Annotated in this window: 56 protein-coding genes and 1 other RNA gene (1 of these 57 running past the window's edge); 22 read left to right on the forward strand and 35 right to left on the reverse strand. The window is 61.8% G+C overall.

All coding sequences use genetic code 11. The features are described from left to right. Positions 1–4 precede the first annotated feature (4 nt). From AC515T_RS27630 to AC515T_RS27640, 3 genes are read right to left on the reverse strand one after another with little or no spacing between them, the layout of a single operon-like run. The gene (locus tag AC515T_RS27630) at positions 5–1,369 is read right to left on the reverse strand and encodes an aspartate aminotransferase family protein (RefSeq protein ID WP_496530745.1); all 1,365 of its coding nucleotides are present in this window, start codon (positions 1,367–1,369) and stop codon (positions 5–7) included. A 58-nt stretch (positions 1,370–1,427) separates the two neighbouring features. Next, a complete protein-coding gene (locus tag AC515T_RS27635) occupies positions 1,428–2,786 on the reverse strand; it encodes a glutamine synthetase family protein (RefSeq protein WP_060740155.1) in 1,359 nt (452 codons plus the stop codon). A gap of 40 nt (positions 2,787–2,826) precedes the next feature. Further along, a complete protein-coding gene (locus AC515T_RS27640) occupies positions 2,827–3,603 on the reverse strand; it encodes a gamma-glutamyl-gamma-aminobutyrate hydrolase family protein (RefSeq protein WP_496530746.1) in 777 nt (258 codons plus the stop codon). A 278-nt stretch (positions 3,604–3,881) separates the two neighbouring features. On the opposite strand from AC515T_RS27640, the gene AC515T_RS27645 reads away from it, so the two are divergent. Both AC515T_RS27645 and AC515T_RS27650 read left to right on the forward strand, forming a co-directional pair. Further along, positions 3,882–5,258, forward strand: coding sequence for a glutamine synthetase family protein (locus AC515T_RS27645; protein WP_265031936.1), 1,377 nt, complete (start codon positions 3,882–3,884; stop codon positions 5,256–5,258). A gap of 240 nt (positions 5,259–5,498) precedes the next feature. Next, positions 5,499–6,134, forward strand: a complete 636-nt coding sequence (locus AC515T_RS27650) for a TetR/AcrR family transcriptional regulator (protein WP_496530747.1) — start codon at positions 5,499–5,501, stop codon at positions 6,132–6,134. 127 nt (positions 6,135–6,261) lie between these two features. Here AC515T_RS27650 and AC515T_RS27655 read toward each other — a convergent pair whose 3' ends face one another. The 10 genes from AC515T_RS27655 to argE all read right to left on the reverse strand — a co-directional run bounded on the left by AC515T_RS27655 (position 6,262) and on the right by argE (position 16,485). Then, on the reverse strand, positions 6,262–6,477 hold the full coding sequence (locus AC515T_RS27655) for a TOBE domain-containing protein (protein WP_003177394.1): 216 nt from the start codon (positions 6,475–6,477) through the stop codon (positions 6,262–6,264). Positions 6,478–6,502: 25 nt separating this feature from the next. After that, a complete protein-coding gene (gene ssuB / locus AC515T_RS27660) occupies positions 6,503–7,309 on the reverse strand; it encodes an aliphatic sulfonates ABC transporter ATP-binding protein (RefSeq protein WP_496530748.1) in 807 nt (268 codons plus the stop codon). Continuing rightward, complete coding sequence (ssuC, locus tag AC515T_RS27665; RefSeq protein ID WP_072405955.1) at positions 7,306–8,088, reverse strand: aliphatic sulfonate ABC transporter permease SsuC; 783 nt, start codon at positions 8,086–8,088, stop codon at positions 7,306–7,308. The genes ssuB and ssuC overlap by 4 nt, the downstream gene beginning before the upstream one ends. Positions 8,089–8,095: 7 nt before the next feature. Next, positions 8,096–9,244 carry an FMNH2-dependent alkanesulfonate monooxygenase gene (ssuD, locus tag AC515T_RS27670; protein ID WP_109752544.1) on the reverse strand — a complete coding sequence of 383 codons (1,149 nt, stop codon included), beginning with the start codon at positions 9,242–9,244 and terminating at the stop codon, positions 8,096–8,098. Positions 9,245–9,268: 24 nt separating this feature from the next. Further along, a complete protein-coding gene (locus AC515T_RS27675) occupies positions 9,269–10,234 on the reverse strand; it encodes a sulfonate ABC transporter substrate-binding protein (RefSeq protein WP_496530749.1) in 966 nt (321 codons plus the stop codon). A gap of 90 nt (positions 10,235–10,324) precedes the next feature. Further along, positions 10,325–10,918: an NADPH-dependent FMN reductase gene (gene ssuE, locus AC515T_RS27680; protein WP_496530750.1), complete on the reverse strand. Its 594-nt coding sequence runs from the start codon at positions 10,916–10,918 to the stop codon at positions 10,325–10,327. A 306-nt stretch (positions 10,919–11,224) separates the two neighbouring features. After that, positions 11,225–11,863: a peroxiredoxin gene (locus AC515T_RS27685; RefSeq protein WP_024617266.1), complete on the reverse strand. Its 639-nt coding sequence runs from the start codon at positions 11,861–11,863 to the stop codon at positions 11,225–11,227. A 285-nt stretch (positions 11,864–12,148) separates the two neighbouring features. Further along, a complete protein-coding gene (locus tag AC515T_RS27690) occupies positions 12,149–13,474 on the reverse strand; it encodes an OprD family outer membrane porin (protein WP_496530751.1) in 1,326 nt (441 codons plus the stop codon). A gap of 417 nt (positions 13,475–13,891) precedes the next feature. Continuing rightward, positions 13,892–15,190, reverse strand: coding sequence for an amino-acid N-acetyltransferase (gene argA / locus AC515T_RS27695; RefSeq protein ID WP_053126389.1), 1,299 nt, complete (start codon positions 15,188–15,190; stop codon positions 13,892–13,894). A 137-nt stretch (positions 15,191–15,327) separates the two neighbouring features. Further along, a complete protein-coding gene (gene argE / locus AC515T_RS27700; protein WP_496530752.1) occupies positions 15,328–16,485 on the reverse strand; it encodes an acetylornithine deacetylase in 1,158 nt (385 codons plus the stop codon). A 158-nt stretch (positions 16,486–16,643) separates the two neighbouring features. Between argE and AC515T_RS27705 the strand changes: the two genes are divergently transcribed. After that, a complete protein-coding gene (locus AC515T_RS27705) occupies positions 16,644–18,011 on the forward strand; it encodes a CYTH domain-containing protein (protein ID WP_496530753.1) in 1,368 nt (455 codons plus the stop codon). 152 nt (positions 18,012–18,163) lie between these two features. Here AC515T_RS27705 and AC515T_RS27710 read toward each other — a convergent pair whose 3' ends face one another. Beyond that, the gene (locus AC515T_RS27710) at positions 18,164–18,634 is read right to left on the reverse strand and encodes an Lrp/AsnC family transcriptional regulator (RefSeq protein ID WP_496530754.1); all 471 of its coding nucleotides are present in this window, start codon (positions 18,632–18,634) and stop codon (positions 18,164–18,166) included. 126 nt (positions 18,635–18,760) lie between these two features. On the opposite strand from AC515T_RS27710, the gene AC515T_RS27715 reads away from it, so the two are divergent. The 5 genes from AC515T_RS27715 to AC515T_RS27735 all read left to right on the forward strand — a co-directional run bounded on the left by AC515T_RS27715 (position 18,761) and on the right by AC515T_RS27735 (position 22,979). Further along, positions 18,761–19,099 (forward strand): ACT-like domain-containing protein, encoded by a 339-nt coding sequence (locus AC515T_RS27715; protein ID WP_496530755.1) that lies wholly within the window; start codon positions 18,761–18,763, stop codon positions 19,097–19,099. Positions 19,100–19,231: 132 nt separating this feature from the next. Continuing rightward, positions 19,232–21,016 (forward strand): type IV pilus assembly ATPase TfpB, encoded by a 1,785-nt coding sequence (gene tfpB / locus AC515T_RS27720; protein WP_496530756.1) that lies wholly within the window; start codon positions 19,232–19,234, stop codon positions 21,014–21,016. 197 nt (positions 21,017–21,213) lie between these two features. Beyond that, entirely contained in the window at positions 21,214–22,134 is a 921-nt protein-coding gene (locus AC515T_RS27725; RefSeq protein WP_496530757.1) for an SPFH domain-containing protein, read from the forward strand. Positions 22,135–22,143: 9 nt separating this feature from the next. Next, positions 22,144–22,593 (forward strand): NfeD family protein, encoded by a 450-nt coding sequence (locus tag AC515T_RS27730; protein ID WP_496530758.1) that lies wholly within the window; start codon positions 22,144–22,146, stop codon positions 22,591–22,593. 65 nt (positions 22,594–22,658) lie between these two features. Next, a complete protein-coding gene (locus AC515T_RS27735) occupies positions 22,659–22,979 on the forward strand; it encodes a DUF2388 domain-containing protein (RefSeq protein WP_170846005.1) in 321 nt (106 codons plus the stop codon). A 179-nt stretch (positions 22,980–23,158) separates the two neighbouring features. Here the strand turns inward: AC515T_RS27735 and gcvH are convergent, their stop codons facing one another. The 8 genes from gcvH to AC515T_RS27775 all read right to left on the reverse strand — a co-directional run bounded on the left by gcvH (position 23,159) and on the right by AC515T_RS27775 (position 32,234). Beyond that, on the reverse strand, positions 23,159–23,542 hold the full coding sequence (gene gcvH, locus AC515T_RS27740) for a glycine cleavage system protein GcvH (protein ID WP_496530759.1): 384 nt from the start codon (positions 23,540–23,542) through the stop codon (positions 23,159–23,161). A 51-nt stretch (positions 23,543–23,593) separates the two neighbouring features. Continuing rightward, positions 23,594–24,676, reverse strand: a complete 1,083-nt coding sequence (gcvT, locus tag AC515T_RS27745; RefSeq protein ID WP_496530760.1) for a glycine cleavage system aminomethyltransferase GcvT — start codon at positions 24,674–24,676, stop codon at positions 23,594–23,596. Positions 24,677–24,831: 155 nt separating this feature from the next. After that, positions 24,832–26,448 (reverse strand): ABC transporter permease, encoded by a 1,617-nt coding sequence (locus AC515T_RS27750; protein ID WP_496530761.1) that lies wholly within the window; start codon positions 26,446–26,448, stop codon positions 24,832–24,834. A gap of 173 nt (positions 26,449–26,621) precedes the next feature. Next, the gene (locus AC515T_RS27755; RefSeq protein ID WP_496530762.1) at positions 26,622–27,626 is read right to left on the reverse strand and encodes an extracellular solute-binding protein; all 1,005 of its coding nucleotides are present in this window, start codon (positions 27,624–27,626) and stop codon (positions 26,622–26,624) included. A gap of 227 nt (positions 27,627–27,853) precedes the next feature. Continuing rightward, entirely contained in the window at positions 27,854–29,071 is a 1,218-nt protein-coding gene (locus AC515T_RS27760) for a 2-octaprenyl-3-methyl-6-methoxy-1,4-benzoquinol hydroxylase (protein ID WP_496533201.1), read from the reverse strand. Between the two features lie 67 nt (positions 29,072–29,138). Then, positions 29,139–30,326, reverse strand: coding sequence for a 2-octaprenyl-6-methoxyphenyl hydroxylase (gene ubiH, locus AC515T_RS27765; RefSeq protein WP_496530763.1), 1,188 nt, complete (start codon positions 30,324–30,326; stop codon positions 29,139–29,141). Further along, on the reverse strand, positions 30,323–31,657 hold the full coding sequence (gene pepP, locus AC515T_RS27770; protein ID WP_496530764.1) for a Xaa-Pro aminopeptidase: 1,335 nt from the start codon (positions 31,655–31,657) through the stop codon (positions 30,323–30,325). Before pepP ends, ubiH begins: the two co-directional genes overlap by 4 nt. A 22-nt stretch (positions 31,658–31,679) precedes the next feature. Next, a complete protein-coding gene (locus tag AC515T_RS27775) occupies positions 31,680–32,234 on the reverse strand; it encodes a YecA/YgfB family protein (RefSeq protein ID WP_060740134.1) in 555 nt (184 codons plus the stop codon). 130 nt (positions 32,235–32,364) lie between these two features. Between AC515T_RS27775 and AC515T_RS27780 the strand changes: the two genes are divergently transcribed. The 4 genes from AC515T_RS27780 (at position 32,365) to AC515T_RS27795 (ending at position 33,833) form a co-directional block, all read left to right on the forward strand. Further along, positions 32,365–32,574 carry a TIGR02449 family protein gene (locus tag AC515T_RS27780; protein WP_003177365.1) on the forward strand — a complete coding sequence of 70 codons (210 nt, stop codon included), beginning with the start codon at positions 32,365–32,367 and terminating at the stop codon, positions 32,572–32,574. Beyond that, a complete protein-coding gene (locus AC515T_RS27785; protein ID WP_053126417.1) occupies positions 32,571–32,888 on the forward strand; it encodes a cell division protein ZapA in 318 nt (105 codons plus the stop codon). Before AC515T_RS27780 ends, AC515T_RS27785 begins: the two co-directional genes overlap by 4 nt. 30 nt (positions 32,889–32,918) lie before the next feature. Continuing rightward, a non-coding RNA gene (ssrS, locus tag AC515T_RS27790) (6S RNA) lies at positions 32,919–33,098 on the forward strand. A 117-nt stretch (positions 33,099–33,215) separates the two neighbouring features. Next, positions 33,216–33,833 (forward strand): 5-formyltetrahydrofolate cyclo-ligase, encoded by a 618-nt coding sequence (locus AC515T_RS27795; protein WP_496530765.1) that lies wholly within the window; start codon positions 33,216–33,218, stop codon positions 33,831–33,833. Positions 33,834–33,856: 23 nt separating this feature from the next. On the opposite strand, the gene AC515T_RS27800 is transcribed toward AC515T_RS27795, so the two are convergent. After that, positions 33,857–34,003, reverse strand: a complete 147-nt coding sequence (locus AC515T_RS27800; RefSeq protein ID WP_092203200.1) for a hypothetical protein — start codon at positions 34,001–34,003, stop codon at positions 33,857–33,859. 195 nt (positions 34,004–34,198) lie between these two features. On the opposite strand from AC515T_RS27800, the gene AC515T_RS27805 reads away from it, so the two are divergent. Then, positions 34,199–34,651, forward strand: coding sequence for an EVE domain-containing protein (locus AC515T_RS27805; RefSeq protein WP_496530766.1), 453 nt, complete (start codon positions 34,199–34,201; stop codon positions 34,649–34,651). Positions 34,652–34,776: 125 nt separating this feature from the next. Here AC515T_RS27805 and AC515T_RS27810 read toward each other — a convergent pair whose 3' ends face one another. Beyond that, entirely contained in the window at positions 34,777–35,184 is a 408-nt protein-coding gene (locus AC515T_RS27810; protein ID WP_305468789.1) for a flagellar basal body-associated protein FliL, read from the reverse strand. A 150-nt stretch (positions 35,185–35,334) separates the two neighbouring features. Between AC515T_RS27810 and AC515T_RS27815 the strand changes: the two genes are divergently transcribed. Then, positions 35,335–36,312 (forward strand): NADPH:quinone oxidoreductase family protein, encoded by a 978-nt coding sequence (locus AC515T_RS27815; RefSeq protein WP_060740128.1) that lies wholly within the window; start codon positions 35,335–35,337, stop codon positions 36,310–36,312. A 469-nt stretch (positions 36,313–36,781) separates the two neighbouring features. Further along, positions 36,782–38,131 (forward strand): glycerol-3-phosphate transporter, encoded by a 1,350-nt coding sequence (gene glpT / locus AC515T_RS27820; RefSeq protein WP_496530767.1) that lies wholly within the window; start codon positions 36,782–36,784, stop codon positions 38,129–38,131. Here the strand turns inward: glpT and AC515T_RS27825 are convergent. The 6 genes from AC515T_RS27825 to AC515T_RS27850 form a co-directional block, all read right to left on the reverse strand. Beyond that, entirely contained in the window at positions 38,107–38,775 is a 669-nt protein-coding gene (locus AC515T_RS27825) for a gamma-glutamylcyclotransferase (protein WP_496530768.1), read from the reverse strand. The two genes, glpT and AC515T_RS27825, sit on opposite strands and share 25 nt — an antisense overlap. A gap of 337 nt (positions 38,776–39,112) precedes the next feature. Next, positions 39,113–40,081, reverse strand: a complete 969-nt coding sequence (locus AC515T_RS27830) for a CDP-6-deoxy-delta-3,4-glucoseen reductase (RefSeq protein WP_496530769.1) — start codon at positions 40,079–40,081, stop codon at positions 39,113–39,115. Then, positions 40,081–41,547: a 4-hydroxy-3-polyprenylbenzoate decarboxylase gene (ubiD, locus tag AC515T_RS27835; RefSeq protein ID WP_014340789.1), complete on the reverse strand. Its 1,467-nt coding sequence runs from the start codon at positions 41,545–41,547 to the stop codon at positions 40,081–40,083. The genes AC515T_RS27830 and ubiD overlap by 1 nt, the downstream gene beginning before the upstream one ends. A 124-nt stretch (positions 41,548–41,671) precedes the next feature. Then, positions 41,672–42,931, reverse strand: a complete 1,260-nt coding sequence (gene rho, locus AC515T_RS27840; protein ID WP_496530770.1) for a transcription termination factor Rho — start codon at positions 42,929–42,931, stop codon at positions 41,672–41,674. Between the two features lie 241 nt (positions 42,932–43,172). Further along, positions 43,173–43,502 carry a thioredoxin TrxA gene (gene trxA / locus AC515T_RS27845; protein WP_003206727.1) on the reverse strand — a complete coding sequence of 110 codons (330 nt, stop codon included), beginning with the start codon at positions 43,500–43,502 and terminating at the stop codon, positions 43,173–43,175. Between the two features lie 121 nt (positions 43,503–43,623). Further along, positions 43,624–44,331, reverse strand: coding sequence for a FadR/GntR family transcriptional regulator (locus AC515T_RS27850; protein ID WP_496530771.1), 708 nt, complete (start codon positions 44,329–44,331; stop codon positions 43,624–43,626). Positions 44,332–44,586: 255 nt separating this feature from the next. On the opposite strand from AC515T_RS27850, the gene AC515T_RS27855 reads away from it, so the two are divergent. From AC515T_RS27855 to ppx, 5 genes are all read left to right on the forward strand, one after another. Further along, complete coding sequence (locus AC515T_RS27855; protein ID WP_496530772.1) at positions 44,587–45,372, forward strand: transporter substrate-binding domain-containing protein; 786 nt, start codon at positions 44,587–44,589, stop codon at positions 45,370–45,372. 21 nt (positions 45,373–45,393) lie between these two features. Beyond that, positions 45,394–46,074, forward strand: a complete 681-nt coding sequence (locus AC515T_RS27860) for an amino acid ABC transporter permease (protein ID WP_496530773.1) — start codon at positions 45,394–45,396, stop codon at positions 46,072–46,074. Then, positions 46,071–46,721 carry an amino acid ABC transporter permease gene (locus AC515T_RS27865; protein WP_053126442.1) on the forward strand — a complete coding sequence of 217 codons (651 nt, stop codon included), beginning with the start codon at positions 46,071–46,073 and terminating at the stop codon, positions 46,719–46,721. Before AC515T_RS27860 ends, AC515T_RS27865 begins: the two co-directional genes overlap by 4 nt. After that, the gene (locus tag AC515T_RS27870) at positions 46,708–47,442 is read left to right on the forward strand and encodes an amino acid ABC transporter ATP-binding protein (RefSeq protein ID WP_442089772.1); all 735 of its coding nucleotides are present in this window, start codon (positions 46,708–46,710) and stop codon (positions 47,440–47,442) included. Before AC515T_RS27865 ends, AC515T_RS27870 begins: the two co-directional genes overlap by 14 nt. Positions 47,443–47,601: 159 nt before the next feature. Then, on the forward strand, positions 47,602–49,104 hold the full coding sequence (gene ppx / locus AC515T_RS27875; RefSeq protein WP_496530774.1) for an exopolyphosphatase: 1,503 nt from the start codon (positions 47,602–47,604) through the stop codon (positions 49,102–49,104). 159 nt (positions 49,105–49,263) lie between these two features. On the opposite strand, the gene ppk1 is transcribed toward ppx, so the two are convergent. Both ppk1 and hemB read right to left on the reverse strand, forming a co-directional pair. Beyond that, positions 49,264–51,480, reverse strand: a complete 2,217-nt coding sequence (gene ppk1, locus AC515T_RS27880) for a polyphosphate kinase 1 (protein ID WP_496530775.1) — start codon at positions 51,478–51,480, stop codon at positions 49,264–49,266. A 17-nt stretch (positions 51,481–51,497) separates the two neighbouring features. Further along, positions 51,498–52,511, reverse strand: a complete 1,014-nt coding sequence (gene hemB, locus AC515T_RS27885) for a porphobilinogen synthase (RefSeq protein WP_496530776.1) — start codon at positions 52,509–52,511, stop codon at positions 51,498–51,500. A gap of 204 nt (positions 52,512–52,715) precedes the next feature. Here hemB and AC515T_RS27890 point away from each other — a divergent pair, with 204 nt between their 5' ends. Next, complete coding sequence (locus AC515T_RS27890; RefSeq protein WP_060740116.1) at positions 52,716–53,339, forward strand: DedA family protein; 624 nt, start codon at positions 52,716–52,718, stop codon at positions 53,337–53,339. On the opposite strand, the gene AC515T_RS27895 is transcribed toward AC515T_RS27890, so the two are convergent. After that, positions 53,320–54,567 carry a sterol desaturase family protein gene (locus AC515T_RS27895; protein WP_496530777.1) on the reverse strand — a complete coding sequence of 416 codons (1,248 nt, stop codon included), beginning with the start codon at positions 54,565–54,567 and terminating at the stop codon, positions 53,320–53,322. The two genes, AC515T_RS27890 and AC515T_RS27895, sit on opposite strands and share 20 nt — an antisense overlap. A 123-nt stretch (positions 54,568–54,690) precedes the next feature. On the opposite strand from AC515T_RS27895, the gene elbB reads away from it, so the two are divergent. Next, positions 54,691–55,359, forward strand: a complete 669-nt coding sequence (gene elbB / locus AC515T_RS27900; protein ID WP_496530778.1) for an isoprenoid biosynthesis glyoxalase ElbB — start codon at positions 54,691–54,693, stop codon at positions 55,357–55,359. Between the two features lie 121 nt (positions 55,360–55,480). Here elbB and AC515T_RS27905 read toward each other — a convergent pair whose 3' ends face one another. Next, positions 55,481–55,936 carry a YaiI/YqxD family protein gene (locus AC515T_RS27905; RefSeq protein WP_496530779.1) on the reverse strand — a complete coding sequence of 152 codons (456 nt, stop codon included), beginning with the start codon at positions 55,934–55,936 and terminating at the stop codon, positions 55,481–55,483. Positions 55,937–56,050: 114 nt separating this feature from the next. After that, positions 56,051–56,335, reverse strand: partial view of an FTR1 family protein gene (locus AC515T_RS27910; protein ID WP_496530780.1) — the final stretch only. It continues 1,620 nt past the right edge of the window; 285 of the gene's 1,905 nt are visible here — the last part of the coding sequence; the start codon falls outside the window, past its right edge — the gene reads right to left on this strand; its stop codon occupies positions 56,051–56,053.

A 56,335-nucleotide genomic window follows, 5' to 3' on the forward strand; every position in this document is an offset into this window, starting at 1 on the left:
GCACCTAGCCTTGCAACGCACTGAGCGTCAGGTCCAGGCACTGCCGCGCCTTGGTCACCAACTCATCGATCTCGGCCTTGCTGATCACCAGCGGCGGCGCAATGATCATGGTGTCGCCCACCGCGCGCATGATCAGCCCGTTATCGAAGCAGAACTGCCGGCAGATCATGCCCACGCCCTTGCCTTCGTAGCGCTTGCGCGTGGCCTTGTCCTGGACCAGTTCGATCGCCCCCAGCAAACCGACCCCGCGTACTTCACCCACCAGCGGATGATCGTTCAGTTCCCGCAAACGCTTCTGCAAATAGGGTGCCGTTTCGCTGTGGACACGCTCGATGATCTTCTCGTCGCGCAGGATGCGGATGTTTTCCAGGGCCACCGCCGCGGCCACCGGATGACCGGAGTAGGTAAACCCGTGGTTGAAGTCACCGCCTTCGTTGAGCACCGCGACCACGTCGTCGCGCACGATCAGCCCACCCATGGGGATGTAGCCGGAGGTCAGGCCCTTGGCGATGGTCATCATGTGCGGTTTCAACCCGTAGTGGTCGGTACCGAACCACTCACCGGTGCGGCCGAAGCCACAAATCACTTCATCGGCCACGAACAGGATGTCGTACTTGGCGAGGATTTCCTTCATGCGCGGCCAGTAGCTGTCCGGCGGCACGATCACGCCACCGGCGCCCTGGATCGGCTCGGCGATGAAGGCACCGACGTTATCCACGCCGATCTCCAAGATCTTTTCTTCCAACTGGTTGGCCGCCCACACGCCGAACTCTTCGGGGCTCATGTCGCCGCCTTCGCCGAACCAGTAAGGCTGGGCGATGTGGACAATGCCCGGGATCGGCAGGTCGCCCTGCTCGTGCATATAGGTCATGCCGCCCAGGCTCGCGCCCGCGACGGTCGAACCGTGATAGCCATTCTTGCGGCTGATGATGACTTTTTTGTTCGGCTGGCCCTTGATCGCCCAATAGTGGCGGACCATCCGCAACATGGTGTCGTTGCCCTCGGAGCCGGAGCCGGTGAAGAACACGTGGTTCATGCCTTCAGGGGCGATGTCGGCGATGGCTTTGGACAATTCCAGCACCGGCGGGTGGGCCGTCTGGAAGAACAGGTTGTAGTACGGCAGTTCGCGCATCTGCTGGCTGGCGGCGTCGGCCAGTTCGTCGCGGCCGTAACCGACCGCCACACACCAGAGACCGGCCATGCCATCGAGGATCTTGTTGCCTTCACTGTCCCAGAGGTAGACGCCCTTGGCGCGGGTGATGATGCGCGGGCCTTTCTCTTTGAGCTGCTTGAAATCGCTGAACGGTGCCAGGTGGTGATCGTTGCTCAGGGCCTGCCATTCACGGGTTTGCGGGTTATTGCGGGTCATGCGAATTCTCCTGTTATCGGTGAGGGCGAAGCTGCCTTAAGCAGCTCCGCCCGGCGCTTCAGACGGCAAAGAGCAGGAATTCCCGCTCCCACGAACTGATGACGCGCTTGAAGTTTTCATGCTCGGCCCGCTTGACCGCGACGTAGCCTGTGATGAATTTCTTGCCCAGGTATTTCTCGATGGTGGTGCTGTTTTCCATGCGTTCCAGAGCGTCTTCGATGGTCAGCGGCAAACGCAGGTTGCGGCGTTCGTAGCCGCGGCCCACCACCGGCGCACTCGGGTCGATGCCTTCGACCATGCCGATGAAGCCACACAGCAAGCTGGCGGCGATCGCCAGGTACGGGTTGGCGTCGGCGCCCGGCAAGCGGTTTTCCACCCGACGGTTCTGCGGCCCGGCGTCCGGCACGCGCAGGCCCACGGTGCGGTTCTCTTCGCCCCACTCCACGTTCACCGGTGCCGAGGTGTCCGGCAGGAAGCGGCGGAACGAGTTGACGTTGGGGGCGAACAGCGGCAGCAGCTCGGGGATGAACTTCTGCAGGCCGCCGATGTGGTGCAGGAACAGATCGCTCATGGTCCCGTCTTCATTGGAGAAGACGTTCTTGCCGGTTTCCTTGTCGATGATGCTCTGGTGCAGGTGCATCGCGCTGCCCGGCTCGCCGGTCATGGGCTTGGCCATGAAGGTGGCGGCCACGTCATGCTTGAGTGCAGCCTCGCGCATGGTGCGCTTGAACACCAGGATCTGGTCGGCCAGGGACAGGGCATCGCCGTGACGGAAATTGATTTCCATCTGCGCCGTGCCGTCCTCGTGGATCAGGGTGTCGAGGTCCAGTTCCTGCAATTCGCACCAGTCATAGACGTCTTCGAACAGCGGGTCGAATTCGTTGGCCGCTTCGATCGAGAACGACTGGCGACCGGTTTCCGGACGGCCGGAGCGACCAATGGGTGGCTGCAGCGGAAAGTCCGGGTCGTCGCTGCGCTTGGTCAGGTAGAACTCCATTTCCGGCGCGACGATGGGCTGCCAACCCTTGTCTGCGTAGAGCTTGAGCACTTTCTTGAGCACGTTGCGCGGCGACAGCTCGATGGGGTTGCCCTGCTTGTCGTAGGCGTCGTGGATGACCTGGGCGGTGGGCTCGATGGCCCAGGGCACAAGGAACACGGCGTTCTCGTCCGGGCGGCAGATCATGTCGATGTCAGCCGGGTCGAGCAGTTCGTAATAGATGTCGTCTTCGACATAGTCGCCCGTCACGGTCTGGAGCAGAACGCTCTCGGGCAGGCGCATGCCTTTCTCGGCGATGAACTTGTTGGTCGGCGAGATCTTGCCCCGGGTGATACCGGTCAGGTCGCCAATCATGCATTCGACTTCTGTGATCTTGTGGTCTTTCAACCAATCGGTGAGCTGGTCGAGGTTGTTACTCATAAATGCCTCTAGGCGTGAGTTTCCTGACTGCTATTAGTCGTCAGGCGTTGTTTGACGCATCCGCGTCGCGTTGTGTTGCCCTTGCTCGGCAGGCATCGCCAAATGCCTGGAAAATCGCAAGGTAGTGCGGGCTAGAGCTTACCTCCCATTCAGGGTGCCATTGCACACCTAAAGCAAAAGCCTTGCCTTCTGATACCGAAATAGCCTCGATCAGGCCATCCGGCGCCACCGCTTCGGCCCGCAAGCCAGGTGCCAGGCGCTCGATACCCTGGCTGTGGATCGAGTTGACGTCGATCAGTTGAGGCAACCCCAGGCCTGCCAGTACGCCGCCAGGCTGGATATGCACGGGGTGGGCAGGACCGTATTGGACCTCCACCGCTTGAGTATCGTCTTCACGATGATCGATGAACGTTCCCACTTCATGAACCTTCTGATGCAGGCTGCCGCCAAAGGCTACGTTCATCTCCTGGAAACCACGGCAGATGCCCAGCACCGGGACGCCCGCCTCGACAGCGGCGCGGATCAGCGGCAGGGTGGTGGCGTCCCGTGCAGGATCATGGGCAGTGCCCGGCGCACTGGCTGGGCCCTGGTAGTGAAAAGGTTCTACATTGGAAGGAGAGCCGGTAAAGAGAATACCGTCCAGGGCGTCCAGAATATCGGACGGCGGGAACAGATCCGCCAAGGACGGGAGCAGCACGGGCAAGCCCTTGGCGGCTGTCGCGACAGCCCGGGAATATTTATCGCCACTGGCGTGATAAGCATGCAGACCGATCTGCTTGGAGCAGGTGGTGACGCCGATTAACGGCAGGCGAGACATGAAGCACCCCGGTATTATTGCTGTTATGGGTTTGAATCGAGCTTAGCCTTGTTCATTTTTTTACACAACACCCCCGTAAAAAATACAACACGGCCCGCTCAAGCCTGCGGGCGCCAAGGCCCTTAAAGGGAAAAAAACGCCCTAAATTGCCTCAAAAAAGCCCTGCAGGTGCTTTTTTAGGGCAAAAAAGGCCCTGCTTGACTTCGGCATGCCGTTCGGGTTGACTGGCTTTCGAAGAGATCAATGATTGATATTTTTAACAACAAAGGTGTTGCATCATGTCGGTACCCCCGCGTGCCGTTCAGCTTAACGAAGCGAACGCGTTCCTTAAGGAACATCCTGAGGTTCTGTACGTTGACCTTCTGATTGCGGATATGAATGGTGTGGTGCGCGGCAAGCGCATAGAACGCACCAGCCTCCACAAGGTTTACGAGAAAGGCATCAACCTGCCGGCCTCTTTATTTGCTCTGGATATCAATGGCTCTACGGTGGAAAGCACCGGCCTGGGCCTGGACATCGGTGATGCTGACCGGATCTGTTATCCAATCCCTGACACCCTGTGCAACGAGCCTTGGCAGAAGCGCCCTACCGCGCAACTGTTGATGACCATGCACGAACTCGAAGGCGAACCTTTCTTCGCCGACCCGCGTGAAGTCCTGCGCCAGGTCGTGACCAAGTTCGATGAACTGGGCCTGACCATCTGCGCCGCATTCGAGCTGGAGTTCTACCTGATCGACCAGGAGAACGTGAATGGACGCCCACAACCGCCCCGCTCGCCGATTTCCGGCAAACGCCCGCACTCGACACAGGTCTACCTGATCGATGACCTCGACGAATACGTCGATTGCCTCCAGGACATTCTGGAAGGGGCCAAGGAGCAAGGCATCCCCGCCGACGCCATCGTCAAGGAAAGTGCCCCGGCGCAGTTCGAAGTGAACCTGCACCACGTGGCCGATCCGATCAAGGCTTGCGACTACGCGGTCCTGCTCAAGCGTCTGATCAAGAACATCGCCTACGACCATGAAATGGACACCACCTTCATGGCCAAGCCTTATCCGGGCCAGGCGGGCAACGGGTTGCACGTCCACATTTCGATTCTGGATAAAGAAGGCAAGAATATCTTTGCCAGCGAGGATCCCGAGCAGAACGCCGCGCTGCGTCACGCGATCGGCGGTGTGCTCGAGACCCTGCCCGCGCAGATGGCTTTCCTCTGCCCGAACGTCAACTCCTACCGTCGCTTCGGCGCACAGTTCTACGTGCCGAACTCGCCGACCTGGGGCCTGGACAACCGCACCGTGGCCTTGCGCGTACCCACCGGCTCCGCCGATGCCGTACGCCTGGAACACCGCGTCGCCGGTGCCGATGCCAACCCCTACCTGCTGATGGCCGCCGTGCTGGCAGGCGTGCACCATGGCCTGGTCAACAAGATCGAGCCCGGTGCGCCGGTGGAAGGCAACAGCTACGAGCAGAACGAGCAAAGCCTGCCGAACAACTTGCGCGATGCCCTGCGCGAGCTCGACGACAGTGAAGTCATGGCCAAGTACATCGACCCGAAATACATCGATATCTTCGTGGCCTGCAAAGAGAGCGAGCTGGAGGAGTTCGAACACTCCATCTCCGACCTCGAGTACAACTGGTACTTGCATACCGTGTAAGCGGTTGCGGTAAAAAAGAAACGCCGCAGGCCTTCGGGGCTGCGGCGTTTTTTTGTATTCGGGTGGATGGCCGCCTTCGGCGGATCGCGAGCAAGCTCGCTCCCACAGGGGATTTGCGGTGCACATGATTTGAGGGTCAGCTCACACCCAATGTGGGAGCGAGCTTGCTCGCGATGGCGGCCGGGAAGACAACACCGGACCCGACTCGTACAATGCCCGGCAGCCCCGCAGGAGAGCTTCATGACACGCATCGCCACACCCCGCAAACCCCGCGCACGCAGCCAAGCCCGGATCGACACCATTCTCGATGCCGCCCGTACGCTGCTTGCCGCCGAAGGCGTGGCCAGCCTGTCGATCTACAGCGTCGCCGAGCGCGCCGGGATCCCGCCCTCTTCCGTGTACCACTTCTTCGCCAGCGTCCCGGCCCTGCTCGAAGCCCTGACCGCCGATGTCCACGCCGCTTTTCGCGCGGGCCTGCAGGCACCGATCGATCATGCGGCGCTGAACCATTGGCACGACCTGTCACGGCTGGTGGAGCAGCGCATGCTCGCCATCTACAGCCAGGACGCCGCCGCTCGCCAGCTGATCCTGGCCCAGCACGGCCTGGCCGAAGTCACCCAGGCCGACCGCCAGCACGACCTCGAGCTGAGTGACTTGATGCACAAGGTGTTCGACCACCATTTCGCCCTGCCGCCCCTGCCCGACGACGTCGACGTGTTCGCCCTGGCCATGGAACTGGGCGACCGCGTCTACGCCCGCTCGGTACAACAGCATGGGCAGATCACCCCACGCATGGCCGAAGAAGGCATGCGGGTGTTCGATGCGTACCTGGGGTTGTATCTGCCGCCGTATCTCCCCAAGCGTGAAGCCCCCTGACCCCTGTTGCGAGGGGATTTATCCCCTCGCAACAAAGGCCCCCTTCCAACCTCACCAAGCGTATTCACCGGCCACCAAAAAAGCCCCGAAGGGCTCACGCCGTCCGGGGCTGTGGGTGAAACATCGTTCACAACTTGGCGATAGACACCTCGGTGGATTTGACGAAGGCGATCACTTCGCTGCCGATCGCCAGTTCCAGCTCCTTGACCGAGCGGGTGGTGATGACCGAGGTGACGATGCCGGAAGCGGTCTGCACGTCGATTTCCGACAGCACGTCGCCTTCGACGATTTCCTTGATGGTGCCTTTGAACTGGTTGCGTACGTTGATGGCTTTGATAGTCATGGTGTCGATTCCTGTCTGGATGAAGTTATTGAGCCCAACGCAATTGCGTGGGCAAGGGTGAAACGGGTTCGGGTTCCGGCGGTTGGCCGGGCAAGGACAGCACGCGGTTGAGGACTTCGGTTTCCAGGGTCGCCAGGCGATGGGAGCCGCGAACCCGTGGACGTGGCAGGTCGATGGCCAGGTCGAGGCCGATCTGGCCGTCCTCGATCAGGATCACCCGGTCAGCGATGGCCACCGCCTCGCTGACGTCGTGGGTCACCAGCAACACCGTGAAGCCGTGCTGCTGCCAGAGGTTTTCGATCAGTTGCTGCATCTCGATACGGGTCAGGGCGTCCAGCGCTCCCAAGGGTTCGTCGAGCAGCAACAGGCGCGGCTGATGAATCAGCGCACGGGCCAGGGCCACCCGTTGTTTCTGGCCGCCGGACAGCGCCGCCGGCCATTCATGGGCGCGGTCGGCCAGGCCCACCGCTTCCAGTGCCTGCAACGCCTGCGCGCGCCAATTGCCCTTGAGGCCGAGACCGACGTTGTCGATGATTTTTTTCCAGGGCAGCAAACGCGCTTCCTGGAACATCAACCGCGTGTCCTGCTGCGCAGCACTCAACGGTGCCGAACCCGCCAGCAACTGGCCGTCCGTGGGCTGATCGAGGCCTGCCAGCAAGCGCAGCAAGGTACTTTTGCCACAGCCGCTGCGACCGACCACCGCCACGAACTGCCCGGCCGGGATATGCAAGTCGATGTCGCGCAATACCTGGCGCGCGCCGAAGGTTTTCTGCAGCTTGCGCACCGCCAGCGGAATGCCACGCAGCAGGCGCGGAGGTTGTTGGGCGGTCATGCCACACCTCCCTTGTTCACTTGGTACGCCGGGTGCCAGCGCAACCAGACCCGCTCAAGCCCACGAGCGGCCAGGTCGGCCAATTTGCCCAGCACGGCGTACAGGAGAATTGCCAGCACCACCACATCGGTTTGCAGGAACTCCCGGGCATTCATCGCCAGGTAACCGATACCGGAGCTGGCCGAGATGGTTTCCGCCACGATCAGCGTCAACCACATGAAACCCAGGGCAAAGCGCACGCCCACCAGGATCGAAGGCAAGGCGCCTGGCAGGATCACTTGGCGAAACAGGCTGAAGCCGGACAAACCGTAGCTGCGGGACATCTCCACCAGCGCCGGATCGACGTTGCGGATCCCGTGATAAGTGTTGAGGTAGATAGGAAACAGCGTGCCCAGGGCCACCAGGAAAATCTTCGCCGACTCGTCGATACCGAACCACAGGATCACCAGCGGAATCAGCGCCAGATGCGGCACGTTCCGCACCATCTGCACCGAACTGTCCAGCAGGCGTTCACCCCATTTCGACAAACCGGTGATGAAACCCAGGGCCAGGCCGATGCCGCCGCCGATCAGGAAACCGACCGCTGCCCGCCAACCGCTGATTGCCAGGTGCGTCCAGATCTCGCCGCTGCGCACCAGGCTCACCCCAGCTTCGATCACCGCCACGGGTGCTGGCAGGATCCGCGTGGACAACCAACCGGCCGATACCGACAGTTGCCAGACCGCCAGCAACAGCAGCGGCACCGCCCAGGGCGCGAGGTTGTGGATGATTTTCTTCATGGCCGCCTCAGCTCTGGGACGCGGCTTTGGGCAGGATGTCGTTGGCGACCATTTCACCGAACGGGCTCACATAACCCTGGCTTTTCGGCAACTCCGGGCGCTCCACGTCCAGGTGTGGGAACAACAGTTCCGCCACGCGATAGGACTCTTCCAGGTGGGGATAACCGGAGAAGATGAAGGTGTCGATGCCAAGATCGGCGTATTCCTTGACCCGCGCCGCCACGGTCGGGCCATCGCCCACCAGCGCCGTACCAGCACCGCCGCGCACCAGGCCGACACCGGCCCAGAGGTTGGGGCTGACTTCCAGCTTGTCGCGACTGCCACCGTGCAGGGCGGCCATGCGTTGCTGGCCCACCGAATCGAAGCGTGCCAGGGACGCCTGGGCGCGGGCGATGGTGTCGTCGTCCAGGTGGGAGATCAGCCGGTCGGCCGCTTGCCAGGCTTCGGCGTTGGTTTCCCGCACGATCACATGCAGGCGGATACCGAAGCGCACGGTACGGCCAAGCTTGGCGGCCTTGGCGCGCACTTGTTCGATCTTTTGCGCCACGGCCGCGGGCGGCTCGCCCCAGGTCAGCACCATTTCCACTTGCTCGGCCGCCAGGTCCTGGGCAGCTTCCGACGAGCCGCCGAAATACAGGGGTGGACGCGGTTGCTGGATCGGCGGATAGAGCAGCTTGGCGCCCTTCACACTGATGTGCTCACCGTCGTAATCCACCGTCTCGCCTTCCAGCACCCGGCGCCAGATCCGGGTGAATTCCACCGAGGCCTGGTAGCGTTGTTCGTGGTCGAGGAACAAGCCATCGCCGGCCAACTCATCCGGGTCGCCGCCGGTCACCAGGTTGAACAACGCCCGCCCACCGGACAACCGGTCGAGGGTCGCGGCCTGGCGCGCCGCCACCGTTGGGGAAATGATCCCGGGGCGCAGGGCCACCAGGAACTTCAGGCGCTGGGTCACGGGAATCAACGACGCGGCCACCAGCCAGGAATCCTCGCAGGAACGCCCGGTGGGGATCAGCACGCCGCCGAAACCCAGGCGGTCCGCCGCTTGGGCAACCTGCTGCAGGTAACCGTGATCGACAGCGCGGGCGCCTTCGGCGGTGCCAAGGTAATGGCCGTCACCGTGGGTAGGCAGGAACCAGAAAATATTGAGGCTCATGGAGTGGTCTCCTAAGGGATCGAATTACTGCGCGTTCGCAACGGCCGCCGGCGGCGCCCAGATCACGTCCTTGATGCTCAAGGGCTTGGGAATCAATTTGAGCTGGTAGAAGCTGTCGGCGATTTTCTGCTGCGCCGCCACCACTTCCGGCGTCAGGAACAACGCCCCATAGCCTTGGCGCTTCACCGACGTCAGGGTGATGTCCGCCGGCAGGCCAAGCAGCGGCGCCACCTGCTGGGTCACGTCTTCAGGGTTGGCCTTGGACCACTCCCCCACTGCTCGCACCTCTTCCACCAGGGCGGTAATGACCTGGGGATTCTTTTGCGCATAAGGTTTGGTGGCGAGATAGAACTGGTGGTTATCGACGATGCCTTTGCCGTCACGCAGGGTGCGTGCCTGCAACTGTTGTTCGGCGGCAGCCTGGTACGGGTCCCAGATCACCCAGGCGTCCACACTGCCCCGTTCGAACGCGGCACGGGCGTCGGCCGGCGGCAGGAAAACGGTCTGGATATCGGCATACTTCAGGCCAGCGTCTTCCAGCGCCCGCACCAGCAGGTAGTGGACGTTGGAGCCTTTGTTCAGCACGACTTTCTTGCCCTTGAGGTCTTGCACCGTTTGGATGGCCGAGCCTTTGGGCACGAGGATCGCCTCGCTGGCGGGTGCCGGTGGCTCGTAAGCGACATAGAGCAGATCGGCGCCCGCGGCCTGGGCAAACACCGGCGGGGTCTCACCGGTCACGCCGAAGTCGATGGAACCGACGTTCAAGCCTTCCAGCAGTTGCGGGCCGCCGGGGAACTCGGTCCATTGCACGTCCACGCCTTGGGCTGCGAGGCGTTTTTCCAACGAGCCCTTGGCCTTGAGCAGCACCAGGGTGCCGTATTTCTGATAGCCGATCCGCAAGGTCTCGGCTTGAGCTTGAGCGATGACGCCGAGGGACACAGCCGCAGCAAACAGAGCGACCAGCCCGCGACGCAAAATGACAGTGCGCATGGCGCCTCTCCTTTTTGCTGTGGGGTTTTGGCTGCACCTGCTGGGCCGTTGGCGGCTGAGTAAGGTGAGTTGAATCAGGGTATTCGGGGTTCAAATGCTCCAGCGAGCACTCAACAAACGTTCGTTCAATACACTGGGGTCCAGCGGCCTGGGCCGACGGGCCATGGCGCTGAAAAACTGTTCCAGCGCCTCGTCCAGGCGCTGTTGCAGGGCCGGCGTCAATTGGGCCTGAGCACTGCCTTCGCCGTAAGCGATCTGGCTGTCTTCGGCAAAGATCCCGTGGAGCATTTCCTGGGCCTTGAGCGCCGACAACACCGGTTTGAGGGCGTAATCCACCGCCAGCATGTGGGCGATGCTGCCGCCGGTTGCCATCGGTAATACCACTTTATGGGCCAGGGCCCGTTCAGGCAGCAGGTCCAGCACGGTCTTCAGCGCACCGGAAAAAGACGCCTTGTACACCGGCGTTGCGATCAGCAAGCCGTCGGCATTTTCGATCTGCTGGAGCAGGTCGACCACCTTCGGGCTGTCGAAACGGGCATGGAGCAGATCTTCGGCCGGGAAATCGCGCACCTGATAGCTCACCACTTCCACACCTTGCTGCCGCAACCAGCGTTGCGAACGTTCCAGCAGCACCCCGGAGCGGGAGCGTTGGCTGGGACTGCCACCGAGTGAGACGACCAACATGCCTACCCTTCCTTAACTGTCACGTGCGATTCGCGGCGGGCGATCTCGCTGCATGGGTCAAACCATAACAGGGGATTTATATATCTTTAAATCATATTTATTCATTTGGTTATTCTATTTTGAGATATGAAATTGCCTTTCCCTGTCGCAATAAAAAAAGGCCGTCGGAACGGCCAAAACCCTGGTGCACAGTGATTCCCCTGTGGGAGCGAGCTTGCTCGCGATAGCGTCGGATCTGCCAGAGGCGATATTGACTGATAGACCGCCATCGCGAGCAAGCTCGCTCCCACAGGTTTTGCGTTTGCGTCAGCGATTGGGCTGCGGGGTGAGGCGCAGGTAAGGCTTCACGGCGCGATAGCCCTTGGGAAAGCGCTGCTTGAGTTCCTCTTCATCCTTGAGCGACGGCACGATCACCACTTCATCACCGTCCTGCCAGTTGGCCGGGGTGGCGACTTTGTAGTTGTCGGTCAGTTGCAGGGAATCGATCACTCGCAGGATTTCGTTGAAATTGCGCCCAGTGCTGGCCGGGTAAGTGATGGTCAGGCGAATCTTCTTGTTCGGGTCGATCACGAACAGTGAACGCACGGTCAAGGTGTCGCTGGCGTTGGGGTGGATCAAGTCGTACAGGTCCGACACCTTGCGGTCGGCATCGGCCAGGATCGGAAAATTGACCACGGCATTCTGGGTCTCATTGATGTCCTCGATCCACTTGTGGTGCGAGTCCACCGGGTCCACCGAGAGCGCAATGGCCTTGACTCCGCGCTGGGCGAACTCGTCCTTGAGCTTGGCGGTCAGGCCCAACTCGGTGGTGCAGACCGGCGTGAAGTCCGCCGGGTGGGAAAACAGCACACCCCAGCTGTCGCCGAGCCATTCGTGGAAGCGAATCTTGCCGGCGCTGGAATCCTGTTCGAAGTCGGGGGCGATGTCGCCAAGTCTGAGGCTCATGGTGCGGCTCCTGGATGAGGTTGTTGTGAACCCAACTTTGCACCGGTTTCGATTGCATTAAAAAGAATGAATATCCATTTATCTAGATCATTAGTGAATATAAAAAACTGTTCACTGGCGCCATTCCGCATACCGGCACAAGATCGTCAGCGAGGTTCGAGAAGGCCTCGAGTTGCTGAAAAGAGGAGAAGTTTCGAGGAGGGCTACAGGGGTGGGCCTGACTCGAAAACGCAAAAGCCCCGCCCGGCGTGTTGCCGGACGGGGCTTTTTTTATTTCGCTACGTCTTACATGAAGTTGTAAGTGTAGTTGAAGATCAGGCGGGTCTGATCCTGGTCGGCGATACCGGTGCTGCTGCCACGGTAAGAACCGTGACGCAGGGTAGTGCCGAAGCCTTTGAGCGGACCTTGCTGGACAACGTAGTCCAGACGCATGTCGCGTTCCCACTCGGACGTTTCGCTTCCGCCGGTAACGGATTTGATGTCATCGCCGTGCAAGTAGGCAATCGCAGCCTTCAGGCCTGGAACGCCCAAGCTGGTGAAGTCGTACGAGTATTGACCAAAGGTGGTGTTCTCACCCGCGCGGACGAACTGATGGATCATGCTGTCGGTGAACAGGTAGAAGCTCGAACCACCCGCGCCTTCATTGCGACCGGCGTCATTGAGCAGGCTGCCCTGGTTCAGGTAGACGAAGCCACCGTCATCACCGACTTGCTGGTGACCCAACAGGAACGCGCTGCCGCCCAGGGTGTAGGTGAACATGGCGCTCCAGGTCTTGTTATCGACCTCGCCCGGGTTCTTGGCATAACCACCGTTGTTGTTGAAACGATAGCCCGCATCGCCGTTACGGCCATCCGAGCTGCTGTCGAAGTAACGCAGGTCAGTCTTGAACGACTGTCCTTCGCTGATCGGGAACACGTGGACCGCGCCCAGGAAGTGCTGTTTGTAGTAATCCTGCAGGTTGGCGTAGTAGTACTGCAGGGTCAGGTCCTTGGTGACCTTCCAATCAGCACCGGCGTAACGGAACTGGTTGCTGTCTTCGGTACCGCCTGCCACTGCCAGGCCAGTGCTGTTAGTCCCGGCACGGCCCACGGCGCGTTCCAGTTGACCGGCGTTGAACGTCACGTTGTCCAGATCCTTGGAGGTGATGGTGCCACCTTCAAAGGTTTGCGGCAGCAGACGGCCATCGTTGGCGACCAGGATCGGCAGGTTAGGCTGCAGTGCGCCACCCAGGTGAGCCTCGGTCTTGGAGAACAATGCCTTCACGTTACCTGACACACGGCTCCAGCTGTGTTCGGCAGAACCGTCGGAGTCGCTTGGGGAGAAAGAGTTGTTGTCCGGGTGCTGACCTTTGCCACCATCGAGGTGAAGACCAACCAACGCCTGGGCATCGAGACCAAAACCAACGACACCTTGGGTGAAGCCAGACTTGTAGTCGAACTTCAGGCCAGTGGCCGCTTCACGCTGATCGTTAGCGCCTTCGCGGTTATCGTTGTCAAAATACATGGTGCGAGAACTGACGGACGCCTTGCTGTCCTCGATAAAACCGGCGGCGCCTGCTTGCTGCGCCAAAACCCCAACGGCCACAGCCAGGGCCAAGGTGGACTTGTTCATGCTTCGCTCCTCTCGTTTTCTAATTCTTGTGTGTCTTTGGTTCTGGATCGACGTCCGGAATCCGCGGATGCGCGATTAGCGCCAGACCGTGACTGGCAAGTCAACCGTAACCCTTTCGGCCTACGACCATGGTCTAACCCCGCGACACCGGCCCGAAGAATAAAGGATTCTTTATAAATCCAAAAAGAATTGTTTCATTAGTTTTCAGCTCGTTTCGACATATGGTTGCCATCAAAACGTCATCAAGCCGTGACAAGGCTTATCGGCGACGTCGAGGAATCCTGAAGCGTGTTTCGTCGCAGCCGTGGTCAGGCGTACCACTGCGCGTGCATGCCGCGATCTTGAGCCTTCCCAGACTAGTCACTCATTGTCTGAAATCAAGAAGATCGCCGCAGCACGCGTTTAAGAGGGAGTCGCTCAGAGGGCTTTTTCGAAGATTTTCGAGTTACGCTGGTAGTTGTAGAGCGACGCCCGCGCCGCCGGCAGACGGTCGACGCTGCTGGGCTCGAAACCGCGCTCGCGGAACCAGTGGGCAGTCCGGGTCGTCAGTACGAACAGCGTCTTGAGCCCTTGGGCACGGGCGCGGGTTTCGATGCGCTCCAGCAGCTCATCGCCCCGACCACCGTGGCGATATTCCGGGTTCACCGCCAGGCAGGCCAGTTCCCCGGCATCCGAATCGGCGATCTGGTACAGCGCCGCACAAGCGATGATCATGCCTTCGCGCTCGACCACGCTGAACTGTTCGATCTCGCGCTCCAGCACCTCGCGAGAGCGACGCACCAGAATCCCCTGCTCTTCCAGCGGGCTGATCAGGTCCAGCAGGCCGCCGACGTCTTCGATGGCCGCTTCGCGCACCACTTCGAATTGCTCCTGGGCCACCAAGGTGCCGCTGCCATCGCGGGTGAACAGTTCCGCCAGCAGCGCACCGTCCTCGGCATAGCTGACGATATGGCTGCGCGCCACGCCACCCCGACAGGCCTGGGCCGCCGCATCCAGCAGTTCGGCCTGATAGTCGCTGCCCAGGCGCTGCATGTGGCCGGGAACCTGTTGCGGGCGCAATTCGCGCACCAGCCGTCCGTCCTCGCCGATCAGCCCCTGCTCGGCACCGAACAGCAACAGCTTGTCGGCCGCCAGGTCGATGGCCGCCCGGGTGGCGACGTCTTCGCAGGCCAGGTTGAAGATCTCTCCGGTGGGCGAATAACCCAACGGCGACAGCAGCACGATGGAACGCTCGTCCAGCAGGCGATTGATGCCCTTGCGGTCGACCCGACGCACTTCACCGGTATGGTGATAATCCACGCCTTCGAGCACGCCGATGGGACGCGCGGTGACCAGGTTGCCGCTGGCGACCCGCAACCGCGAGCCCTGCATGGGCGAGGAGGCCATGTCCATGGACAGGCGCGCCTCGATGGCGATGCGCAACTGGCCGACCGCGTCGATCACGCACTCCAAAGTCGCCGCGTCGGTGATGCGCATGCCGTGGTGGTAATGGGGCGTCAGGCCCCGCGCAGCGAGGCGGGTCTCGATCTGCGGACGCGAACCATGGACCAGCACCAGGCGCACGCCGAGGCTGTGCAGCAGCACCAGGTCATGGACGATGTTGCCGAAATTAGGGTGTTCCACCCCGTCGCCGGGCAGCATGACGATGAAGGTGCAATCGCGGTGGGCGTTGATGTAGGGCGAAGCGTGGCGAAGCCAATTGACGTATTCGGGCATGAACCTGGACCTGTAATAAATAACAGCCAAAAAAAGACGAAACAGAACGCACAACGGGCTGGTGGTTATCGTCGGAACAGGCTTGGCGACACGCGCGCTCTCCTCATGTGATGAATACGGGCCCGCAAGGGCGCAATTTAACCGGCCGTGGCCGGCGTCAGGCAGTAATGGCCGATCAACTGCCGCAACAGCTGTACGGTAGGTTGCAAACGTGACATTTCAAGGTACTCGCCCGGTTGGTGGGCACAGGCGATATCGCCGGGCCCGAGCACCAGGGTTTCGCAGCCAAGGCGCTGAAGATAAGGCGCTTCGGTGCCGAACGCCACTGCTTCGGCGCGATAGCCGGTCAGTCGTTCGGCCACGCGGACCAACTCGGCGTCCTCGGCCTGCTCGAACGGCGGCACTTCGGGGAACAGCGGCGCATAGTCGATCTTGACCTGGTGTCGCTCGGCAATCGGCTCGAGCTTCTGCCGGATCGCCGCCCGCAGCATGTGCGGGTCCATGCCCGGTAACGGGCGCAGGTCGAATTCCATGGAGCATTGGCCGCAGATCCGGTTGGGATTATCGCCACCATGGATGCAGCCGAAATTCAGGGTCGGTTGTGGCACGCTGAACTGCGGATTACGGAACTCACGCTGCCATTGCAGGCGCAGGCCGCGCAATTCACCCATGGCATCGTGCATGGCTTCCAGCGCGCTGTGGCCCAGGCGCGGATCGGACGAATGGCCGCTGCGCCCGAGAATGTCGATGCGCTCCATCATCACGCCTTTGTGCAGGCGAATCGGCCGCAGGCCGGTCGGTTCGCCGATCACCGCCGCCCGCCCCAGCGGTCGGCCGGCATCGGCCAGGGCTCGGGCGCCGGACATGGAGCTTTCTTCGTCACAGGTCGCGAGGATCAGCAGCGGTTGCTTGAACGGTTGGTCCAGCAGCGGCTTGACCGCTTCGATGGCCAGGGCGAAAAACCCCTTCATGTCGCAACTGCCCAGCCCCACCCAACGGCCATCGACCTCGGTGAGCTTCAACGGATCGGTCTGCCACAACGCGCCGTCGAACGGTACCGTGTCGCTGTGGCCCGCCAGCACCAGGCCGCCGGGACCGCTGCCAAAACTGGCCAGCAGGTTGAATTTGCCAGGGCTGACCTGCTGGATATCACAGGAGAACCCCAGCTCAGTGAGCCAGCCTGCCAGCAGCTCGATCACGGCACTGTTGGACTGGTCGAGCCCAGGTTGGGTACAACTGACCGAAGGCGTGGCGATCAGGGCAGCGAATTGATCTTTCATGGACGGCAAAGGCATCGCTGACTCCGGGCTTACAGATTGACGTTCATCATAGAACCATCCGGACCCAGGAATAAACCGTCGCGGCGCGTACTCCTGACGAGTCCTGTACACTGCACGACCTTGGCAGCCACACCTTCCCCCGGCTGCGCACCCGATCCCTGGATTTTCCGGCCATGCAGAAAGAAACCGAAATCAAACTCCGCGTCAGCCGCGAGACCCTGGCAGCCTTGCGCGAGCATCCGCTGCTGAAAAAACGCAACAAGAGTGGCTGGGAACGCCATGAATTGATGAACCAGTATTTCGACACACCAGAGCGTGACCTGGCCCGGGCCAAGGTCGCCCTGCGCCTGCGGCGCGACGGCGAAGAGGTGATCCAGACCCTCAAGACCCGCGGCCAGAGCGTCGCCGGCCTGTCCGAGCGCAACGAATACGACTGGCACCTGCCCAAGGCCAAGCTTGATCTGAAGAAGCTCGACGGCGAATGCTGGCCCGAGGCCCTGGCCGAACTGGACAAGAAAACCCTCAAGGCCATCTTCACCACCGATTTCGTCCGCGAACGCGCTGAAATCGCTTGGGGCCGTGGCAAAAGCAAGGTGGTCATCGAAGCCGCCCTGGACCTGGGCCACGTCGTGGTGGGCAAGCAGAAGGAAGAAATCTGCGAGCTGGAGCTGGAACTGCGCGAAGGCGAGCCCGCTGCCCTGCTGGAACTGGCCGCCGAGCTGGCCGCGACCCTGCCCTTGATGCCCTGCGACATCAGCAAGGCCGAGCGAGGCTATCGTCTGCATGACGCGAGCAGCTATGCCTTGAGCCTGCCGGCCCCGCAACTGACCGCCGAAACGCCGCTGGATGACGCCTTCGCCGCGCTGAGCTGGCATTTGCTCGGCAGCAGCCAGCGCCTGGCCGAGCAATACCGTTTCAACGGCCACTGGCGCCTGCTGCAGGACTGGGTGGAAAACCTCGCCGAACTGCGCGCCCTGCTCAGCAGCCTCGGCCAGGCCGCGCCACGCCAATCGACCCACGATTTGCGCCTGGCCCTGGACGCATTGCTGGAAGACTGGCGCCCGCTGGTCCAGGCCGGCCTGGATGACGAAGACGTGCGCAAGGCCGCGCCGGAACAGTTCCTTGAAGAGCTGCAAGACCCGCGCTGGGGCCTGTTTTCCCTCAACACTTCACGCTGGTTGCTGGCGCGCAGCTGGGCCGCCGAGCGCAACACCCGTGGCAATCGCCAGGGCGCGGCGCAACTGGGCAGTTGGCTGCCGCGTCTGCTGGGCGAAGAGTCCTCGTCCCTGCAATTGCAACGCTATCAGCAGCAGCCGGAAGACCTCGCCGAGCAACTGCCGCGTATCGAACGCATCCAGGCCTGGCTGCACCACGCCCGTCATGTACTGGAGATCCCGGAAATGGATCGCCTTTACGGTGAGCTGAACAAGCTGGCGCAACTGGCCAACCAACCGATCACCGATGAAACGCTGGATGCGCGCAAGCAACAGGCGATTGCGGTGTATCAGAATCGGGCTTGGAAGACTTTGCTGCGCCTGTAACCGAGATATCTTCGGCGTCGGGAATATCGCTTTCGCGAGCAAGCCCGCTCCCACACTGGATCTTCAGCGAACACAAAATGTGTGTACGGTAGAGATCTAGTGTGGGAGCGGGCTTGCTCGCGAAGGGGCCGGCACATTCACCTCAGATCCAGCTATCGCACCACCGGCAAACTCGTCGTCGACTTGATCTCCGACAGCGCCACGATCGAGTTCACTTCCTGGATCCCCGGCACCATCGACAGCTTTTCGAAAAAGAATCGCTCATACGCCTCGATGTCCGCCGTGACGATGCGCAGCAGAAAATCCACCGACCCCATCAGCACATAACACTCCAGCACTTCGGGGAAGCCGCGAATCGCCTCGGTGAATTCGGTGAAGTTCGAACGGCCGTGGGCGTTGAGTTTGATTTCGGCGAAGATCTGCGTATTGAGGCCGATTTTCTTGCGATCCAGCAATGTCACTTGACCGCGAATGATGCCCTCCTCCTTCATCCGCTGAATCCGCCGCCAGCACGGCGATTGGGACAAGCCGACCTGTTCGGCGATCTGTGCGCTGGACAGCGAGGCATCCTCTTGCAGCAGCGCCAGTATTCGGCGGTCGTAGCTATCCAGATCGCTTTGCATAAATAAACCCAAAATGAATTATATGGAGAATCAAGCGATTCGAAATATCGCCAGATCCACCCATCTTAGATAAGAAATACCCCGCTACGCATGTAAATATTCCTCCCGAACTCCAGGAGACTACCCATGCCCCCACTCGAAGCCGTTGCCACAGCCCCGACCCGCGCCGACGTCTGGCACGCCGCCAATGCCCATTGTCGGGTGCAGTACCAGATGCTGGCCGAGGCCGAGCCGGACCTGCTGTGCCGGGCGTTGAACCTGTTTGCCTTGCAAGGCCTGACGCCACAGCACGTGCGCGTCGAGCGCCTCGACGATCTGCTGTCGCTGGACATCGGCCTGGACGGGCTGAGTTGGCACCGAGCCCAGGTGATTGCTGAAAAATTGCGTAACCTGATCGGCATGTGCTCGGTGGACCTGCAAAGCGCCGAATTTACGAGGGTTGAGCCGACTCAGGCGGTCGGTTGAGCCCCCCACGGGCAAGACTTGGTAACGCATTGGTCGGGTAGTGGCCCAACGGACCACGGGGTCGGGACTATTCTTTTGCAGACCGAAGCGTCTGTATCGCGGCTTTGCTGCAATTGTCCAATAGGAACCCGCATGTCCACCAAACACGCCACTCAGGACCGCTGGCTGGACCTCAATGATCTGCTGCGTCAACTGGTCGCCCAAGGCTTCATCAGCCAGGATTCAGCCGAAACCGCGCTCAACGCCCGCCGGCGCCACAGCGCCAATAGCCAGCTGCATCCGCTGGAGTTCATTGCCAACCAGCACCTGGACGACCTCAGTCGACCCGGCAAGCGCCTGGACCTGGAGAACCTGACCCTGTGGTTGTCCCAGCAGGCCGGCCAACCCTATATGCGCATCGACCCGCTGAAAATCAACGTGGCGGCCGTGACGCCCTTGATGTCCTATGCCTTTGCCCAGCGCCACAAGATCCTTGCGGTAGCGGTCGATCGTGACGCCGTCACCGTTGCCAGCGCACAACCCTACGTCAGCAGTTGGGAAGCCGACCTGACCCACGTACTCAAGCTGCCGATCAAGCGGGTGGTCGCCAACCCGGTGGATATCCAACGCCTGAGCGTGGAGTTCTATCGCCTGGCCAAATCGGTCAGCGGCGCCACCACGGTCGATCAGCAACCGAGCAACCTGAGCAATTTCGAACAATTGCTCAACCTGGGGGCCAGCGACCAGGAACCGGACGCCAACGACGCCCACATCGTCAACATCGTCGACTGGCTGTTCCAATACGCCTTCCAACAGCGCGCCAGCGATATCCACATCGAACCGCGCCGCGAGCAGGGCACCGTGCGCTTTCGCATCGACGGGGTGCTGCACACCGTCTATCAGTTCCCGCCGCAGGTGACGATGGCGATCGTCAGCCGCCTCAAGAGCCTGGGGCGGATGAACGTCGCGGAAAAACGCAAACCCCAGGACGGCCGGGTCAAGACCAAGACCCCGGACGGCGGTGAAGTGGAATTGCGCCTGTCGACCTTGCCCACGGCGTTCGGCGAAAAGATGGTCATGCGGATCTTCGACCCGGAAGTGCTGCTCAAGGACTTCGACCAGCTCGGCTTCTCCGCCGACGACCTGCGCCGCTGGCAGGACATGACCCGCCAGCCCAACGGCATCATCCTGGTAACCGGGCCCACCGGTTCCGGCAAGACCACCACCCTCTACACCACCCTCAAGAAACTGGCGACGCCGGAAGTGAACCTCTGCACCATCGAGGACCCGATTGAAATGGTCGAGGCGTCCTTCAACCAGATGCAGGTCCAGCACAACATCGACCTGACCTTCGCCGCCGGGGTACGGGCGCTGATGCGGCAAGACCCGGACATCATCATGATCGGTGAGATCCGTGACCTGGAAACCGCTGAAATGGCGATCCAGGCGGCGCTCACCGGGCACCTGGTCCTGTCGACCCTGCACACCAACGACGCGCCGAGCGCCATCAGCCGTTTGCTGGAGCTGGGGGTGCCCCATTACCTGATCAAGGCCACCGTGCTCGGGGTCATGGCCCAGCGGCTGGTGCGCACCCTGTGCCCGCAGTGCAAGGCGCCCCTGACCCTCGACGAAGACGACTGGCAGACCCTGACCCGGCCCTGGCAGGCACCGTTGCCGAGCAACGCCCAACAGGCCGTCGGTTGCCTGGAATGCCGCGACACCGGTTACCGAGGCCGCGCCGGCGTCTACGAAATCATGCAACTGACCGACAGCGTCAAGGCCTTGATCCACCCCGACACCGACCTGCTGGCGGTGCGCCGCCAGGCCTTCAAGGAAGGCATGCGCAGCCTGCGGCTATCCGGGGCACAAAAGGTGGCGGCGGGCTTGACCACGGTCGAGGAAGTGCTGCGGGTTACGCCTCAGAGCGAGCAAAAGTAGTTGTGGCAGCACCTGTGGCGAGGGGATTTATCCCCGCTGTGGGAGCAAGGCTTGCCCGCGATGAAGATAACGCGGTCTCCCTCGGAAGCAAGGCGCCTGCATCGCGAGCAAGCTTTGCTCCCACATAGCGAAGATAATGGCCGCTTGCCCTACACTCAGGGCTCGCAGGTCCATCTCAATTCGCACAGGGAACCGTCATGCAGATCGGTAGCGTACTTTTACTTTTTATCGCCCTCGTGGTCGCCATTCTCTTCATGGGTTTCAAGGTCGTGCCCCAGGGCTACCAATGGACTGTCGAGCGGTTCGGCCGCTACACCAATACCCTCAAGCCCGGCCTGAACATCATCATCCCGGTGATGGATCGCATCGGGCGCAAGATCAATGTCATGGAAAGCGTACTGGACATCCCGCCCCAGGAAGTGATTACCGCCGACAACGCCACGGTACAGATCGACGCCGTGTGCTTCTTCCAGGTGGTCAATACGGCCCAGGCGGCCTACGAGGTCAACAACCTCGAACACGCTATCCGCAACCTGCTGCAAACCAATATCCGCACCGTGCTGGGGTCCATGGAGCTGGACGCGATGCTGAGCCAGCGCGACGGCATCAACGAAAAATTGCTGCGTACCGTCGATGAAGCCACGGCACCGTGGGGCATCAAGATCACCCGGATCGAGATCAAGGACATCAGCCCGCCGGCCGACCTGATGGCCGCCATGTCGGGGCAAATGAAAGCCGAACGTATCAAGCGTGCCCAGATCCTCGAAGCCGAGGGCCTGCGAGCGTCGGCGATTCTCACCGCCGAAGGCAAGAAGCAGGCGCAGATCCTCGAGGCCGAGGGCAGCCGCCAGGCGGCGTTCCTGGAGTCCGAGGCGCGCGAGCGCCAGGCGCAAGCCGAAGCACTCGCCACGCAGGTGGTGTCCCAGGCCATTGCCGACGGTAACGTCCAGGCCGTGAACTACTTCGTCGCCCAGAAGTACATCGATGCATTGGGCAAACTGGCGTCGGCCAACAACAGCAAGGTGATCCTGATGCCGCTGGAAGCCAGCCAGGTCATCGGTGCGGTCGGTGGCATCGGCGAGATCGTCAAGGCCACCTTCGACAGCAAGAAAGCCTGAGGCGCGCGTATGTGGGGGTTCCTGCAAAACATGTCGTACTGGGACTGGCTGGCGCTGGGCGTCATCCTGCTGATCCTTGAAGTGTTCGGCGCCGGGGGTTACTTGCTGTGGATCGGCATGGCCGCCGCGGCAGTCGGCGTGCTCACGTTCATCCTGCCGCAGATGCCGTGGGAGCTGCAGTTCCTGTTGTTCGGCCTGTTCGCCATCGCCACGGCACTGTACTGGTGGCAACGCCAGCGCAGCGCCGTGCGCCAAAGCGATCAGCCGCACCTGAACCTGCGTGGACAGGAACTGATCGGCAAAGTCTTCCTGGTCCATGAAGCGATCGTCGATGGCCGCGGCAAGATCAAGGTGGCCGACAGTGTCTGGCTGGCCAAGGGGCCCGAGTCGTCCGTTGGCACGCGGGTCAGGGTGGTGGCGCAGGAAGGCGCGGTGCTGCAGGTGGAACGGGCTGACTGACACGTCATGGAACTGAATCGAGACGCCGGTAATCCAACGTCATAGTTAACCCAGTGGAGTCACCTATCATGCGTCTCAAACTTGCTGTCGCTACCCTAGCCTTGCTGTCTCTTCCTGTTGGCTCGGCAATGGCCGACACGTTTTGGCGTAACGTCATCTCGTCCGGTGCGACCACCGGTTCCACCTACCTGACCTTCAAGGATCACAAACTGATCGTCGCCGCCCAGGACGATGCCGGCAGCTTCGTCGCCAGCGATGGCGGTATCCGTGGCCCTTACCTGGAAGCGGCGATGCAGAAAGTACGTGCCGACAATCCAGGCCTGCAAGCCACCGACATGGAACTGGCCAACGCGATCCTGGCGAAAAACGCCGTCGCCCAGGATTGATACCCGGCCAATAAAAAATGCCGCTCGATGAGCGGCATTTTTTTGCCCGGTGAACATCCCAAGGCTGTCCCCAATATCCTGTGGGAGCGGGCTTGCTCGCGAAAGCGGCGTATCAGTCAACAATACTGAACCTGACACACCGCTTTCGCGAGCAAGCCCGCTCCCACATTAGATCCGGGTTATTCGCCGATAGCGGACTTATAGCCGGCCGCGTCGAGCAACTTGTCCAGGTCTGCCTTGTCGCTCGGCTTGAGCTTGAAGATCCACGCGCCGTACGGATCGGAATTCAGCAGCTCCGGCGAACCGCCCAACTCTTCGTTGACCGCAATCACTTCACCTGCAATCGGGGAATAGATGTCGGAAGCGGCCTTGACCGACTCAACCACACCGGCCTGATCACCAGCGCCAAAGACCTTACCGACTTCAGTCAGCTCGACAAACACCACATCGCCCAAGGCTTCCTGCGCATGATCGCTGATGCCCACGGTGACGGTACCGTCAGCCTCCAGGCGGGCCCACTCATGGCTTTCGGCAAAACGCAGTTCGGCAGGGATATCACTCATATTCTGTGTCCTCAAGAGAAGTGTCAGCGGCCAGCGGCCCGCCGCAAAAGGTTAGATCAGGGTTTTGCCATGGCGGACGAAGGTCGGTTTGACCACCCGTACCGGGTACCACTTACCACGAATTTCCACCTCGGCCCGGTCAGCCGTAGCCATCGGAACACGTGCCAGGGCGATCGACTTGCTAAGCGTAGGAGAAAAACTACCACTGGTGATCTCCCCTTCGCCAACATTGGCGATGCGAACCACTTGATGGGCGCGCAAAACACCCCGTTCTTCCAGCACCAACCCGACCAGTTTGTGCTGCACACCGCTGGCAAGCTCGGCTTCCAGCGCACTGCGCCCGATGAACTGACGGCTCGCCGGTTCCCAGGCGATACTCCAGGCCATGTTCGAGGCCAGCGGTGAAACGTCCTGGTGGATATCCTGGCCGTAGAGGTTCATGCCGGCCTCCAGGCGCAAGGTATCGCGGGCGCCGAGGCCGATGGGCGAAATGCCAGCGCCGACCAGGTCGTTGAAGAAACTCGGGGCCTCCTGGGCGGGCAGGACGATTTCCAGGCCATCTTCGCCGGTGTAGCCGGTCCGGGCGATGAACCATTCGCCGTCGGCGCGCCCTTCGAAAGGCTTGAGTTGCTGGATGATTTGCCCACGGGATTGGGTGACCAACTCGGCAATCTTCTGCCGGGCATGGGGCCCCTGGATCGCCAGCATCGCCAGTTCAGGGCGCTCATGCAGTTGCGCGTCGTAGTCACCGAGCTGTGCCTGCATCCAGGCCAGGTCCTGATCACGGGTCGAGGCGTTGAAGACCAGCCGATAGCCGTCCTCGACACGGTAGATGATCATGTCGTCGACGATGCCGCCACGCTCATTGAGCATTGCGCTGTACAAGGCACTGCCTGTGTCTTGCAAGCGGTCGACGTCATTGGCCAGCAAGCGCTGGAGCCAGTCCTTGGCCTGGGGGCCGGCGACGTCGATCACGGTCATGTGGGATACATCGAACACACCGCAGTCGCGACGCACCTGATGGTGTTCTTCGACCTGCGAGCCGTAATGCAAAGGCATATCCCAACCGCCAAAATCGACCATCTTCGCGCCAAGGGCGAGATGAAGGTCATACAGAGGCGTACGCTGTCCCATGGGTTTCTCCTTCCGGGCTTGGCGAAGGTGCGGACGGACACTGCGTAGCGCGAACGTCTGAAAAAAGGAGTTTTCTGACGTTCTCAGTTGCCCGGTCCGACAGACGGACCGCACCGAATGCCGCGCATTGTAGCCGCATGAGGTAGGACTGACACCTAGCTGTTTCGATGGGCCGAACGTCGTATCAATCCGATGACTGGCAACAGCCCCACCAAGACCAACGTCAGCGCCGGTAGCGCGGCCCGGGCCCATTCCCCTTCGCTGGTCATCTCGAAGATCCGCACCGCCAGCGTATCCCAGCCGAACGGGCGCATCAGCAGGGTCGCGGGCATTTCCTTGAGCACATCGACGAACACCAGAAGCGCCGCGCTCAAGGTGCCGGGCAGCAGCAACGGCAGATACACTTTGAAAAACAGTCGTGGCCCACTGACCCCAAGGCTGCGTGCCGCTTCGGGCAAGGACGGACGAATTCGCGCCAGGCTGCTCTCCAACGGGCCGTAGGCCACGGCCAGGAAACGCACCAGATACGCCAGCAACAGCGCCGACAGGCTGCCCAGCAACAACGGTTTGCCTGCACCGCCGAGCCAGGTCGACAGCGGGATGACCAGCTCACGGTCCAGATAGCTGAACGCAAGCATGATCGACACCGCCAGCACCGAACCGGGCAAGGCATAGCCCAGGTTCGCCAGGCCGACACCGGCACGAATCGGCCGGGTCGGCGCCAACCGCCGGGCGAAGGCCAGCAACAAGGCCACACAAACGGTGACCAGCGCCGCCAGGCCGCCCAGGTAGAGGGTGTGGACGATCAGCCCGGCATAACGCTCATCCAGGTCGAAACGACCGCGTTGCCAGAACCACACCACCAATTGCAGCACCGGGATGACAAACGCGCAGGCAAACACCAGGAAGCACCAGCCACTGGCCGCCACGGCCTTGAGGCCGCGCAACGTGTACAACGCCTTGACCCGGGGCCGCTCGTTACTGGCCCGGTGGGCGCCGCGGGCCCGGCGTTCGCCGTAGAGCACCAGCATCACCGCCAGCAATAGCAGGCTGGCCAGTTGGGCCGCGCTGGAGAGGCTGAAGAAGCCGTACCAGGTCTTGTAGATGGCGGTAGTGAAGGTGTCGAAGTTGAACACCGACACCGCGCCGAAATCCGCCAGGGTTTCCATCAGCGCCAGCGCCACGCCCGCACCGATGGCCGGCCGGGCCATCGGTAGCGCCACGCGCCAGAACGCCTGCCACGGCGACTGCCCCAGCACCCGGGCGGCTTCCATCAAGCCCTTGCCCTGGGCCAGGAAGGCACTGCGCGCCAGCAGATACACGTATGGGTAAAAGACCAGCACGAGCACCAGGATCACCCCGCCGGTGGAGCGGACGCGGGGCAGGCGCAAGCCGCTGCCGAACCATTCACGCATCAGCGTCTGCACGGGGCCGGCAAAATCCAGCAGGCCAACGAAGACAAATGCCAACACATAGGCCGGAATCGCAAACGGCAGCATCAATGCCCAATCGAGCCAGCGACGTCCCGGGAACTCACACAGGCTGGTGAGCCATGCGAGACTGACACCCAACAAGGTCACACCGACCCCGACGCCCAGGATCAACGTGAGGGTGTTGCCCAACAAGCGCGGCATCTGCGTATCCCACAAATGGGACCATATCTGCTGGTCGATGCTCTGCCAGGACAACAGCAAGACACTCAAGGGCAACAGGACCAGCGCGGCGATGGCGAAGACCAGGGGGTACCAACGGCGTCGGGCGGGGTGGGCCAAGGAATACTCTCGTTAAACAAACGGTCATGTGGCGAGGGGGCTTGCTCCCGCTGGGCTACGAAGTAGCCCCAAAGTTCCGGACCATGGCCCGCAAATACTCTGGGAGGGCTTCGCCCTCCAGCGGGAGCGAGCTCCCTCGCCACATGTTATCAATGAACTGAACAGGACTGGTCTCAGTTCCAGCCGGCGCGATCCATCATGCGAATGGCTTCGGCCTGGCGTTTACCCGCGACTTCCACCGGCAGGGTATCGGCCTTGAACTTGCCCCAGGCGGCCACTTCCTTGGACGGTTCGACTTTCGGGTTGGCCGGGAACTCCTGGTTCACGTCGGCGAAAATGTTCTGCGCTTCCGGCGTGGTCATCCACTCCACCAGTTTCTTCGCGGCTTCCGGATGCGGTGCATGCTTGGTCAAGCCAATGCCCGAGAGGTTGATGTGCACGCCGCGGTCAGCCTGGTTCGGCCAGAACAGCTTGACCTTCAGGTCCGGCTTCTGCTGGTGCAGACGGCCATAGTAGTAGGTGTTGACGATGCCGACGTCGCACTGGCCAGCGTTGATCGCTTCAAGCAATGCGGTGTCGTCGGAGAACACGTCGGTGGACAGGTTCTTGACCCAGCCCTTGAGGATTTCCTCGGTTTTTTCCGCCCCGTGGGTTTCGATCAGCGTGGCGGTCAGGGACTGGTTGTAGACCTTTTTCGAGGTCCGCAGGCACAGGCGGCCTTCCCACTCTTTGCCAGCCAGCGCTTCATAGGTGGTCAATTCGCTGGGTTTAACACGTTCGGTGGAATAGACAATGGTCCGTGCCCGCAGGCTCAAGCCGGTCCAGGCGTGGGACGAAGCGCGGTATTGGGATGGGATGTTGGCATCGATCACCGGGGAGGTGAACGGCTGGAGAATACCCATCTGCTCGGCCTGCCAGAGGTTACCGGCATCGACGGTGAGCAGCAGGTCGGCGGTGGCGTTTGCGCCTTCGGCCTTGATCCGCTGCATCAACGGCGCTTCCTTGTCGGTGATGAACTTCACCGACACGCCGGTTTTCTTGGTGTAGGCATCGAAGACCGGCTTGATCAGCTCGTCGATACGCGAGGAGTAGACCACCACCTCGTCGGCGGCCTGGGCGGCAGTGGTACCGATCAGGGTCAAGGCGAGGGCGGACAGCAGGCGCTTGGTTGCCAACATGGTAGCGGTCTCTGGATGGTGGGCGAAGCGCAAATGATAAGGACTCACATTTGGCACCACAATCGAACAGTTGCCAGACACATTTCCAAATGTTGCAGCTATGAGATGTGCTGTGTTTTTGCATCCGCAATCGCGGGCAAGCCTTGCTCCCACAAAAGCTCGTCCCACATTGCACACCTGTGGGAGCACGGCTCGCCCGCGATGAGGCCTTGGGTCCCGACAAAAATCTAGGCCTTGGCCAGATCCGGCAAATCCCCAATCAACCCCAGCGCCTCGCGCACGAACAAGGCCTTGGCCTCAGGCAGGCGGTCCACCAGTTTCAGCCCGGTGTTACGCAACCAGCGCACCGGCAGCGGATCGGCCTGGAACAACCGCTCGAACCCCTCCATCGCCGCCATCAGCGCCAGGTTGTGGGGCATGCGTCGCCGCTCGTAGCGGCTCAACACCTTCACGTCCCCCAACCGCTCGCCACGCCCGGCCGCGTGCAACAGCACTTCGGCCAGCACGGCGGCGTCGAGAAAGCCCAGGTTCACCCCCTGCCCGGCCAACGGATGGATGGTATGGGCCGCGTCGCCGATCAGCGCCAGCCCTTCGGCCACGTAGCGCTTGGCATGTCGCTGGCGCAGCGGCACGCACAGGCGCGGGTCGGCGCTCAGCACCGGGCCAAGCCGGCCTTCAAAAGCGCGCTCCAGTTCGTTGCAGAATTCGCTGTCATCAAGCGCCATCAAGCGCTGCGCTTCTTCGGGAGTGGTGGACCAGACGATCGAGCACCAGTCGTGCTGACCGTCACGCTCAAGGGGCAGGAACGCCAGCGGACCGTTGTTGGTGAAGCGCTGCCATGCCGTCATTCGATGCGGCCGGGCGCTGCGCACGCTGGTGACGATGGCGTGGTGCAGGTAATCCCATTCGCGCGTCGCCACGCCGGTCAGGCGACGCACAGCGGAATTAGCGCCGTCGGCGGCAATGACCAGGGGCGCGCGCAAGGTGCGGCCATCGGCCAGGGTCAGCAGCCAGTCGTCGCCGGAACGACGCATCTGCTCCAGACGGGCGTTGGCCAGCAGGCCCAGGTCGCAGTCATGCAGGCGATCCAGCAGGGCATCCTGCACCACCCGGTTTTCAACGATGTGCCCAAGCGTCTCGGCATGCAGGCTGGTGGCGGAAAAATGGATCTGCCCGGTGCCGCTGCCGTCCCAGACGTGCATGTCGGTATAGGGGCTGGCACGTCGGGTGGTGATGCCCTCCCAGACGCCCAGGCGATCGAGAATCCGCTGGCTGGCCGTCGACAAGGCACTGACCCGGGGCTCGAAAGCGGCCTGGGGATCGAAGGGCTTGACGCTCATCGGGCTGCCGTCGAGCAACAACACTTGCAGGCCACTGCCCTGCAACGCCAGCGCCAAGGCGCTGCCGACCATACCGGCACCGACAATCAGCAGATCTGCACGCAATTCCATGCTCTAAGCCTGTTTTGCTGGCGACATCAGCCGCCCATGAAAAGAAATGACCACCCCAGCCTCAAGCATCGGGACGCGTCCCCAGCCCCATGGCCTGGCGGGCGAACCAGCGCTTGGCTGGCGGCAGCAGGTCGAGGCCCAGCAAGCCGAGGTTACGGCCCAGGGACACCAACGGCAGGCTGCTGCCGAACAGCCGCGTGACCTGGTCGGAGAAGCCCACGGTCAGGGCCTGGTCCATGCGCTGGCTCTCGCGATAGGCTTGCAGCACGGCAAAATCCCCCGGCTCGCTGTCGCTGTCGAGCAAGGCATCGGCCAGGGCCTGGGCATCGCGCAGGGACAGGTTGAACCCCTGCCCGGCAATCGGGTGCAGGCTATGGGCGGCATTGCCCAGGATCGCCAGGTGCGGACGGACCTGCTCTTCGGCCTCCACCAACGCCAGCGGGTACAGGTGTCGTACACCCACCTGCTTCAGCGTACCCAGGCGATAACCGAACACACCCTGCAACTCGCTGAGGAAGCTGCGCTCGTCGAGGGCCGCCAGCCGTTGCGCGTCCATGCCCTGACGAGTCCAGACCAGCGCGCAACGATTCTCCGGCAGCGGCAACAAGGCCATCGGGCCGTCATCGGTGAAACGTTCGAAGGCCATGCCATTGTGGGCTTCGCTGGGGGTGATGTTGGCGATCAAGGCGCTCTGGTCATAAGGGCGACTGCGCACGCCGATGCCCAACTGCTCGCGCAGGCTGGAGCGACCACCATCGGCCAGAACGGCAAGGTCGCACTCCAGGGTGGTTTCGTCGTCGAGGGTCAGGCGATAACCGCCGACCAGTGGTTCCATGCGGGTCACCTGCGCCGGGCAGCGCCAACTGACCACCTCCGGGTCCAGGCCTTGCCACAGGCACTGGCCGAGCCAGGCGTTCTCCACCACGTAGCCCAGCGCCGGCACGCCCTCTTCCATGGCCGACAGCCGCGCCGTGGAAAACCGCCCGCGGTCGGACACATGGATCTGCTTGATCGGCTCGGCGCGGCGGGAAATCTCCTGCCAGACACCCAAGCGTTGATAAATCTGCCGGGCACCGTAGGACAATGCCGAAGACCGGGCATCGTAGCTGGGCTGCCAGGCGTCGCCGGGGGCGAAGGGCTCGATCAACATGATCTTCCAGCCCCGGGCCTTGGCACCGGCCTGCAGGGCCAGGGCCAGGCTCGCGCCGACCAGGCCGCCGCCGATGATCGCCAGGTTGACCCGGCTCATGCCGCTTGCGTCCGGGCGGCGGCCATCAGGGCCTCGATGTCGGCGACCGTTTTCGGCACGCCCCGGCTCAGGATTTCACAACCGGTTTTGGTCACTACCACGTCATCCTCGATGCGCACGCCAATGCCGCGCCATTTTTTCGCGACGCTGCGGTTGTTCGGGCTGATATAGATGCCCGGTTCCACCGTCAGCGTCATGCCGATTTCCAGGACCCGCCACTCGCCGCCGACCCGGTATTCGCCCACATCATGCACGTCCATGCCCAGCCAATGGCCGGCGCGGTGCATGTAGAACGCCCGGTAGGCTTCGCTGGCGATCAACTCGTCCACCTCACCCTCCAGCAACCCCAGGCGCACCAACCCTTCGGTAATGACCCGGACCGTCGCTTCGTGGGCCTGGTTCCAGTGTTTGTCCGGTGCGATCTGGGCAAACGCGGCTTCCTGGGCGGCCAGCACCACTTCGTAGATCGCCTTCTGCTCGGGCGAAAATTTGCCGCTGACCGGCCAGGTACGGGTGATGTCGCTGGCGTAGCAGTCGATTTCACAACCGGCGTCAATCAACACCAGATCGCCGTCCTTGAGCAGCGCATCGTTCTGCTGGTAGTGCAGGATGCAGCTGTTGCGCCCCGCCGCGACGATCGAGCCATAAGCCGGCATCTTCGCCCCGCCCTTGCGGAATTCATAATCGAGCTCGGCCTCCAGGCTGAACTCATGCAACCCCGGACGTGCCGCCTGCATCGCCCGGATGTGCGCCTGGGCGGAGATTCGCGCCGCTTCGCGCATGACTTTCAGTTCCGCCGCCGATTTATACAGACGCATGTCGTGCAGCAAGTGATCCAGGGCAACGAATTCGTTCGGCGGTTGGGCGCCGAGGTGGGCCTTGGAGCGAATCACGTTGATCCACTCCATCAGGTGCCGGTCGAATTCAGCGTTGCTGCCCATGGCCGAATACACCCGGTCGCGGCCTTCGATCAGGCCCGGCAGGATGTCGTCGATGTCGGTGATGGGAAATGCGTCGTCGGCACCGTAGTCACGAATCGCCCCTTCCTGGCCGGCGCGCAGGCCGTCCCACAACTCACGTTCGGCGTTGCGCTCGCGACAAAAGAGGATGTATTCGCCATGGGCGCGGCCAGGCATCAGCACCAGCACCGCTTGCGGCTCGGGAAAGCCGCTGAGGTACTGGAAGTCACTGTCCTGGCGGTAGACATGCTCGACGTCGCGGTTGCGGATCGCAACGGCGGCGGCGGGCAGGATTGCGATGCTGTTGGGTTCCATCTGCGCCATCAGGGCCTTGCGGCGACGGCTGTATTCCGACTTCGGGATATGAATCATGGGCAGACGGGGTTCCCTCTAGTTAATGCAAGGACGGCTTGGGGGCCGCTGCATCGGTTTTCTTGGTCTCGGTGAACAGCAGCAATGGCGCGACCCGCAGGTACTCCATCACTTCCATGTAGTCGCTTTCGCCGTCATCGGACTCTTCCAGAGCATCCTGGACCTGGGAGATCGCGGCCAAGTCCTGCAACACTTCCTTGGCCTCTTCGCTCAGCGCGTATTCGCGACGGGTCAGGCCGAAGCCGGCGAGGAAGCCCTGGCACCACTGGCCCAGCGCCGCGGCACGTTCGGCCAAGGGGGCGTCGTCAGTGGGCAGCAGCAGGACGACGGTCATGTCATCGCTGGTCAACTCGCCCTTGACCATTTCCTGCAGGCCGATCAGTGCGTTACGGACATTGTCCGCCGGCTCGCCTTCCAGCAGTTCGGCGGCGTCGGCCAACCAGCCGTCGGCATCGAAACCGGCGCCGGCGCAACTGCGGCCGAGCAACAGGCCATGCAATTCGGCAGGCGAGACAGGGTGACCGCTGGTGCTCAGCAGGGTGGCGAATGCTTGATACGGGGAATTCTGAATGGGCATGGGCAGCTAGGCGCCAGACGGCGCTATGTCTAGAATGGAGGCCTTGTATCCTACATCGACAGACTCGCCAAGACTATCAGAGGCTGTGCGACCTACATCCCTCCATCAGACACATTCTTCAGTGGACACAATGGAAGACACCGACCTGCAAGCGCTGATGGCCAGACTCGAACTGCTAATTGACCGGGTCGAGCAACTTAAAAGCCAAAACGGACTCCTATTAGCTCAGGAAAAGACCTGGCGCGAGGAACGCGCGCACCTCATTGAAAAAAACGAAATCGCCCGGCGTAAGGTCGAATCGATGATTTCGCGCCTCAAGGCCCTGGAGCAAGACTCATGAGTTCAAGCAATAGCGTTACCGTGCAGATCCTCGACAAAGAATATTCGATCATCTGCCCCCAGGAAGAGCGTAGCAACCTGGTGAGCGCCGCCCGTTACCTGGACGGCAAGATGCGCGAGATCCGCAGCAGCGGCAAAGTCATCGGCGCCGACCGCATCGCCGTGATGGCCGCCTTGAACATCACCCACGACCTGCTGCATCGCCAGGATACGCCGGACGTCCAGGTCAGTGGCTCGACCCGTGAGCAGGTGCGCGACCTGCTCGATCGGGTGGATCTGGTGCTCGCCACCGATCCAGACGTCGCCAAGGGCTGATTCGCGAGGCTGCCTGGGGTATACTCGCCTCACTCCCTGGGGTGCTTGCCAGTTGGTGATGTCCCTGAGCCGATACGCACAACCACGGGAGTTGCACGTTGGGGCCGGTGTGCATGTCCGCTTGACGGAAAGCCTTAACGCCTCCTGCAACTTCCACCTTGAACTTTCGGGTTCAAGGGCTAAGCCGACAGCGGTTCATCCGGGGAGCCTGAGTCCAGACAATGCCAGTCCATGCGGACTGGCATTGTCGTTTCTGGGCGCTGGCATTTCTGAGCGTCCTGTTTTGCGGTTACGCTGTGCGACATCGCCACTGCGTGAAGCCTCGACATGACTGAACCCGCGCTGCTGCCCCGCCCGCAACTTCGACGCCTGCTGCGTCAGGCCCGTCGCGCCCTGACGCCCTCCCAGCAACGGCAAGCCGCCCGCGGGCTGTACAAACAACTGGCCCAGCACCCGCTGTTTCGCCGTGCGAAGCACATCGCCCTGTACCTGCCCAACGATGGCGAGATCGATCCTCGCCTGCTGCTGCGCGCGGCCCAGCGCCGGGGCAAGGCCACTTATCTGCCGGTGCTTAGCCCGTGGCCGCAGACCAAAATGGTGTTCCAGCGCATCCACCCCGGCGAAAAAATGCAGCCCAACCGGTTTCGCATCCCCGAGCCACGCAAGAACATCGCTCGGCAACGCAAGGTCTGGACGTTGGACCTGGTGTTGTTGCCATTGGTAGGGTTTGACGATGCGGGAGGTCGGCTGGGCATGGGCGGCGGCTTTTACGACCGCAGCCTGGCGTATCTGGCGCGACGCAAGCAGTGGCTCAAGCCAACGCTGTTGGGGCTGGCCCATGAATGCCAGAAGGTCGAACGATTGGCGCAGGCAAGCTGGGACGTGCCGCTGCAGGGAACGGTCAGCGACAGGCAATGGTATATCGCGGGGTTGACGCCGCGGTAATCAGCGGCGCCAGGAAAGCGGGTTCAGCGTTTGAGCGATGGCGCGGGTTGGGTGATGTCCATCGGTGCCTCGGTCTTGTTGGTCCACAGGCTTTGGGCGTAACCCGTGGTCACGACACCCAGACCGAACAGAATGACCAAGATCCACAACAAATCCGGTTTGCGTTTCATCGATTGCCCCCCTCAAGGCATATCACACACGATGACAGCAGCGGTTTTCTTATTGGCCGTGCAGCAGCGTCAAGCTTGGAAGGCCGGCATTTTGCGGCAACCGGCCCCGACACGCAAACTCTGGCGTCAACCGACTGTCGGTTTGTCATAAAATCGCTGAACTATTTTTTAAACCACCGCCAAGGAGTAGCAAGCATGGCCTATTGGCTGATGAAATCCGAGCCCGACGAATTGTCCATCCAGGGCTTGGAAAAGCTCGGCCAGGCACGCTGGGACGGCGTTCGCAACTATCAGGCGCGCAATTTCCTGCGGGCCATGGCGGTGGGTGACACGTTCTTTTTCTACCACTCCAGTTGCCCCGAGCCAGGCATCGCCGGGATCGGCAAAATCATCCGGGCGGCCTATCCCGACCCTACGGCCCTGGACCCGGACAGCCATTATTTCGACCCCAAGGCCAGCCCGGACAAAAACCCCTGGACCGCGATCGACGTGACCCATGTCGAGACGTTCCGTCATGTGCTGAAGCTCGACTACCTCAAGCAACAGAGCGCCCTGGCGGAAATGCCGCTGGTACAGAAAGGCTCGCGGCTTTCAGTGATGCCGGTGACGGCTGAGCAGTGGGCGGCGGTGGTTGCGCTGAAACCTTGAGCGATTCGCTGTCCGATAGGCCGCTATCGCGAGCAAGCTCGCTCCCACAGGGGTTTTGCGTCGATCACTAAACCCCTGTGGGAGCGAGCTTGCTCGCGATAGGGCCGTCCCAGACGACGTTAGATTTACTGAATGATCAGGTTGTTGAACAACAGATCATCCACCATCGGCTTGCCGGTCTCGTCGTTCATCACCTGCTGGGTCTGCTTCAACGCTTCCTGGCGCAGCTTCTCCTTGGCTTCGAGGTTGTTCATCGCCTCGGTGGTCTGCTGGGCGAACAACGCCACCAATTGGTTACGAATCAGCGGCTCGTTGGCCTTGACCGCCGCAGCGGCGGCGTCGCCGGTCACACGCAGGGCCACGTCGGCCTTGTAGACCTTCAGCTTCGCCGTGCCGTCGAGCCCATAATTGCCGACAAAGGGCGGGCTAAGGGTGATGTAACTGACCTTCGGCGCCTCGCCTTCTTTGGCCTCTTCGGCCATCGCCGCCACAGGCAACGACAGGGCCAGCATCAACATGATCCACGCTTTCACAATTGATTCCTCATCCAGTTTGCGGCCCAGCATACCGACCCACCGTTCAAGCACAAGCTTATGGCCGGCTATCAGGGCGGGGCATGCTCGTTGACCCGTTGTCTCTCACACCTACACTTATCGGCCATCACTCCCAAAGGAATAGCCCTGATGAAAGCCGTGCTGTGCAAAGAATTCGGCCCCGCCGAATCGCTGGTGCTGGAAGACGTCGCCAGCCCCGTCGCCAAGAAGAACGAAGTGCTGCTGGACGTGCACGCCGCCGGGGTGAATTTCCCTGACACGCTGATCATCGAGGGCAAATATCAATTCAAGCCCCCCTTCCCGTTTTCCCCCGGCGGCGAAGCGGCGGGCGTGGTCAGCGAGGTGGGTGAGAAAGTCAGCCACTTGAAGGTCGGCGACCGGGTGATGGCGCTGACCGGCTGGGGCAGCTTTGCCGAACAAGTGGCGGTCCCCGGCTATAACGTGTTGCCGATTCCCGCGGCCATGGACTTCAACACCGCCGCCGCCTTCAGCATGACGTATGGCACCTCGATGCACGCCCTCAAGCAACGGGCCAACCTGCAACCCGGCGAAACCCTGCTGGTGCTCGGCGCCTCCGGTGGCGTTGGCTTGGCCGCCGTGGAAATCGGCAAGGCCATGGGCGCTCGGGTGATCGCCGCCGCCAGCAGCGCGGAGAAACTCGCCGTCGCCAAGGCGGCCGGTGCCGATGAATTGATCAACTACAGCGAAACCAGCCTGAAGGATGAAATCAAACGCCTCACCGACGGCCAGGGCGCCGATGTGATCTACGACCCGGTGGGTGGCGACCTGTTCGACCAGGCCATCCGCGCCATCGCCTGGAACGGCCGGCTGCTGGTGGTCGGCTTTGCCAGCGGTCGCATCCCCGAACTGCCGGTGAACCTGGCCCTGCTCAAGGGTGCCGCCGTGGTCGGCGTATTCTGGGGCTCCTTCGCCCAACGCCAACCCCAGGACAATGCCGCCAACTTCCAGCAACTGTTCGGCTGGTTCGCCGAGGGCAAGCTCAAGCCGCTGGTGTCGCAGGTTTACCCGCTGAGCAACGCCGCCCAGGCGATCAATGACCTGGGGCAGCGCAAGGCGGTGGGGAAGGTGGTTGTGCAGGTGCGTTGAATGGCGTCCAAGCGGTCAGGCTTTCAAGCGCCGGACCGCTATTGACCCGCACTAAAGCAACTCGCGAACCTCCTTAGGCAGCATCCGCACATACCGTGCAGCAGGAAAGCTCCCGCAGCACTGCACGATCGAGCCACATCACCTCATGCCCTTACCCCTCACCTGACTGCCAGACCTGGCGGAAACGTGAAAGGGTAAAGGCCCTGGCTCATGGGCCATATAGCGAGACTTCCCATTTGGGCCAAGGATGCTTCCCTCTGCTTTGCCCGTATTCACCGATACGGCGCATGAAAAGGCTTTGCGAAGACATTTCCTACGGCGCCCTTCGCTTACGCCTGAGCGACATGTTCACTTAAGAACATGACCAATCGAAATTTCCGCTGTTTATGCGACAACGAGCAATGCTATTTTCGGTAACGAAACTGTAACATTCGCATCCGCCGTCATAACAAGAACCTGGAGCACTTGAATGTTTGCTTTCTTTCGACCTGCCGCACACCAGGCAGTCCTGCCTGAAGAAAAAATAGACAGCACCTACCGACGCCTTCGCTGGCAGATCTTCGCCGGGATTTTCATTGGCTACGCCGGGTATTACCTGCTGCGCAAGAACTTCTCCCTGGCCATGCCGTACCTGATCGACGAGGGTTACACCCGTGGCCAGTTGGGTCTGGCCATGTCGGCCATCGCCATTGCCTATGGGCTGTCGAAGTTCCTGATGGGCCTGGTGTCCGACCGTTCCAACCCGCGTTACTTCCTGCCCTTCGGCTTGCTGGTCTCGGCGGGGGTGATGTTCGTGTTCGGTTTCGCGCCCTGGGCAACGTCCAGCATCACCATCATGTTCATCCTGCTGTTCATCAACGGCTGGGCCCAAGGCATGGGCTGGCCGCCAAGCGGACGGACCATGGTGCACTGGTGGTCGCAGAAGGAACGTGGCGGCGTGGTGTCGGTGTGGAACGTGGCACACAACGTCGGCGGCGGCCTGATCGGTCCGCTGTTCCTGCTGGGGATGGCCTGGTTCAATGATTGGCACGCGGCATTCTATGTGCCTGCTACGGTAGCGCTCGTCGTTGCGGTGTTTGCCTTCGCGACCATGCGCGACACCCCGCAATCGGTGGGCTTGCCGCCGATCGAGAAATACAAGAACGACTACCCGGAAGGCTACGACGCCAGCCACGAGAACGAATTCAGCGCCAAGGAAATCTTCGTCAAGTACGTGCTGCGCAACAAGATGCTGTGGTACATCGCCATGGCCAACGTGTTCGTTTATCTGCTGCGCTACGGCGTGCTGGACTGGGCGCCGACCTACCTCAAGGAAGCCAAGGGCTTCACGGTGGACAAGAGCTCCTGGGCCTATTTCTTCTACGAGTGGGCGGGCATTCCCGGCACGCTGCTGTGTGGTTGGATGTCGGACAAGATCTTTCGCGGCAACCGTGGCCTGACCGGCATGGTGTTCATGGCCCTGGTGACCGTGGCCACGCTGGTGTACTGGCTGAACCCGGCCGGCAACCCGACCGTCGACATGATCGCCCTGGTTTCCATCGGCTTCCTGATCTACGGCCCGGTGATGCTGATCGGTTTGCAGGCACTGGAACTGGCGCCGAAAAAAGCCGCCGGTACCGCCGCAGGCTTCACCGGTCTGTTTGGTTACCTGGGTGGTTCGGTCGCGGCCAGTGCCGCCATGGGCTACACCGTGGACCATTTTGGCTGGAACGGTGGTTTTGTGCTGTTGATCGGTGCCTGCCTGCTGGCGATGGCCTTCCTCGCGCCAACCCTGTGGCACAAGCAGATCGCCAGTCAGAGCCGCGAAGCGGTCGCCTGATCCAGCGCTGATTGGCAGCGCTTGAGCCGCGCCTCCAGATTCCGGTCTGGCATGGCGTGGCTACGCAGGGCGTGGACGGTCTGCTCGACGTAATCGCGAGTGGTGCCGTAACGCCCGCAGGCGCTTTCGAACACCTGGCTCAGCACATGGTCCGGCAAGTTGCCGGCATAGCTGGGCAGGTGCCGCTCCAGTACAAACCCCAAGGCCTGCACCCGGCTGCCATCCTCGAGACGGCAACTGAGCCAGTGCGGGCGATAGGAAGGGACCGGCATCTCGCGCTGCCACAAGGCAAACAGCGAGTCCTCGAGATTCTCCTCCGGCAATCGGTAAGCGAACCCGCTACACGAGCCGCCGCGATCCAGCCCGAACACCAACCCAGGCAATTCCGGGGTGCCACGGTGTTCGTGGGACCACAGGTACAAACCGCGATGATAACCATGGACCCGGCCGCGCATGCGCTCCACCGCCGTGCATTCCGGCCGCCAGATCAATGAACCGTACGCGAACAGCCAGACCGGACCGCCTTGGTGAAGACTCATGGTCAATCGCATCGAGGCGAGCAATTGCTCACGGGTCAGCTGCGGCCCCAGCTCGAGTCGTGGTGGGTACAAGGCACAGGTGATGGCGGATTCGAGAACGGTCATGGCCGGTAGCGGTTGGCTCCTCGCGGGTTGGAAAGCAAATGGGGGACGTCATGGGGTTGACGTTCACGGGGATCAAGGCAAGTTAAATGCCATCCACGCGCTATATACGTTATCGGTATCTGGCCTTGAGACTAAATATCGAAACGAAATATATGAAGTTATATCGATGGAAAAGGCGGAATTCACCCCTGTGGCGAGGGCGCTTGCTCCCGCTGGACTGCATAGTGGTCCCAAAAGAGGCGGTTGCTGCGCAACCGAGCGGGAGCAAGCTCCCTCGCCACAAAAGCGCACGACCCAGATCACAACAACGCATGAATCAACTTGAAATCAATCGCTATCAAGCCCGCGGCGCATACGCAAACACGTCGGCGCGCATTTGGTGGGCGTCCATTCCGGCTTCCACCAGCGCATCAAGCGTGGCGTAGATCATGGCCGGCGAGCCGCTGGCGTAGACGTGCACGCCGGAAAGATCGCTGAGGTCCTCGCACACCGCTTCATGGAGCATCCCGCAGCGCCCTTCCCAGCCGCACAAGTCGCTGACGACTTTGTGCAGGAACAGGTTCGGCAGTTTTTTCCATTCGTCCCAATGCTCGATTTCATAGAAATCGTCCGGCCGCCGCACGCCCCAGTACAGATGCACCGGGTGCTTGAAGCCCGCCGCACGGCAATGTTCGATCAGGCTGTGCATCTGCGCCATGCCGGTTCCAGCGGCGATCAGCACCAACGGTCCGTCCGGCAGTTCGGACAAGTGCGTGTCGCCAAAAGGCATTTCGACGCGCACGTTGGGGTTGCGTTGCAGTTGTTCCAGCAGCGCCTGTGCACTGCTTTCGCGCACCAACACATGCAACTGCAGCTCGCGCCCGGAATGCGGTGCCGAGGCCAGGGAGAAAGCCGATTTTTCGCCGTTTTCCCGTTCGATCATCAGGTACTGCCCGGCGTGATAGCGCGGCGGCTTGCCCGCTGGCGCACGCAGACGCACTCGCCAGACATCGCCGCCCACGTCGGCGCACTCGATCACCTGGCACGCCAGGTTGCGTACCGGTAGCTCACCGGGCGACAGCACGCCATCCCACAACACCACGCAGTCCTCCAACGGCTCGGCGATGCACGTGAAGATCTCACCGTGATCGCGCACCTCGCCAGCCTGTTGCACACGGCCTTCCACCAGCAACGCACCACAGACGTGGCAGTTGCCGTTGCGGCAGCTTTGCGGGCATTCATAGCCCAGGCGCCGCGCGCCATCGAGAATCCGCTCGGCGGGCCGTATCTCCAGCACCGCCCCGGAAGGCTGCAAGGTTACACGCATCAATCTATTCCTAACTGATTCCAGATGGCATCGATCCGTTGGGTAACGGCTTCATCCTTGACGATAACCCGGCCCCACTCGCGAGTGGTTTCACCGGGCCATTTATGCGTGGCATCGAGCCCCATCTTCGACCCCAGGCCAGACACCGGCGAGGCGAAGTCGAGGTAGTCGATCGGCGTATTCTCGATCATCACCGTGTCGCGCTTGGGGTCCATGCGCGTGGTGATGGCCCAGATCACGTCGTTCCAGTCCCGTGCGTTGATATCGTCGTCGGTGACGATAACGAACTTGGTGTACATGAACTGTCGCAAAAACGACCAGACCCCGAGCATCACGCGCTTGGCGTGCCCCGGATACGACTTCTTCATGGTCACCACGGCCATGCGATACGAACAGCCTTCCGGCGGCAAATAGAAATCGGTGATTTCCGGAAACTGCTTCTGCAGGATCGGCACAAACACTTCGTTCAGCGCCACGCCGAGAATGGCCGGCTCATCGGGTGGACGGCCGGTGTAGGTGCTGTGGTAAATCGGTTTGATCCGATGGGTGATGCGCTCGACGGTGAACACCGGGAAACTGTCGACTTCGTTGTAGTAACCGGTGTGGTCGCCGTACGGACCTTCATCGGCCATTTCGCCGGGATGGATCACACCCTCAAGGATGATCTCGGCGGTGGCCGGCACCTGCAGGTCGTTGCCACGGCATTTCACCAGCTCGGTACGGTTGCCGCGCAACAGGCCGGCGAACGCATATTCGGAGAGACTGTCGGGCACGGGCGTGACGGCACCGAGGATGGTCGCCGGGTCCGCGCCCAGGGCCACCGACACCGGGAAGGGCTGGCCGGGGTGTTTTTCACACCACTCACGGTAGTCCAGCGCACCGCCGCGATGGCTCAGCCAGCGCATGATGACCTTGTTGCGGCCAATAACTTGCTGACGGTAGATCCCCAGGTTCTGGCGGTCCTTGTTCGGGCCTTTGGTGACGGTCAGGCCCCAGGTGATCAGCGGCCCCACGTCGCCCGGCCAGCAGGTCTGCACCGGGAGCATGGCCAAGTCGACGTCGTCGCCCTCGATGACCACTTCCTGGCAGATCGCGTCTTTGACGACTTTCGGCGCCATGGCAATGATCTTGCGGAAAATCGGCAGCTTGGACCACGCGTCCTTCAGGCCTTTCGGCGGCTCGGGCTCCTTGAGGAACGCCAGCAGCTTGCCAATCTCGCGCAGTTCGCTGACGGCTTCGGCGCCCATGCCCAAGGCCACGCGCTCCGGCGTGCCGAACAGGTTGCCCAGCACCGGAATGTCATAACCCGTCGGGTTTTCGAACAACAGCGCCGGGCCTTTTGCGCGCAGGGTGCGGTCGCAGACCTCGGTCATTTCCAGGACAGGAGACACCGGCACCTGGATGCGCTTGAGTTCGCCGCGCTGTTCCAGCCCGCTGATAAAGTCGCGCAAGTCGCGATACTGCATGCAAAAGCCTCATGGTGGCCGTGGCGTTCGGGGGCCCGAGTTTAACGCCGCCCGTCCAGAATAGTGAATGCACAGATAGCAAAAAGCCGGGTTTCCCCGGCTCTTGCTGGCCTGTCTTGGCGATTTACTTGCGTTTCATCGACAGGAAGAACTCATCGTTGGTCTTGGTCGCTTTCAGCTTGTCGACCAGGAACTCGATGGCGGCGACTTCATCCATCGGATGCAGCAGCTTGCGCAGGATCCACATGCGCTGCAACTCGTCGTCGGCGGTCAGCAACTCTTCGCGGCGCGTGCCGGAACGGTTGATGTTGATGGCCGGGAACACACGCTTCTCGGCGATACGACGATCCAGAGGCAGCTCCATGTTGCCGGTGCCCTTGAATTCCTCGTAGATCACTTCGTCCATCTTCGAACCGGTTTCAACCAGTGCGGTGGCGATGATGGTCAGCGAACCGCCTTCCTCGATGTTCCGCGCGGCGCCGAAGAAACGCTTGGGTTTTTCCAGCGCGTGGGCATCGACACCACCGGTCAGCACCTTGCCGGAGCTCGGGATCACGGTGTTGTAGGCACGGGCCAGACGGGTGATGGAGTCCAGCAGGATCACCACGTCCTTCTTGTGCTCGACCAGGCGCTTGGCCTTCTCGATCACCATTTCGGCAACCTGCACGTGGCGGGTTGGCGGTTCGTCGAACGTCGAGGCGACCACTTCGCCGCGCACGGTGCGCTGCATCTCGGTCACTTCTTCCGGACGTTCGTCGATCAGCAGCACGATCAGGTGAACTTCAGGGTTGTTACGGGCGATGTTGGCCGCGATGTTCTGCAGCATGATCGTCTTGCCCGCCTTCGGCGGCGCCACGATCAGGCCACGCTGGCCCTTGCCGATGGGTGCGCACAGGTCGATGACACGACCGGTGAGGTCTTCGGTGGAACCGTTGCCGGCTTCCATCTTCATGCGCACGGTCGGGAACAGCGGAGTCAGGTTCTCGAAGAGAATCTTGTTCTTCGCGTTTTCCGGACGGTCGAAGTTGATCGTGTCGACCTTGAGCAGGGCGAAATAACGTTCACCTTCCTTCGGAGGACGGATCTTGCCAACGATGGTGTCACCGGTGCGCAAGTTGAAGCGACGGATCTGGCTCGGCGAGACGTAGATATCGTCTGGACCGGCGAGATAGGAAGCGTCTGCGGAGCGAAGGAAGCCGAAGCCGTCCTGGAGAATCTCCAGCACGCCATCACCGGAGATTTCCTCGCCGCTTTTCGCGTGCTTCTTGAGCAGGGAGAAAATCACGTCCTGCTTGCGCGAACGGGCCATATTTTCTATGCCCATCTGTTCGGCCAATTCGAGCAGTTCGGTAATCGGCTTTTGCTTGAGTTTAGTCAGATTCATATAGGAATGACGTAATCATTTATGGAGGGGGGAAATTAAGCTTTTGGCTTAATGAGGCCGCGCCGCAGAGAAGGCGACAGGATCGCGTACTTATTCGAAAGGAGAGCGTCGGCGACGGCTTGCAGGGGGCAATGGAGAAACCAGTGCGGGGCCGAATGTACCACCTGGATTTACAAGCGTCTAGCCCTGAATAACGAAAAAGCCCCGCGATTTGCGGGGCTTTTCCGGTGGCATTCGGCGCTTAAATGTTGGCGTCGAGGAAAGCCGCCAGCTGCGACTTCGACAGCGCACCGACCTTGGTGGCTTCGACGTTGCCGTTCTTGAACAGCATCAGGGTCGGGATACCACGCACGCCGTGCTTGGCCGGAGTCTCCTGGTTTTCGTCGATGTTCAGCTTGGCAACGGTCAGCTTGCCCTTGTAGGTCTCGGCAATCTCGTCCAGGACTGGAGCGATCATTTTGCAGGGACCGCACCACTCAGCCCAATAGTCGACCAGTACCGCGCCTTCGGCCTTGAGTACGTCAGCTTCGAAGCTAGCGTCGCTAACGTGTTTGATCAGATCGCTGCTCATGGAAATCTCCGGGGTCATCAGCAAAAAAACGTGGCCCATCATAGCGGCCCTTCCCGGGTTCAGGAAGCCGCAGTTGATTGAGTCTCGCTATGGCGCACGATGTATTTGAATATGGCCCGGCTCATGAAGCCGTGGGAGCAACGAACGAAATCCCGGTACGCAGCGCAGCGTTACGTACATGTTCCTGCATGGCTTTTTGCGCGGCGCCTGACGCCCGACGGGCCAGGGCGCGAAGGATCTTGCGGTGCTCCTGCCAGGTTTCCATGGCCCGCTCCGCCCGGATGAACGGTAGTTTCTGGCTTTCCAGGAAGATGTCGGCGCTGGCGGTGAGGATGCTCAGCATCGCCTGGTTGCCGCTGGCCAGCAGGATGCGCCGATGGAATTCGAAATCCAGCCGCGCGGCGGCGTCGAAATCCCCGACCTTCAATTCCCGGCGCATGGCTTCGACATTGTCTTGCAGCCGGTCGAGTTCATCGGCGCTGAGGGTCACCGCCGCCAACCCCGCCGCGAAGCCCTCCAAGGCGTAACGCAACTGGAAGATATCCACCGGCGAAGCCTGGGCCGCGAACGGCCAGCCCGGCGCCGACTCGCTGCGTGGAGCCTCTACCGGTGCCTGCACGAACACCCCCTTGCCCGGCTGCACGCTGATCATGCCCAAGGCACTCAGGGAAGACAGCGCTTCACGCAACGACGCCCGACTCACTCCCAATTGCAGTGCCAAGTCCCGTTGCGACGGCAACGCATCGCCCGGGCCAAAGCCTTCATCGACGATCAGTTTGCGGATGGCTTGCAGGGCCACTTCAGGAACGGCACGAGCGATGGAATTCATGATTTTTTCAGACGAACCGGGCCAGTGAGCGGCTAGTTGTAAAGCTATTCGCCGCGCCCGGCAAGTCGTGCCCCAGCAGGGTTCGGCGACAAATGCCGACGCCCGATAACGGTGCGAAACGCGGCGCAACTGTTCAGACCAGTAAGACCGCCGCCCGCCAGCAAAACCGTGGCTTTGGACGATTTAAAGCCGCCTTGGCATGGCCTGTGCTCTGTCCGATCGCAGAAATCACATCACCGATTGCGGAGATTCGCCATGATTCAGCGTTGCAGCGCCCTGCTCACAGCCCTGTTTGCCAGCCTGATGCTCTGTCAGCTGCCCGCCCACGCCGATGGCCTGGAAGACGTGGTCAAGCGTGGCACCCTCAAAGTCGCCGTACCCCAGGACTTCCCGCCATTCGGTTCGGTCGGCCCGGACATGAAACCCCGCGGCCTGGACATCGACACCGCGAAACTGCTGGCCGACCAGCTCAAGGTCAAGCTTGAACTGACGCCGGTCAACAGCACCAACCGCATCCCCTTCCTGACCACCGGCAAGGTCGACCTGGTGATTTCCAGCCTGGGCAAGAACCCGGAGCGGGAAAAGGTCATCGACTTCTCCAGCGCCTACGCGCCGTTCTACCTGGCCGTGTTCGGCCCGCCTGATGCCGCCATCAGCACCCTGGACGACCTCAAGGGCAAAACCATCAGCGTCACCCGTGGCGCCATTGAAGACATCGAGCTGACCAAGGTCGCCCCCGAAGGCACCACCATCAAACGCTTCGAAGACAACAACTCGACCATCGCCGCCTACCTGGCCGGCCAGGTGGACCTGATCGCCAGCGGCAACGTGGTGATGGTCGCCATCAGCGAACGCAACCCCAAGCGTGTTCCGGCGCTGAAGGTCAAACTCAAGGACTCGCCGGTGTACGTGGGCGTGAACAAGAACGAGCCTGCGCTGCTGGACAAGGTCAACCAGATCCTCGCCACCGCCAAGACCGATGGCAGCCTGGAGAAGAACTCCCAGACCTGGCTCAAGCAGCCGCTGCCGGCCGATCTCTGACCGTCGCTTGAGAGGCTGAGCATGGCTTATCAGTTCGATTTTCTGCCGGTGGTGCAAAACACCGAGCTGCTGCTGCGCGGTGCGCTGTTCACCCTGGAACTGACGGCCATCGGCACGTTGCTCGGGGTCGGCCTGGGCATCGTCGGGGCTGTGGTGCGGGCCTGGAACATTCGTCCGTTCGCGGTGTTCTTCGGGGTGTACGTGGAATTGATCCGCAACACACCGTTCCTGGTGCAGTTGTTTTTCATCTTCTTCGGCTTGCCGTCCCTGGGCCTGCAGATTTCCGAATGGCAGGCGGCGGTGCTGGCGATGGTGATCAACCTTGGCGCCTACTCCACCGAGATCATCCGCGCCGGTATCCAGGCCATCCCGCGGGGGCAACTGGAAGCGGCCGCGGCCCTGGCGATGAGCCGCTTCGAGGCCTTCCGCCACGTGGTGCTGCTGCCGGCACTGGGCAAGGTCTGGCCGGCCCTGAGCAGTCAGATCATCATCGTGATGCTCGGCTCGGCGGTCTGCTCGCAGATCGCTACCGAAGAGTTGAGCTTTGCCGCCAACTTCATCCAGTCGCGCAACTTCCGCGCCTTCGAAACCTATGCACTGACCACGCTCATCTACTTGTGCATGGCGCTGCTGATCCGCCAGTTTCTCAACTGGGTGGGCCGCCGCTGCCTGTACAAGAACAGCACCGGGAGCGGCCAATGAGCGATTTCACTTTCTGGGATGTGGTGCGCAACCTGCTCACCGGCCTGCAATGGACCCTGGCGTTGTCGCTGGTGGCGTTTATCGGCGGCGGTGTGATCGGCTTGCTGGTGATGGTGCTGCGCATCTCCAAGAGCGCCCTGCCCCGCAACATCGCCCGCACCTACATCGAGCTGTTCCAAGGCACGCCGCTGTTGATGCAACTGTTCCTGGTGTTCTTTGGCGTGGCCCTGGCCGGGGTGGAGATTTCCCCGTGGATGGCGGCGGCGATTGCCTTGACGCTATTCACCAGTGCCTACCTGGCGGAGATCTGGCGCGGTTGTGTCGATTCGATTTCCAACGGCCAGTGGGAAGCTTCGGCGAGCCTGGCCCTCAACCCGCTGGAGCAGTTGCGCTACGTGATCCTGCCCCAGGCTCTGCGCATTGCCGTGGCGCCGACCGTGGGCTTTTCCGTGCAAGTGGTCAAAGGCACTGCCGTGACTTCGATCATTGGCTTCACCGAACTGACCAAGACCGGCGGCATGCTCGCCAACGCCACATTCGAGCCGTTCATGGTCTATGGCCTGGTCGCCCTCGGTTATTTCCTGCTCTGCTACCCCTTGTCCCTCAGTGCGCGCTACCTGGAAAGGAGACTGCATGCCTCTGCTTAGAATTACCGCCCTGCATAAATACTACGGCGATCATCACGTGCTCAAAGGCATCGACCTGAGCGTGGAAGAAGGCCAGGTAGTGGCGATCATCGGCCGCAGCGGCTCGGGCAAATCCACCTTGCTGCGCACCCTCAATGGCCTGGAATCGATCAACGATGGCGTGATCGAAGTCGACGGCGAATACCTCGATGCCGCTCGCGCCGACCTGCGCAGTCTGCGCCAGAAAGTCGGGATGGTGTTCCAGCAGTTCAACCTGTTCCCGCACCTGACGGTGGGCGAGAACGTCATGCTGGCGCCGCAAGTTGTGCAAAAAGTGCCCAAGGCCAAGGCGGCCGTGCTGGCGCGGCAGATGCTGGAACGGGTCGGGCTTGGCGAAAAATTCGATGCCTTCCCCGACCGCTTGTCCGGCGGCCAGCAGCAACGGGTGGCGATTGCCCGCGCCCTGGCGATGTCGCCGAAAGTGCTGCTGTGCGACGAAATCACCTCGGCCCTGGACCCGGAACTGGTCAATGAAGTGCTCAGCGTGGTGCGACAGCTGGCCAAGGAGGGCATGACGCTGATCATGGTCACCCACGAAATGCGCTTCGCCCGGGAAGTGGGCGACAAACTGGTGTTCATGCACCAGGGCAAGGTGCATGAGGTGGGCGATCCCAAGGTGCTGTTCGCCGATCCGCAGACCGCGGAGCTGGCGAATTTTATCGGGATGGTCGAGCCAGCCTGATCTTCGCTGCTTAAAGAGGCTCCTGTGGCGAGGGAGCTTGCTCCCTCGCCACAAAGACGCCCTGCAGGCTGCTCTGGCTCAAGGGTTTGCTTCAGGTGCGTTGGCGTAAGCGGTCGATCGTGGCAGGATGGCGAGGTTATCGACCGAGACTTTTTGACCATGCCGCCATCCCAAGCCAAGAATCTGTCCCTGATCGCCGCCATCGACCTGGGCTCCAACAGCTTCCACATGGTCGTCGCCAAGGCCCAGAACGGGGAGATTCGCATTCTTGAGCGGCTCGGCGAGAAGGTCCAACTGGCCGCCGGCATCGACGAAGAACGCCAACTGAGCGAAGAATCCATCCAGCGCGGGCTCGATTGCCTCAAGCGGTTTGCCCAACTGATCAACGGCATGCCCCTGGGGGCGGTGCGGATCGTCGGCACCAACGCCCTGCGTGAGGCGCGTAACCGTGGCGAATTCATCCGTCGCGCCGAAGAGATCCTCGGCCATCCGGTGGAAGTCATCTCCGGCCGTGAAGAAGCCCGTCTGATCTACCTTGGTGTCTCCCACACCCTGGCCGATACCCCGGGCAAGCGCCTGGTGGCGGACATCGGCGGCGGCAGTACCGAATTCATCATCGGCCAGCGCTTCGAACCACTGCTGCGCGAAAGCCTGCAGATGGGTTGCGTCAGCTACACCCAGCGCTATTTCCGCGACGGCAAGATCACCCCGGCCCGCTACGCCCAGGCCTACACGGCGGCGCGCCTGGAAATCATGAGCATCGAACACGCCCTGCACCGCCTGACCTGGGACGAAGCCATCGGCTCCTCAGGGACCATTCGCGCCATCGGCCTGGCGCTCAAGGCGGGCGGCCACGGCACCGGCGAGGTCAACGCCGAGGGCCTGGCCTGGCTCAAGCGCAGGGTGTTCAAGCTTGGCGATGCGGACAAGCTCGATTTCGAAGGCATCAAGCCCGACCGCCGGGCGATTTTCCCCGCGGGCCTGGCGATCCTCGAAGCGATTTTCGACGCCCTCGAACTGCAGCGCATGGACCACTGCGAAGGCGCCCTGCGCGAAGGAGTGCTCTACGACCTGCTGGGGCGTCATCATCATGAAGACGTGCGTGAACGCACCCTGGGCTCACTCATGGAGCGCTATCACGTCGACCTGGAGCAGGCCCTACGCGTCGAACGCAAGGCCCTGCATGCTTTCGACCAGGTGGCCGACGACTGGGACTTGAACGACGGGGTCTGGCGCGAGTTGCTGGGCTGGGCCGCCAAGGTCCATGAAGTGGGCCTGGACATCGCCCACTATCACTACCACAAGCACGGCGCCTACCTGATCGAGCACTCGGACCTGGCGGGTTTCTCCCGGGAAGACCAACAGATGCTCGCGCTATTGGTGCGCGGCCATCGACGCAACATTCCCAAGGATAAATTCGCCGAGTTCGGCGATGACGGCATCAAGCTGATTCGCCTGTGCGTGCTACTGCGTTTTGCGATCCTGTTCCACCACATCCGTGGCACCCAGGAAATGCCCCAGGTGGCCCTGCACGCCGATGGCGATCAACTGGACGTGATGTTCCCCGAGGGCTGGCTGGAAGAAAACCAACTGACCCAGGCCGACTTCGCCCAGGAAGCCGACTGGCTGACCCGGGTCGGGATTGTGCTGAACATCCACTGATTGCTTGCTGGAATCGAGGCTTAGCTGCAATCCATTGTGGCGAGGGAGCTTGCTCCCGCTGGGCTGCGCAGCAGCCCCAAGCCTTTTGGGAGGGCTTCGCCCTCCAGCGGGAGCAAGCTCCCTCGCCACAAAAGCTGAGCCTGCCCCCTTCCACCGTTTTTAACGAACCGCCAACACCGGGCTGCTCAAGCGCTCCAGCAAGGTCGCCTGGGCGCTGCGCGGGTTCTGGTTGCCGGTCGGCGTGTTGCGGATGTAGCGGCCATCCGACTGCAGGCTCCAGCTGTGGGTGTTGTCGGTGAGGTAGCTTTCCAACTCCTTCTTGACCCGCAGGATCAACTTCTTGCCTTCCACCGGGAAGCAGGTCTCGACCCGTTTGTCGAGGTTGCGCTCCATCCAGTCGGCGCTGGACAGGAACATCTGCTCCTCCCCGCCGTTGAGGAAGTAGAACACCCGCGTGTGCTCCAGGAACCGCCCGATGATCGAGCGGACATGGATGTTGTGGGACACCCCCGGGATGCCCGGCCGCAGGCAGCACATGCCCCGCACCACCAGGTCGATGCGCACGCCCGACTGGCTGGCCTTGTACAACGCACGGATGACCTTCGGATCGGTCAGCGAGTTGAACTTGGCAATGATGTGGGCCGGCTTGCCGTCCAGGGCGAACTGCGTCTCCCGGGCGATCATGTCGAGCATGCCCTTTTTCAGGGTGAACGGCGCGTGCAGCAGTTTCTTCATGCGCAGGGTCTTGCCCATGCCGATCAACTGGCTGAACAGCTTGCCGACGTCTTCGCACAAGGCATCGTCGGAGGTCAGCAGGCTGTAGTCGGTGTACAGGCGGGCGTTGGCGGCGTGGTAGTTGCCGGTGCCCAAGTGGGCGTAACGCACGATCTCACCGGCCTCACGGCGCAGGATGAGCATCATCTTGGCGTGGGTCTTGAAACCGACCACGCCATAGATCACCACCGCGCCGGCCGCTTGCAGGCGGCTGGCCAGTTGCAGGTTGGATTCTTCGTCGAAGCGGGCGCGCAATTCGATCACTGCCGTGACTTCCTTGCCGTTTCGCGCCGCGTCCACCAGGGCGTCGACGATTTCCGAGTTGGCACCACTGCGGTACAGGGTCTGGCGCACCGCCAATACGTGGGGATCCTTGGCCGCCTGGCGCAGCAAGTCGACCACGGGGGTGAACGACTCGAACGGGTGCAACAGCAGGATGTCCTGCTTGCTGACCACGCTGAAAATGTTCTCGCTGTTTTGCAGCAGTTTCGGGATCTGCGGCGTGAACGGCAGGTATTGCAGCTCCGGGTGGCTGTCCAGGCCGGTGATGCTGAACAGTCGGGTCAGGTTGACCGGACCGTTGACCTGATACAGCTCGGTCTCGTGCAGGTTGAACTGCTTGAGCAGGTAATCGGACAGGTGTTTCGGGCAGGTGTCGGCCACCTCCAGACGCACCGCATCGCCGTAGCGACGGGAGAACAGCTCGCCGCGCAGGGCGCGGGCCAGGTCTTCGACGTCCTCGGTGTCCACCGACAGGTCGGCGTTACGCGTCAGACGGAACTGGTAGCAACCCTTCACCTTCATGCCCTGGAACAGGTCATCGGCGTGGGCGTGGATCATCGACGACAGGAACACATAATTGTCGCCGGGGCCACCGACGTCTTCCGGCACGCGGATGATGCGCGGCAACAGGCGTGGCGCCGGGATGATCGCCAGGCCGGAATCGCGACCGAAGGCGTCGATGCCTTCCAGTTCGACGATGAAGTTCAGGCTCTTGTTGACCAGCAACGGAAACGGGTGCGTCGGATCGAGGCCGATCGGCGTGATGATCGGCGCAATCTCGTCGCGGAAATAGCGGCGCACCCAGGTCTTGATCTTGGTGTTCCAGTAGCGGCGACGGATGAAGCGCACCTGGTGCTTTTCCAGCTCCGGCAACAGGATGTCGTTGAGGATCGCGTACTGCCGGTCCACATGACCGTGGACCAACTCGCTGATGCGGGCCAAGGCCTGGTGCGGTTGCAAGCCGTCGGCACCGGCCTGTTCACGGGCGAAGGTGATCTGCTTCTTCAGGCCGGCGACACGGATTTCGAAAAACTCATCCAGGTTGCTGGAAAAGATCAGCAGGAATTTCAGCCGTTCCAACAGCGGATAGGACTCGTCCAGCGCCTGCTCCAGCACGCGGATGTTGAACTGCAGTTGCGACAGCTCGCGATGGATGTACAGGCTGCTGTCATCCAGGTTCGGAATGGCAATCGCCGGCGCCGGGGCGGGCTCGATGACGGCCGGGGGAGCAGGCTCCAGCTCCGGCGGTGTTTCGGCAACTTGCTCGACCACGGGTTGAGCGTCTTTTACGGCAACTTCGGAGAGTCCTTCGGTATTCATCGCAAGTTCCTGGGAGGCTATTTCTGCTCTCGTAACAATTGGGCGGCGCGCACGGCAAAGTAAGTCAGGATGCCATCAGCGCCTGCGCGTTTGGAAGCGGTCAAGGACTCCAGGATCACCCCTTCGCCCAACCAACCGTTCTGGATCGCGGCCATGTGCATGGCGTACTCGCCGCTGACCTGATAAACAAAGGTCGGCACTTTGAATTCGTCTTTGACCCGGCAAAGAATGTCGAGGTAGGGCATGCCAGGCTTGACCATGACCATGTCTGCCCCTTCTGACAAGTCGGCCGCCACTTCGTGCAAGGCCTCCTGACTGTTGGCCGGGTCCATCTGATAAGAGGCCTTGTTGGCCTTGCCCAGGTTCAGGGCCGAGCCGACCGCATCGCGGAACGGGCCGTAATAGGCGCTGGCGTACTTGGCCGAATAGGCCATGATCCGCACGTTGACGTGACCGGCCACCTCGAGGGCTTCGCGGATTGCCTGGATGCGCCCGTCCATCATGTCCGACGGCGCAACCACCTGGGCGCCGGCCTCGGCGTGGGACAGCGCCTGCCTGACCAGCGCATCGACGGTAATGTCGTTCTGCACGTAGCCTTCTTCATCGAGGATACCGTCCTGCCCGTGGGTGGTGAACGGGTCCAGCGCCACGTCGGTGATCACCCCCAGCTCCGGGAAGCGCGCACGCAGGGCACGGGTCGCACGTTGGGCGATGCCCTCCGGGTTCCAGGCTTGCGCGGCGTCCAGGGACTTGAGCGCCGGCGGCGTCACCGGGAACAGGGCCAGCGCCGGGATACCCAGCTCGACCCAGTGGGCAGCTTCTTCGAGCAGCAGGTCGATGGTCAGGCGTTCCACCCCGGGCATCGACGCCACCGCTTCGCGACGGTTCTCACCGTCCAGCACGAATACCGGCAGGATCAGGTCGTCGGTGGTCAGCACGTTTTCACGCACCAGCCGACGAGAAAACTCATCACGACGGTTGCGACGCAGGCGGGTAGCAGGGAACAGACGATTGGCGGGGGTAAAGCTCACGGCAGACTCCTGAGCCCGCAGACGGGCGAGCGTGACAGTTATAAGCGGCCATTATGACGAACGTGTGACAGTTGTGCTAAGCCGTGACCGGTAGTCGCAGTCATTGTCTTCTGTAGGAATTGTTCACGTCGAGACACATTTCGATACTTTCCTGAATGTGCCTGAAGGGTTAGGCTGCGCGTTCATTTCGCCAGCACCCAGACAATGCTCCAACAATTTCTGCATGACTTCGGCTACTTGGCCTTGTTTATCGGCACGTTCTTCGAAGGCGAAACCATCCTCGTGCTCGCAGGTTTCCTGGCGTTCCGTGGCTATATGGACATCAACCTGGTGGTGGTCGTGGCCTTCTGCGGCAGCTACGCGGGCGATCAGCTGTGGTATTTCCTGGGCCGCAAGCACGGTCGCAAGCTCCTGGCACGCAAGCCGCGCTGGCAGTTGATGGGGGATCGCGCGCTGGAACACATCCGCCGGCACCCGGACATCTGGGTCCTGAGTTTCCGCTTCGTCTACGGCCTGCGCACGGTGATGCCGGTGGCGATCGGCCTGTCGGGCTATCCGCCGGGCCGCTACCTGTTGCTCAACGGCATCGGTGCGGCGATCTGGGCCACGGCCCTGGCCGCTGCCGCGTACCACTTCGGCGCCGTGCTCGAAGGCATGCTGGGCAGCATCAAGAAATATGAGTTGTGGGTGCTCGGCGCGCTGCTGGTGCTGGGCCTGGTCCTGTGGCTGCGCCGGCGCATCAAGAATGCGCGGCTGGCCAGGAAAGTCCTCGAAGCCGAGCGCCTGGAACAAACCAGGTCCGACGCACCTACGACGCCAACCGAGTAAACCGGCTGCGGCAGCAGTACAGCCCGATGCCACTGAGCAGGCTGTAGCTGAGCAGCCCGACCCAGACCCCATGGCTCATCACAGCGCTGACCGGCCACAACCCGGCCAGCGGCGCCAGCCACACCAGCGGCAGGTTCGAGGCCAGCCGCAACAGCTCCAGTTTCAGCGCCCACGGGCGATTCTCCAGGGCCACGCCCAACACGAACAGACCGAACGCCACCGCGCCCCACCCCAGCACCAGGGCGGCGACCGGCAGGCTGCCTTCAAGGTTCATCAAATAACTGCCCAGGGCAATGTAGACGCAGAACTGCAGCCCCACGTACCACTGTTGGCGCGGGTCCAGCGGCACGGCGAATTTGCGGAACTGGCTCAGATCCGGCTTGTTCAGCGGGTACCGGGCCGCGACGTCCGCCGGACGCCAACCGGTGGGCATGAACCAGATGCGCAGCTTGTCCCACCAGCGCTCGGCCCGCCGTGCATCGGCCCACAGCTGTGCATAGAACTGCAGGTTGGCCCACAACGGATTCCAACTCGCCAGCGGCGTGGTTACGCCAAAAATCACCGGTTCGTTATCGTCTTCTTCTTGGAAGGTGCCAAATAGACGGTCCCAAATAATGAACACCCCGCCGTAGTTGCGATCCATGTAGAGAGGGTTCTGTGCATGGTGGGCACGATGATTGGACGGCGTCACGAAGCACCACTCCAGCCAGCCGAGCTTGGGAATGTGCTGGGTGTGGACCCAGAACTGGTACAGCAGATTCAACGCCGCGACGCTGACGAAGACCACCAGCGGCACGCCCAGAACGGCGAGCGGGACGTAGAAGATCCAGCTCAACAGGAACCCGGTGCTGGTCTGGCGCAACGCGGTGGACAGGTTGTAGTCCTCGCTCTGGTGATGCACCGAATGGGCGGCCCAGAGGATGTTGCGCTCATGGCCCATGCGGTGCAGCCAGTAGTAGCAGAAGTCGTAGAGCACGAAGGCGAACACCCAGGTCCAGGCCTGGTCGGCAGGCAGTTCGATGACGGCCAGGTGTTTCAACGCAAAGGCGTAGGTCACCAGCCCCACGCCTTTGGTCAACAGGCCCGTGGTGGTCGACAGCACGCCGGTGCTCAAGCTGTTGATCGCATCTGCCACGCGGTAGTGGCTCACGCCCCGCCAACGATCGGCCAGCAACTCGACGGCGATCAGCACGAAGAAGAACGGCACGGCATACAGGATGAAGTTCATGACGCAACCCGGGCATGCAAGGCAGGGAGATAGTCGGCAGATTAGGTGTAGCTGCCCGATCCCCCTATGGCAACGAGTGACAAATTAGTAGACATTTAACGCCATGAATCTGGAGAAAAGCCCATGAGCAAAAAAATTGCAGTGATCCTTTCCGGCTGTGGCGTGTATGACGGCGCCGAAGTCCACGAAAGCGTGATCACCTTGCTGCGTCTCGACCAGCGCGGGGCGCAGGTCCAGTGCTTCGCCCCCAACATTGCCCAACTGCACGTGATCAATCACCTGACCGGCGAGGAAATGCCCGAGAGCCGCAACGTGTTGGTGGAATCGGCACGGATCGCCCGGGGCAACGTGAAGGATTTGCGAGAAGCCAGGGCCGAGGATTTCGACGCCTTGATCGTACCCGGTGGTTTTGGCTCGGCGAAAAACCTCTCCAACTTTGCCGTCGAAGGCGCCGGTTGCACTGTCCAGCCAGAGGTCCTGGCCTTGACCGAGGCCTTTGCCGAGGCGGGCAAACCCGTCGGGCTGATCTGCATCTCCCCGGCCCTGGCGGCAAAAATCTATGGCCCGGGGGTGACCTGCACCATCGGCAACGACCCGGACACGGCGGCAGCCGTGGGCAAAATGGGCGGCACTCATGAAGACTGCGCGGTGACCGACATCGTCGAAGACCGCGCGCGCAAACTGGTCAGTACCCCGGCCTACATGCTGGCGCAGAACATCAGCGAAGCGGCCTCAGGCATCAACAAGCTGGTGGACCGGGTGCTGGAACTGACGCACGAGAACGACGCCTGACCCCGCCACCACTACCCCTGTGGGAGCGAGCTTGCTCGCGATAGCGTCGGCTCAGCTACATTTGTATTGACTGATGCACCGCAATCGTGAGCAAGCTCGCTCCCACAGGGGTTGGGCATGATCAAGGCAATCGGATCAGGCGCGTCAGGATCCGATCCAGCGCATTGGCAAACCCCTGCTTGTCCCGTTCGCTGTACGCCGCCGGTCCGCCGCCCATATGACCCTGCTCACGCAAATCGGTGAACAGGTTGCGCACCGCCAGCCGCTCGCCCATGTTTTGCGCATCGAACTCCTTGCCTCGCGGGTCCAGAGCGGCGACGCCCTTCTTCACCAACCGGTCGGCCAAGGGCACGTCGCTGCAGATCACCAGCTCACCCGGCACGGCGTGCTCCACCAGGTAATCGTCCGCCGCGTCAGGGCCGCTGGGCACCACGATCAATTTCACACAGGCCAGGGCCGGCTTGATCTGCGGTTGACCGGCCACCAGTACCACCTCGAACCGGCGCTTCAGGGCGAACTTGACCACCAGTTCCTTCGCCGCCTTGGGGCAGGCATCGGCGTCGATCCATACGCGCATTGGGGTTGTTCCTCTTTTTAAATGCATCGCGAGCAAGCTCGCTCCCACACAGGACAGCCTACATCCTGTGGGAGCGAGCTTGCTCGCGATTATGAGCGCAGCGAATGCCGCTGTTCAGGAAACCTGGACCCGACGTTTCTCCGCCACCCAACTGCGCCCATACAGCACCATGATCGCCAGGATCGCCACCACTTGAGCGGCCAGCGAATAGGCATCGGCATGAATGCCCAGCCAGTCGAAGTCGAAGAACGCCACCGGGTGGGTGCCGAAGATCCCCGCTTCCTGCAACGCCTTCACGCCATGACCGGCGAACACCACCGACAGTGCGCAGAGCAACGCGGCGTTAATGCTGAAGAACAGCGCCAGCGGCAGTTTCGCCGAGCCGCGCAGGATCACCCA

It is taken from the genome of Pseudomonas sp. FSO-7 (genome assembly GCF_059579345.1).

Coding starts and splice junctions, on each gene's coding strand:
- AC515T_RS27865 (WP_053126442.1), top strand. CDS start 46,071: ATGAGCGATTTCACTTTCTGGGATGTGGTGCGCAACCTGCTCACCGGC.
- ssuC (WP_072405955.1), bottom strand. CDS start 8,088: ATGAAGAAAATCATCCACAACCTCGCGCCCTGGGCGGTGCCGCTGCTG.
- AC515T_RS27650 (WP_496530747.1), top strand. CDS start 5,499: ATGACACGCATCGCCACACCCCGCAAACCCCGCGCACGCAGCCAAGCC.
- AC515T_RS27855 (WP_496530772.1), top strand. CDS start 44,587: ATGATTCAGCGTTGCAGCGCCCTGCTCACAGCCCTGTTTGCCAGCCTG.
- AC515T_RS27890 (WP_060740116.1), top strand. CDS start 52,716: ATGCTCCAACAATTTCTGCATGACTTCGGCTACTTGGCCTTGTTTATC.
- AC515T_RS27895 (WP_496530777.1), bottom strand. CDS start 54,567: ATGAACTTCATCCTGTATGCCGTGCCGTTCTTCTTCGTGCTGATCGCC.
- AC515T_RS27705 (WP_496530753.1), top strand. CDS start 16,644: ATGCAGAAAGAAACCGAAATCAAACTCCGCGTCAGCCGCGAGACCCTG.
- ubiH (WP_496530763.1), bottom strand. CDS start 30,326: ATGAGCCGGGTCAACCTGGCGATCATCGGCGGCGGCCTGGTCGGCGCG.
- AC515T_RS27725 (WP_496530757.1), top strand. CDS start 21,214: ATGCAGATCGGTAGCGTACTTTTACTTTTTATCGCCCTCGTGGTCGCC.
- ssuB (WP_496530748.1), bottom strand. CDS start 7,309: ATGACCGCCCAACAACCTCCGCGCCTGCTGCGTGGCATTCCGCTGGCG.
- argE (WP_496530752.1), bottom strand. CDS start 16,485: ATGCCTTTGCCGTCCATGAAAGATCAATTCGCTGCCCTGATCGCCACG.
- tfpB (WP_496530756.1), top strand. CDS start 19,232: ATGTCCACCAAACACGCCACTCAGGACCGCTGGCTGGACCTCAATGAT.
- AC515T_RS27780 (WP_003177365.1), top strand. CDS start 32,365: ATGGAAGACACCGACCTGCAAGCGCTGATGGCCAGACTCGAACTGCTA.
- AC515T_RS27860 (WP_496530773.1), top strand. CDS start 45,394: ATGGCTTATCAGTTCGATTTTCTGCCGGTGGTGCAAAACACCGAGCTG.
- AC515T_RS27825 (WP_496530768.1), bottom strand. CDS start 38,775: ATGACCGTTCTCGAATCCGCCATCACCTGTGCCTTGTACCCACCACGA.
- ppk1 (WP_496530775.1), bottom strand. CDS start 51,480: ATGAATACCGAAGGACTCTCCGAAGTTGCCGTAAAAGACGCTCAACCC.
- AC515T_RS27815 (WP_060740128.1), top strand. CDS start 35,335: ATGAAAGCCGTGCTGTGCAAAGAATTCGGCCCCGCCGAATCGCTGGTG.
- AC515T_RS27755 (WP_496530762.1), bottom strand. CDS start 27,626: ATGTTGGCAACCAAGCGCCTGCTGTCCGCCCTCGCCTTGACCCTGATC.
- AC515T_RS27630 (WP_496530745.1), bottom strand. CDS start 1,369: ATGACCCGCAATAACCCGCAAACCCGTGAATGGCAGGCCCTGAGCAAC.
- AC515T_RS27775 (WP_060740134.1), bottom strand. CDS start 32,234: ATGCCCATTCAGAATTCCCCGTATCAAGCATTCGCCACCCTGCTGAGC.
- AC515T_RS27785 (WP_053126417.1), top strand. CDS start 32,571: ATGAGTTCAAGCAATAGCGTTACCGTGCAGATCCTCGACAAAGAATAT.
- AC515T_RS27690 (WP_496530751.1), bottom strand. CDS start 13,474: ATGAACAAGTCCACCTTGGCCCTGGCTGTGGCCGTTGGGGTTTTGGCG.
- AC515T_RS27685 (WP_024617266.1), bottom strand. CDS start 11,863: ATGAGCCTCAGACTTGGCGACATCGCCCCCGACTTCGAACAGGATTCC.
- elbB (WP_496530778.1), top strand. CDS start 54,691: ATGAGCAAAAAAATTGCAGTGATCCTTTCCGGCTGTGGCGTGTATGAC.
- AC515T_RS27645 (WP_265031936.1), top strand. CDS start 3,882: ATGTCGGTACCCCCGCGTGCCGTTCAGCTTAACGAAGCGAACGCGTTC.
- trxA (WP_003206727.1), bottom strand. CDS start 43,502: ATGAGCAGCGATCTGATCAAACACGTTAGCGACGCTAGCTTCGAAGCT.
- gcvT (WP_496530760.1), bottom strand. CDS start 24,676: ATGGGACAGCGTACGCCTCTGTATGACCTTCATCTCGCCCTTGGCGCG.
- pepP (WP_496530764.1), bottom strand. CDS start 31,657: ATGATTCATATCCCGAAGTCGGAATACAGCCGTCGCCGCAAGGCCCTG.
- AC515T_RS27800 (WP_092203200.1), bottom strand. CDS start 34,003: ATGAAACGCAAACCGGATTTGTTGTGGATCTTGGTCATTCTGTTCGGT.
- AC515T_RS27795 (WP_496530765.1), top strand. CDS start 33,216: ATGACTGAACCCGCGCTGCTGCCCCGCCCGCAACTTCGACGCCTGCTG.
- AC515T_RS27640 (WP_496530746.1), bottom strand. CDS start 3,603: ATGTCTCGCCTGCCGTTAATCGGCGTCACCACCTGCTCCAAGCAGATC.
- glpT (WP_496530767.1), top strand. CDS start 36,782: ATGTTTGCTTTCTTTCGACCTGCCGCACACCAGGCAGTCCTGCCTGAA.
- gcvH (WP_496530759.1), bottom strand. CDS start 23,542: ATGAGTGATATCCCTGCCGAACTGCGTTTTGCCGAAAGCCATGAGTGG.
- rho (WP_496530770.1), bottom strand. CDS start 42,931: ATGAATCTGACTAAACTCAAGCAAAAGCCGATTACCGAACTGCTCGAA.
- AC515T_RS27830 (WP_496530769.1), bottom strand. CDS start 40,081: ATGCGTGTAACCTTGCAGCCTTCCGGGGCGGTGCTGGAGATACGGCCC.
- AC515T_RS27635 (WP_060740155.1), bottom strand. CDS start 2,786: ATGAGTAACAACCTCGACCAGCTCACCGATTGGTTGAAAGACCACAAG.
- AC515T_RS27905 (WP_496530779.1), bottom strand. CDS start 55,936: ATGCGCGTATGGATCGACGCCGATGCCTGCCCCAAGGCGGCGAAGGAA.
- AC515T_RS27710 (WP_496530754.1), bottom strand. CDS start 18,634: ATGCAAAGCGATCTGGATAGCTACGACCGCCGAATACTGGCGCTGCTG.
- AC515T_RS27870 (WP_442089772.1), top strand. CDS start 46,708: ATGCCTCTGCTTAGAATTACCGCCCTGCATAAATACTACGGCGATCAT.
- AC515T_RS27730 (WP_496530758.1), top strand. CDS start 22,144: ATGTGGGGGTTCCTGCAAAACATGTCGTACTGGGACTGGCTGGCGCTG.
- ssuE (WP_496530750.1), bottom strand. CDS start 10,918: ATGTTGGTCGTCTCACTCGGTGGCAGTCCCAGCCAACGCTCCCGCTCC.
- ppx (WP_496530774.1), top strand. CDS start 47,602: ATGCCGCCATCCCAAGCCAAGAATCTGTCCCTGATCGCCGCCATCGAC.
- AC515T_RS27805 (WP_496530766.1), top strand. CDS start 34,199: ATGGCCTATTGGCTGATGAAATCCGAGCCCGACGAATTGTCCATCCAG.
- ubiD (WP_014340789.1), bottom strand. CDS start 41,547: ATGCAGTATCGCGACTTGCGCGACTTTATCAGCGGGCTGGAACAGCGC.
- AC515T_RS27715 (WP_496530755.1), top strand. CDS start 18,761: ATGCCCCCACTCGAAGCCGTTGCCACAGCCCCGACCCGCGCCGACGTC.
- ssuD (WP_109752544.1), bottom strand. CDS start 9,244: ATGAGCCTCAATATTTTCTGGTTCCTGCCTACCCACGGTGACGGCCAT.
- AC515T_RS27850 (WP_496530771.1), bottom strand. CDS start 44,331: ATGAATTCCATCGCTCGTGCCGTTCCTGAAGTGGCCCTGCAAGCCATC.
- AC515T_RS27655 (WP_003177394.1), bottom strand. CDS start 6,477: ATGACTATCAAAGCCATCAACGTACGCAACCAGTTCAAAGGCACCATC.
- argA (WP_053126389.1), bottom strand. CDS start 15,190: ATGCCCGAATACGTCAATTGGCTTCGCCACGCTTCGCCCTACATCAAC.
- AC515T_RS27675 (WP_496530749.1), bottom strand. CDS start 10,234: ATGCGCACTGTCATTTTGCGTCGCGGGCTGGTCGCTCTGTTTGCTGCG.